The sequence below is a fragment of the Bremerella sp. JC817 genome (assembly GCF_040718835.1).
Lineage (GTDB): Bacteria > Planctomycetota > Planctomycetia > Pirellulales > Pirellulaceae > Bremerella.
In genome coordinates this window covers 114800-164290 of sequence record NZ_JBFEFG010000241.1, presented here as the reverse complement: position 1 = coordinate 164290, position 49491 = coordinate 114800, and the positions used below count along the sequence as shown (strand labels likewise).

The window sequence follows — 49491 nt, the reverse complement described above, 5'->3', positions numbered from 1 at the left end:
ACACCTGTTCCCTTTCCGAACACAGCAGTTAAGCACAACCAGCCGATGATAGTGCCCACCAGTGCGAAAGTAGGTATCGCCGGATTCATTTACACTTCAAAGCCCCGTTCATACGAACGGGGCTTTTTTGTTGCGCTGATGCGAAGTTCGTAACTCCTCACGGCTTTACTTCTCAATGAGAGTGACTTAGAACTAGCCCTGGAGCTGGTTTGCTGAATAGTTGGTGAGGGGGGTGGCAATGCGAAGGTTTAATTCGCCTGGTCGACGTACCGGAGCTGCGGGGCGCACGGTTGTCTTCATTTTGGCCGGGGTCGGTGGTGTTCTGCTTTTGAGCGGCCTTCTTTGCGGTGGCGGTTTGTTTTTGGTGCTGAATTGGGCGGAGGGGAGTTTTCAAGAGACCTTCAACGCGAATTATCGTGACCATCCAATGGTGCAGGAGCATATTGGCGAAGTCGACACGATGACGATTGACTTTGCTGATATGGCCGCAGTTAAAGAAGATCGTGGTGATCCTGACTACTTGAGTTTCTACGTGGTCGGTACGAAAGGCGAAGGCCAGGTGGTTGTGTTGGTGAAAGAGGGTTTGATTGATACCTGCGAGTTGATAGTTCCAGCGGGAACCTTTCAACTGAAATAGATCAATCCCACCGCGGTCAGTAGGGCTTTCTTGCCACGGCGTTCCGGAGTAAAACAGAGGCACCTATCGTTTGGCCCCTCGTTTTCAGGCATCTGTCTTGGTTGACTCCCGCATCCATCTTCGAATCAAACATCGTGATCGCCGCGGCGCGACTTCTCCGCTCGTTCTGGCAATCGCCGCAGTCGCTGGCTTGATCCTGGTGAGCTGCCTGGTTTGTAGTGGGCTGGTCTATTTCGGCGTAAACTCCCAGGTCACGACCGAGATCAAAAACAAGTTTGGCGAACGGCCAGCTGTGAAAGAGAACATCGGCGAGATCTATCGCGCCTGGATCAACGCCGAGGCGAGCCAAGAGGTAGCCGACCAGTTCGGTCACCCCAATTACGTGGTTTATGATGTCTATGGCTCAGAAGGGGAAGGGCAGCTCGTCATCATGCAGGGAGAAGATGGTTCTCTGGTGGGTGATGAAGGCTTTTTGCGAATCAAAGACGAGGATCTTCCGTTATAGCGGCTGAAGTTCATCGATTGACAGGTATCTTTCATTGAGTGTCAGCCCTTCCGCCTATCGTTTTGAATCGGAGCTGGCCCAGCTTTCTCCCCGCCAACGTCGCGATCGGGGAGTTTTCTATACGCCGTGGGAAGTTGCGCAGGCCGTCGTTCGGCAGGTCGATCAGACGTTAAAGCATCAGTTCGCTTTACCTCTCGGGCTGGCGGATTCAAGTTCGTTTGAGCAAGTGGCCAGAAGGGGAAATATAGTTGCGCCTATCGAATGCAATCCCAGCCAGGCATTCGTCCGAGTTCTCGAGCCATCTTGCGGTACCGGCATTTTTCTAGTCGCTGCCTTACAACAGATGGCGGAGAACATCTTGGCCCAGGCAAGTCGAGAAGGGTTAACGCAATGTCAGGCCAATCTGCGATGGGAAAGTTTCATAGCGGAGGAGCTCCCCCAGAGAATTGCCGCTATTGAACTGATGCCAGAAGCGATCGATCAGGCCCATCTGACAATTTCGCAGTTCTTCCAGGCAACGGGAATCACGAAATACGACCCAACCTGGGTAACGATTCACTGCGGTAACACGCTCGAGCCAGAGGTTCACCAAGAATTAGGTTCGCCAGCGACGGTCATTCTCGGAAATCCCCCCTACGCGGCGGCATCCGCAAACAACGGGTTGTGGATCAAAGAACTTCTTCGGGGGAAAGTTGGCAAGCAAGAGACCTATTGCAGCTACTTTGAGGTGGAAGGCGTCCCGCTGCAGGAAAAGAAGTTGTGGCTGCACGACGACTACGTCAAGTTTCTGAGGGTTTCGCAGTGGCATCTGGAACGGGCCGGGCTGGGGGTTCTCGGCCTGGTCGTGAATCACGGTTTTCTCGACAACGTCACGTTTCGAGGGCTGCGGTATCAATTGCTGCGGCAGTTTAATCGGTTGGAACTGCTCGATTTGAACGGAAACTCGAAGAAGCGAGGAACGGCGGCCTTTCTTTCCCGGGATGAAAGTGTTTTTGATATCGGTCAGGGAGTCGCGATTTCGATTGGTTCGCGGTCTAAGGTCAGCAGCGAAGAGTGCGAAGTTCAGTTCGGGCAGCTTTGGGGAAACCGCGAAGACAAGTTACACGCCTTGTCCCACCAAGGATGGAACGAGCTTGTCGATCAAACTTTGTGTCCGCAGTCGCCCCATTTCTTTCTTGTTCCGCGTCCGACGGATGTTTCAGCAGAGTATTCCCAGGGGATTCCAATCACGGAATTGTTCCGGGAGTCGACCTCAACGGTGGTAACGGCCCGGGATTCTTTAGTCATTGATACGTCCGGGGAGCGTCTTTTGGCTCGGCTTGAAGACTTTCGCGACGCAGCTCTGACCGACGAAGAGATCCGAACGAAGTATTTTCCTCGTCCTCGGAGTGGAAAATATCCGCCAGGGGATACTCGTGGCTGGAAACTTGCCATTGCCCGTACTTCTTTGCGCGAAGATCCGGAATGGAGAAGTCGTCTGACACGCTGTGCGTATCGCCCGTTCGATCACCGCTGGATCTATTGGTCGGCAGAAATGATCGATTGGCCTCGTGGTGAGATCATGCAGGAAATGCAGAAACCGGGGGCAGTAGCGTTGATCGTGCGACGGCAAATGCCCGCGGATCGGCCTGCCAACTACTTTTGGATTGCCGATGCTTTGACGGTCGACGGTATCGTTCGAAGTGACAATCGAGGCAACGAAACGCTTTTGCCCCTATCTTTTCGGGGAAACGAGAACATCAATCGGGACCTGTTGCCCGAATATCTGCGGGGTTCGGTAGGTGGCGAAGCGATCGTCGCGATGATTTACGCGTTGTTTCATAGCAGCGAGTATCGCACCCACTTTATATCGATGCTGCAGATCGAGTTCCCCAGGTTGTTTTTCCCCGTCGAGAAAATGAACTTCGAATGCTTGGCAACGCATGGCCAGAAGTTGATTGCGCTGCATTTGGGAAAAGCGACTTGGGAATATGAGACGGCCATGGCGGAACTGGGACCGGTTGCCGCGGGCTATCCCAAGTATCACGACGGCCAGGTTTGGATCGATCGCCGAACACCCTTGGCGGAAGTGCATGCCGCTGACTGGGCCTATCATGTCGGAAGCCATCAGGTGCTGAAAAAGTGGTTGAAGGACCGTCGGCATCAGATGCTGAGCGCCGAAGATATTTGCCACTACATAGGAATGATCCAGGCCATTCGCGAGACGCGTGAGACGATCGCGCGGATCGATCAAGAAATAGAAAAGCTCGGTGGGTTGCACCGAGCTTTCGGAATTGAACGCAACTCGTAGTTCGCGATTATTCTTCTTCGCGAAGCTTCGCCAGGATCGAATAGTCTTCCAGGGTCGTTGTGTCCTGAACCACTTCTCGGCCAGCGGCGATGTCTTTCAGCAGACGACGCATGATTTTGCCGCTGCGAGTCTTCGGCAGCGAAGCGGTAAAGCGAATGTCGTCCGGAACGGCCAAGGCACCGATTTCTTTACGGACGTGAAGCTTCAAGATTTCGCGGGCTTCGTCTTGATCGTCGGTATTCTTCAGGGTCACGAAGGCCGCAATGGCTTCCCCCTTCAGTTCGTGTGGACGACCGACAACGGCGGCTTCGGCAACCAGCGGGTGGGAAACCAAAGCACTTTCGACTTCGATGGTGCTGAGGCGATGGCCTGCGACGTTGATGACGTCGTCGATACGGCCCATGATCCAGTAATAACCATCTTCGTCGCGGCGAGCATTGTCACCGGCCAGGTACTTGCCGGGAACCTTCGACCAATAGACTTCTTTGAAGCGTTCTTCGTCGCCCCAGATACCTCGCAGCATGCCTGGCCAAGGTTCGGCGATGGTGAGCATGCCGCCCTGGTTGGTACCGCATTCATCCAGTGAGTCGTCATAGATCTTCGGTACGATGCCAAATAGCGGACGAGTGCAACTGCCTGGCTTGGTTGCCGTGGCACCTGGCAGTGGCGACATCATCAGGCCACCCGTTTCGGTTTGCCACCAGGTATCGACGATCGGACAACGTTCTGCACCGATCTTCTTGTGGTACCACATCCAGGCTTCCGGGTTGATCCCTTCACCCACCGTGCCGAGCAAACGAAGGCTCGAGATGTCGTGTTTGTCGACCCATTCGTCACCCCATTTGATGAAGGCACGAATCGCGGTCGGAGCGGTGTACAGGATGGTGACCTTGTACTTCTCGATGATCTCCCAGAAGCGACCTTCGTCCGGGAAGTTCGGAGCACCTTCGTACATCACACAGGTCGCCCCGGCCGTGAATGGTCCGTAAACGACATAGCTGTGACCGGTGATCCAGCCGCAGTCGGCGGTGCACCAATAAATGTCGTCTTCGCGATGATCGAAGACCCATTCAAAGGTCTTCTTGGCGTACAGGTTGTACCCGGCCGTCGTGTGCAGAATGCCCTTCGGTTTGCCGGTCGAACCGCTGGTGTACAGGATGAACAGTGGCGTTTCGCTGTCGAGCTGGGCTGCTTCGCAGTCGCCGGAGACGGCGTCCATTTGCTCGTGCCACCAGACATCGCGATCGGTCTTCATTTCGATGTCGTTGCCGACACGCTTCAGGACGACGCAATGTTCGATCGAAGTCGACTTCTCAAGGGCCTCGTCAACGATTGCCTTCAGTGGCAATTCTTTTCCACGACGCCAACCGGCGTCGGCGGTGACGATCACCTTGGCCTGGGCGTCGTTGTTACGCTCGGCGATCGATTCCGCCGAGAAGCCAGCGAAGATCACCGAGTGGATCGCACCGATGCGGGCACATGCCAACATGGCGATCGCCAGTTCCGGAACCATCGGCATGTAAAGCGAAACGCGGTCCCCTTCCCCAACGCCCAAACCTTTGAGCACGTTGGCGAACTTGCAAACTTCGGCGTGCAGTTCTTTGTAAGTCAGCGTGCGCTGATCGCCTGGTTCACCTTCCCAGATGATGGCCGTCTTGTCGGCGGTCGGTGTGCCGAGGTGGCGATCGAGGCAGTTGTAGCTGACGTTGGTCTTTCCACCGACAAACCACTTGGCGTCGGGGCAGTTCCACTGGAGCACTTCGGTGTAAGGTTCAAACCAATGGAGTTCTTCCTTGGCAAACTTATCCCAGAAAGCTGGCAGGTCCGCTTTGGCTTCGTTCCAGATCTTTTCGTAGTCTTCGATCGACTTGATCTGGGCCTTCGATGCGAACTCTTCACTGGGCGGAAAGAGCCGCGATTCGTGCATCACGTTATCAATCTGCCCGGTTTTTCCATCCGACATGAAAGTTACATCCTAAAAGTGCGTTAATGATGGAGGTTCTACCGCGGAAAGTTCGAGGCGATTTTAGGGAGGGTCCAAGTGGGTGTCAAAGAACAGCCAACTGGACCAGATACCCTAGGAATTGTCTTCGACTTCGACAGTAACTTTGGGAGGATCGACGAAGTCGTCACGCAGTTGTTGAACCTGAGCGACGTCCATCTCACCTGGCTGAAGCCACAAACGATATTGCAACTGAAGGGGCTCTTCCTCCGAGACATCGGTCGCGAAATAGGAACCGAAGCGTCCATAGTCACGTTCGCTGAAGCGAGCCGGTTTGGGGTTTTCAGGGGAATCGAGATAGCAGCAGGTATATCGCTGATCGAAGGCCACGAAGCTCAACGCGTTGAACTCGAGGTCGATGTGTTCTTGGTTGCCGGGCCAGTTACGGAACTTGCCTGGCTCGCCTTTGCCATCGGGACGAACGTAATACGTCTGCTTGGCGGTCTTGTCCGGCACATGCTGCGTGGCACGGAACTGAAAACCGGCATGTTGCGGGTCGCCATCCAACTTTAGATTGTCGGACTTGGCGATCAGCACGGAAGTGAAGTCGATGACCTGGTCCCCTTCCACGTGATAGACCGTCATCTGGCGAAGTTCCGTGGCGAAGGTTTTGCCATCGACGCCGTTCCAGTTGATCTTCAAAACTTGGCGAGCGACCACGGGCCCAACCTCTTCACGGGCGAACTTCTCGTGGGTCTGGCTTTCCTTACGGTTGCAGTGCCAGACGTCGGCGGTTTTCTTCTCGCCGTCTTGTTCGTAGCTGATGCGATTGAAGCCGTAGAAAATCCCGCGGTGATGTTGGAACAATCCGCCGGGACCTTTGGTCAGCAGGTGTTCGCCTTGGGGATCGTACAGATGGTGATAGACCTTCATCGTTTCGTGACGACGATCTTCGTTCGAGCTGTCGACCGCTTCGTACATGTAACGCATCACCGGGCGATCGCCGTAAAGCAGGTCTTTGTATTTGCCTGCTTCGTCCTGAAAGCGGAAGCTGGTCAGGTCATCGAACTTCTTCGAGATCTCGACCTTCAAATCACGCTCGGGGCCGATCAACGATGCGGGCAGTACGAAGTGGAGTTCACGAGCTAGTGGATCGGGGTTCTCGTTGCCGAGACCAGGTTTGGTCAACTGAGCGACGATCGGATCAATTCCTTTGCTGGTCAGTTCGACGACATGCACGTCGGCGAAGCTTTGCGGAACGGAGACATCGACCTGCAAGGGAAGCGGCCGCTTGGCATCGCCCTGGGCAGCGACTTTCACATGAAAGGAATCGGCCGCGAATACGGGCGAAGCGCAGAGTGCGGCGAACAGCAATGAGCGGATGATGTGACCGGGGGCAAACATCAAGCGGAGTCCTTTCGGCATGGCAAATAGGAAATTCTCAATCTTCTATGATAAACGCGTAACCAATCGCAAACCACTAGTGAGTACTTGTGGGCTACGAACTGGACACAAAGTGTCCGCCACCACGCTTTGGAAGGGGTTTGGCTGATCGAGACGGGGCAACGCCAGACAAATCGATGGGGTCAAGGGATGGCGGAGACGTTGCCGTTGGCAGGGAATGGCAACGAGGGCGATCGGACTCAGCGAGTCTTTACAGGCAGGAACCAGCCTGATCGCTCTAGCAGAATATTGTTGGCCAGACACCAACCGCGCGGCAACCCTACCTGAGGCCCCTGAAGCCGCGCAAAACGGCAATTAATGGATGGTATTCTGGCAATTGATGCGGATTGCTCCTTTTAGAAGGGGAGCACCCGACCCAGCCCCAGACGGAATATCGTGGCGACGGCGATCATGGCCTTCCGCATATTGATCTTCGAGCTGCCATATTGCCGCTCGACGAAAACGAACGGAACTTCGACGAAACGAGCCCCGTTGGTGCGCAAGTGAAAAAGGATCTCCTCGAAGAAAGAGTAGCCGTAGCTGAGGAACGAGTCGAAGTCGATCTGTCGCAAAAGGGCGACCGGATAAGCCCGAAAGCTGCCGCTGCAGTCCTTCATCGGCAGGCCCAGCAGCAGTCGCGTGTAAAGGTTGATGCCTCGACTCATGAAGTGTCGCTTAAGCGGCCATCCGGTGATGCCACCTCCTGAGACGTAGCGCGAGCCAATGACAACGGTATGTTCCGCTTCGCTCCCAGACCAGGCTTCCAGCAGTTCCGGGATCTTTTCCGGAGGATGGCTCAGGTCGGCATCCAGGTTGACCATCACGTCGTAATCGTTTTCGACGGCATACTGCATGGCCGCGATGATCGCCGAGCCGAGACCCGGTTTGCCCTTCCGATGGAGGCAGCGAATTCGCGGATTAATCTGCCCCTGATCTTCGCACCAGTCACCGGTGCCATCGGGGGAACCATCATCAATAACGAGCAAATCGACATCGGGCAAAGTGTCCACCAATCGCTCGACGAAGATCGGCAGGTTCTCGATCTCGTTATAGGTCGCGACCGCAATCAAGATTCTCGCGGACTTCGGGGAACGATCAGTCCCCTTAGCGGAAAGCTTATGCGGAGTGGTCGAGAGTTTGTCAGCGATTTCGCTCATTCGTTTCTGAAAAAAAGTGGTGGGCTCTGCCAGGTAGCAGGTCCCGAGGAATTCCAGGCGGGGAGTGCGTATACTGTTATTCTAACCACGCCACCCGCAAAACCGAGATGAGGATTCATGAATTCCGCCGTGGTCACGGCAGAAGAGAGGTCGACCGTCCCGCAAATTGCATACGGCCGCGAATTTTGGCTGGCCTATTTTGCCAATACCGCGCTCATCGTCTGCAACAGCTCTCTGTTCCGTTATTTCGACTTTGTCAGTTTTCTGGGTGGTGACGAATATAACCTCGGACTGATCACCGGGTTCGGCATGGCCGGAGCCGTTCTGATGCGGTTCGTTCAGGGCGCGATGATCGATCGCTTCGGTACCCGCGTCGTCTGGCTGGGATCTTTAGGGCTGCTCATCTGTGCCCTGCTGGGACACTTCGCCGTCGGTCGCATCGATGGTCCGGAGATCTATGGGCTTCGGCTCTGTTACATGGTCGGCCTGGCCGGGGCCTTTGGCTCTTCGATCACGGCCATTTCTTTGAAGGCTCCGAAGGGGCGCGCGACGGAACTGATCGGTGTGCTTGGTTCGTCCGGGTTCATTGGTTTGGGAATTGGACCGCTCGTCGGGGATATCATCTTCGCTGGTTCCGGTACGATCGAGTCGAAGATTCAAATGATGTTTGTCGTGGCGCTTTTCGCGAGTTGTGTTTCGATCGCCCTCACGTTTCTCGCCACCCGAGGCGATCGCCCGCAGGTCTCGCGGAACCACCCTTCCCTTTGGAAGCTGATTCGTGAGTACCATCCCGGCTGGATGTTGGTGATGTCGTTCGCGATGGGAGTCGGCGTGTTGTTTCCGCAGATCTTTCTGCGAAGCTACGCGAAAGAAGTCGGGATCACGAACCTCAGTTCTTTCTTCCTGGTCTATGCGATTACCGCCTTTTCTTTCCGCTTGATGACACGCAAGCTGCCAGAACGGATCGGCGTCAAGAATGCGGCCACCATCGGGATACTGGTCCTGGCGACGAGCTTGGCGTTATATCTTTTCGTCCGCAATCCCTGGCTGCTGCCGATCCCTGCATTTATTGGCGGAATCGCGCATGCGTTGATCTTTCCGGCGATCATCGGCGGCGGGAGCGTGGCGTTTCCGAAGAAGTATCGAGGCACTGGCACGAACTTGATGCTCGTGATGCTCGACTCTGGCGGGCTGGTGGGGCAACCGGTGATTGGGGCATTGATCGCTGGAAGTCGCAAGATGGACTTGCCTGCGTATCCGATTACATTCGTGGCGATCGGCTTGTTGTTGGCGACAATTGCCCTGCTGAATCAACGCTTCGCGAAGCCTGTGGTCGCTCGGGAAGAAGATTCGCCCGATCTGGAAGACCGGGCGATGTGCGTGAACGAATCGCTATAAGCGAGGCAGGCTCGATTGCCTTAGGCTCGCTGTGTGGCCAATTCGCGGTAATAGGCGATCGACTTCCGCAGGCCTTCGTCGAAGTCAACTTCGATCTCGTAGTTCAGCAATTGCGTGGCCAGTGTGTTATCGGCCATGCTGTCCCGGACGTCGCCTGCGCGAGGCGGATCGTGATTGGCTTGAATATCGGTTCCCAGATATTCGTTCAGCAGGCGAAGCAGGGTCAGCAGTGAAGTACTTTTGCCATTGGCAACATTGATCGTCCGACCGGCGACATTCGGGGCAGCCATCGCATTCAGGTTGGCGTTGACGATGTTCTTCACGTAGGTGAAGTCTCGCGACTGTTGCCCGTCACCGTAAACAACCGGCTGCTTGCCTTGCAGCAGCAAGGTCAGGAAGATCGGGATCACGGCCGAGTAAGGGCTGTCAGGATCTTGGCGTGGACCGAAAACGTTGAAGTAACGCAAGCCTACGGTTTCGAGGCCATAGGTATGGAAAAAGGCCTGGCAGTAGTATTCCCCCGCCAGCTTGGCAACCGCGTAAGGCGAAAGCGGAGCAGGCAAGTCGCTCTCTCGCTTCGCCAGGAAAGGCTGATCGCCGTAGGCACTGCTCGACGCGGCATAGACAACACGTTTCACGCCTGCCTTGCGAGCCTCGTTCAATACGTTCAGTGTGCCGGTCACGCAGTGCAAGTTGGTATCAAGAGGACGTTCGACACTCAGCGGAACGGAAGCCAGGGCTGCTTCGTGGAAGACATACTCGACCCCGTTCAATGCTTCGGCCAGTTGGTCGGCGTTGGTGATGCACCCCTCAACGAAGGTGGCCTTGGCATGGTCCGGCAGGTTGTCGCGGCTACCGGTGCTGAGATTGTCGTAGATGACCACTTCGTCACCTCGAGCCAGCAGGCCATCGACAATGTGCGAACCAATAAAACCGGCACCACCGGTGACAAGATACTTGGCCATGGATTTCAAATCGGGAAAGGAGGGTGCGTCGTGCGAGATCTCAACAAGTGACAAACGGCACGTAAGTATAGCACCTATTTCATCACTTTCGTGGCAATCAGCCCGCTCAGTTCGATTCCGGCATATCGGTACGTATCGACCGCGGCGTCGACATCTTCTGCCGACAGATAGCCCAGCGTGGCCTGAAGATACGATCGCGTGGCGACCTGGGCCATCAACGACGAAGCCGCCACGTCGGGGCCTTCACCTGCGATCAGCACGACTGGGTAGCTCTTTAAGATCTCGCGAATCTGATCCCGCAGTGATGACAGGTCCTGCTCGCTGGTGGTCAGCATGAACGACGACTTGCCCGCTGGGATGAAGGCGATTCCAGAGTCGCTATCAACGTAGGTGCCATCCTGACGATATGTCTCGCGGCGGACCGCTTCAAACAGGCCTGGGCTGTGGCGAAGACCGAGCTGCTCGGAAAGCGTTTTGGAACGCATCGCTCCGTCGATTACCAGCACGTCGCACGATTGTTGACTGAGCCAGGCCGCCAACTGCAAGACCGCCGTCCCAGAGGACTGGCCAGGCACGCAGGTTCCGACAAAGATCACTTGTGGATCGCTTAAGAGCAGGAAGTCGAGCGGACCAAAGATCTTCTCGCTCAGATCCGCAAATTCCTGTTCGAGGTGGGGCTGGTCCAGATCGGCGATTGCCTTCCGAATCGGCTCAACGTGCGGAATCTGCTTCTGCGGGGCCGCTTTGTGGGCAGGGGCTCGAAATATCGGCGTGCTTCCTGCGGGTCCGGGTGTCGGTAAAGATGATGGTGCCGAAGCCTTTGGTGGAACTGCCGGAGCAGGTGGTGGCGTTGCTTTGGCGGCTGCCGCAGCGGCGGCAAGCTGTGCCTTGGCCTGTCGCTGGACGCGATCTTCGACTTCGCGAAGCTTCTGGGCGAACGCTTCTTCTTGAACTTGTAACTGCTTACGAAGTTCCGATTCGATCGACTTCAAATCGGTCTCGATCGTCTTGGCGGAACGATCATGTTCTTCCAGCGTATCGCGAAGGCGGACGATTTCGGCTTCGTGCCGTTGATCATGCGACTGCAGCGTTTCCCGAACCTGAAGCACTTCGCGGGCGATCGTATCACGCTGCTTCAAGACAATCGAAAGCTGCTCGGTCAGCTTGGCGATCAACTGCTGCTGTTCGGCCGATTGGGGCGATTCTTTGGGTGGCTCTGCGGGAGCTTCCACAGGAGCAGGTTCAGGCTTGGCTTTTGCTTTGACCTTCGTCTGTATCTTCGCGGGCTTCTCGACCGGTTCTTCCAGCACGATGGTCTGGCTGGCCGGCGGCCGCGGCTCGGCTGCGTTGGCCCGGGCGGCTTCCGGCTGAGATTCCTTCGACACCGGTGGCGGGGTCTCAGGAGGTGCCGAGGCCGACTTCTGCGGGGAAGTCGGCGCGGGCTCCTGAGATTGCAGACCTTGCAGTGCTTTCAGGAATCGTGCCATGGTGGAAGCTTACGCGTGTTCGCGACGCAACTGCGAGAACAGTTGGCGATAGGTACGACGGCGTGGAGCAGGCATCTTCGGATGAACTGGCTCTTCTTGACCGGCTGGCGATTCGATCACGATGATGTCGCGATCGTCCAGGTTGGTGAAGCTGGTCGAATCGGTCGAGAAGTCACGCGAAACCACCAACGAGTCGGCATCGGCGTATTCTGGTTGCACCACGTCGACTTCGGAAGGATTCTCTTCCGTGCCGATCAGGAACGCGGCAATCTCCGAGTTCTTTGGGCTCAGCACGCGGCGGATACCTTTGACCTCGGCATCCCCCAGCGAGGCGAAGCGGTCAATGATCACCTCTTCCTGGGCGAACCGTTCCTCGAATGGGTTGGCAGCGTTCTGGAACGTGAGCTCAACTTCGGGTTCTTCCGCAGCGATCGGCTCGAACTCTTGTTCTTCAGAAGCTTGTTCGCGATCTTGGAAGCGGACGACCGCTGGGAACTCGGCAACCGTTTCGGTCGGTTCTTCCAGCGAACCAAATTCGATCAGCGAATCAGTCGAATGGGCGGCGTCGTGACGAATCTGACGCTTTGGTGCTGGCAGACGCTGCAGATCGGCCCAGGCCTCTTCGACCCCTTCGCCATCCAGCGTTCGCATATCACCCAACGATGCCAGCAGCAACGAGTGATCGCAGATCTGATTGATCAGACGCGGCACACCCGAGGTCAGGCGAGCGATCGCTTCGATGGCCGAGTCATCGAAGATCGTTCGCTTGGCACCTACCTGCTTGATCTGCTGACGAACATAGAGAGAGACTTCCGCAGTGCTCAAGGGCTGAAGGTAGGCCCGAGCTCCGATGCGTTGGCTGAACGAAACCAGGTACGGGCTGGCCAGTCGTTCTTCCAGGCTCATGTTGCCCATCAACACGACCGAGACCCGCGATCGTTCGTTGTGAGCAAAGTTCGTCAGCAGACGTAATTCTTCCAGCAGACGAATCGGCAGCAGATCGGCTTCGTCGGCCAGAATGACAATCCCCATCAAGCGGCGGCTGTCGACACGTTCGACATACTCGGCGAACTGGATGCGCAGTTCACCTTCTTCCATACCACGATGAGGCAGCCCCAACTCGTAGGCCAATGCTTGCAGCAATGCACGACGCGAACCGCAATGTCCGCTGTTCAAATGCACTACTTCAAACTGACCATCCAGTTCGTCTTGCAGGCGGAGGGCGATGGTCGACTTACCCAGACCTGGGGCGGCGACCAGCGTGGCGATACCTTCGTCTCGGCGAACGCATCGCAAGATGGTGTCGATCGCTTCGGCATGCGAATCCGATTCCACGTATCCGGCGAGCGACGGAACGCTTGGAAAAGGGCGATGCGAGAAACCAAAGAATTCTTCGTACATGGTCATCCGTGTCCCGGGGAAGGCTATCAGTTCCGCGTCCATGCGGGTGATCGAACTTTCAATTTAAGCAAAGGGTCATTCATTGCATCGGCATTTCTTACGGCTCTTCTCCAAACGGAGGGCCGTCCATCCGATGCTATGTCACTCTTCCTGGCAGAACGCGCAATACTTCGCGAACTGCTGCCAGGGGATCGTCTTTGAGGAGCTGGCTATACTCCGGCTGCGTTTGGGTTGCTAGCACCACCAGGGCAACCACACCCAGAATGGTGAGTTCCGCCAGGCGAGTGATCCAGAACGAAACCCGCCGTAGCGGCCAAGGTTTGGCGGGGGGAGGCCCAATCGCGGCATCGACCGTGACCGTTGCCAAAACCGGAATCGGCGAAACCGCGGCCAGCTTGCCCGAGGTCGAAACAACATTAGGTTGAGCGGCGCTTGATGCGAACTGAAACGAGATCAGCCCGGCGAAGATCGCCCAACCACCCAGGACCAGCAATGCGGTCGATTTCCAAGATCCCCCGATCGAGGCGACGCGAAACTGGTCGCCGGGCACATGCATGACAATTCCATTGAGGAAGCCAAGAGCCTTGTCGGCGTCCTTCTTCATGCCGTTGATCGAATTGAGCCGGGCCGCTGCCTGCTGACGCTGCTGCCTCAGATCGGCGATGCGACGGTCGTTGTTGTTGGGGGTTGGCTCGAGCTGCGGCTTGGGAAGTGGCTTCGGTTCGCTTCCAGCATATTGAGGAACAACCGACAGCGATTGTCGAACCTCTTCCACCTTCCGACGCTGATTGATCACCACCGGGTGACTGTCGGTTCGGGTCTCGAGCATGTTCCGCAGTTCGTCTTCGGCCTGGGAGACCGCTGCCATCGCGGCCGACCATTCCGGATTGACCTGGCGAGTTGGCGGTGTGATGGTTGCCACAGGAGCCGGAGCCGCAGGAATGCCTTCGTGCAAGCCACGCAGTTCGGCGTCGATCGCGACGACGCGCGTCTTGGCCTCTTCGAGTTGACCAGAGTAGGTCCCTTCGATGTTCGAGACCTTTTCTCGTTTCCAGTCGTTGAACTCGCGTTGGAAATCTTCGAGCACGTTGGCGATCAGTTGCGAACAACTTTCGCGGTTGCCTGCGTAGAAGTGGATGCCGATGGTGATCTCGCCGCCGACACGCTGATGGTTGATCTCCATTCGGCGGCGGAGGATTTCAATCGCGGTGGCTTCTTCCTCGACACCCAGTTCCCGCCGAAGCTGCGGGTCTTGTGCCAAGTAGTCGCCTAGCTGCTGATCGGTGGTTGTGGATTGAAGGATTTCCTGAACGAGCGGTTCCAGGTGGGCATGCGCTTCCGACTCTCGCGAGTCCGAGACAATGGTTGCCTGACCGTCGCCGATGAAACCGGATTGCCCGGTGCGACACCATGGCAGACCGACCACCAGGACGGCAACGACCACGACGATCGCTCGATACCAAATCCAAAGACCTCCGTGTCGGGACTTTGGTGGGGTGTATCTTGGTTGAGTCATAGACACCAGATGGGTCACCCAAAGCAAAGGATGCTGTAAACTGAACTGAGAGCTGAACGGGGTGTCCTCCTGACATCGCCGCTATTCACTTTGCATCGGTTTCACGCAGCAGAATATTCCGTCTGCAGTGGCGGTTAACGAATATACGGACCAAGTCGATCATGCCTGTGCCTGAGATGTTCCGCATCAAGATCTGCGGACTGAACGATTTCGAGAACGCGATCGCGGTCGCTCATAGCGGCGCCGATGCGATCGGGCTCAATTTCTTTCCGAAGAGCAAACGGCGAATCGACCTGACGACCGCCGAGCGGATCGCTAACTTCGTCCGCGGCGAAGTACAGATCGTCGGATTGTTCGTGAACGCTTCGCTCGAAGAGATCGCCGAGACCCATCAGAAGTTGGGCCTCGACTGGATCCAATTGCACGGGGACGAAACGGCCGAGTTGGCGCTCTCTATATATAAGGAAACAAACGTCCCGATCATGGCGGCCAGTCGCGGAAGACTTCATCGCTGGAAGACACTTCCCGATGGCTTTCAACCGCATGCCCAATTGATGGACGCCGCCGTCGACGGGGCATATGGCGGGACCGGACATCTTTCCGACTGGGAATTGGCCGCAACCTGGCGGTCGGACGAGCTGATTCAGCGCTTCGTGCTAGCGGGAGGATTGACCCCCGAGAACGTGACGGGAGCGATCTCCGTGGTGAGGCCTTCCGCGGTCGATGTGGCGGGGGGCGTCGAGATTGCAGGCCAACCAGGGCTGAAAGATATGGTCAAAGTCGAGCAATTTGTCTCCGCCGCACATCGGGCGTTTGGCGCGATCACGTAATAGGCGACTTCGATAGGTACCGCATGCGAAGGGATTTCGGGCAAAAAGTTGCCTGAATTTGAAGCTGATACCAACGGTTTCCCGTTAAGCTGGCCCCTTCATCCCGGGTTGCTAAAGAGTGCCAGCACTTTATCATAGCAGTTTAGTTACGGCGCAAATTTGTGCGTATTTGAGCCTTGCGAGACCGCCGGGAATCACGGACCGCAGAAGGCTCACTCCCCCCGTCCCTTTCAATACAAGGTACAGTTCACAGTGTCGCAAGTCGAAAAGCTTCCGTACAAGGTTAAGGACATCTCCCTCGCGAAGCGCGGCCGTCAGGAAATCAACCTGGCCGAAGTCGAAATGCCCGGCTTGATGGCGCTGCGTGAAAAGTATCGCGACGAAAAGCCACTGGCTGGCGCTCGGATCGCAGGCTGTCTGCACATGACGATCCAGACTGCCGTGCTGATTGAAACGCTGGTCGAGCTGGGTGCTGAAGTCACCTGGAGCAGCTGCAATATCTTCTCGACCCAGGATCACGCTGCTGCAGCCATGGCCGAAGCAGGTATCCCAGTCTACGCCTGGAAGGGCATGACCGAAGAAGAATTCGATTGGTGCATCGAGCAGACCATCTTCTTCCCCGATGGCAAGCCGCTGAACCTGATCCTGGACGACGGTGGTGACCTGACCGCCATGGTCCACAACAAGTTCCCCGAGCTTCTGGACGGTATCAAGGGTCTGTCGGAAGAAACCACCACGGGCGTTCACCGTCTATACCAGATGCACCAGAAGGGTGACCTGAAGACCCCAGCCATCAACGTCAACGACTCGGTCACCAAGAGCAAGTTCGACAACTTGTACGGCTGCCGCGAATCGCTGGCCGACGGTATCAAGCGTGCGACCGACGTGATGGTTGCCGGCAAGATCGTCGTTGTCGCTGGTTACGGTGACGTCGGTAAGGGTTGTGCCCAGTCGATGCGTGGCTTCGGTGCTCGCGTGATCATCACCGAAATCGATCCAATCAACGCCCTGCAGGCCGCGATGGAAGGTTACGAAGTCACCACGATGGAAGAATGCTGCGATCGTGCCGACATCTTCGTCACCACGACCGGCAACCGTGACATCATCACCGGCGAACACATGAGCCGGATGAAGAACGACGCCATCGTCTGCAACATCGGTCACTTCGATCTTGAAATCGACATGGCCTGGATTAACGGTCAGAAGGACGTCACCCGCGAGTGCATCAAGCCAAGCTCGCAGGAAGGTGGCCCAGTCGATCGTTACACGTTCGCCGATGGTCACAGCATCCTGATCCTGGCCGAAGGCCGCCTGGTGAACCTGGGCTGTGCAACTGGTCACCCATCGTTCGTCATGTCGGCTTCGTTCACCAACCAGGTGATCGCTCAGCTCGAACTGTGGAAGAACGCTGAAAAGTACCCACTGGGTGTTCACGTTCTGCCGAAGTCGCTGGACGAAGAAGTTGCTCGCTTGCACCTCGATAAGCTCGGCGTGAAGATGACCAAGATGTCGCAGGCTCAAGCCGACTACATCGGTGTGCCCGTCAACGGTCCTTACAAGCCAGATCACTACCGCTACTAAGCGGACCCGAGCCCAAGCGGCTCTTGTGACCAGCTAAGAAAAAGGCCTCGTCCCGGTGACGAGGCCTTTTTTTGTGCTTGTCGGATTGCCCTGCATTGGTGGGGCAACCAAATCGACTACTGGAATGCGCCTGGATGCTTCAGAACGAATAGGATCAAGATCGTCTCCAGGTTTTCACCCGACTGCGCGAAGGCAGCGTCGAACTTCTCGAAAGGATCACGCCCAGGAAGATCGTGCCGGGCGATCTCTTTGTAGGCGGTTGCCAGGTCTTCGTCCTGGTTGGCCTCGATGGTGCCGGTTTGAATCGAGGCTGCCTCGAAGATGCCGGCGATCTTGTTCGCTCCCATTTCTTTCAGGGCGTTCAAAGCAACCTTTTGTTCGGCAACGGGAGTTGTCAGGAAGTATTCCTCGTGGCCGCTGTCGGTTACGTCCGTCATATAGCTCCAGACAGCCCAATACTTCTGATGCGAGTCCGAGAGTTGGTCGAATTCGAACTCGAAGACACGATCCATAACGTAATAGGTTGGAGCTTCAATTCCCTTCATCTCCAGCAAGATCTCGCCGATGTGTTCTGGGTATTCGATGACTGGATTGGTGAGCTCTTCGATCAGGAATTGTTCCGTGTTCTTATCTGGGTTGTTGGCATAAGCTTGAACCGCCGCCAGGTAGACCCAGTACATTCGTTCTTCGTCAATCGAGGCTTTGGCCTGTTCGATCAGTGGCAACAAGATCTCGTGGGGGATCTTGATTTCGTGATCGTTAAGTGCGTCTAAAGCATCGGCTGTGGTCAGATTGTCTGGCTGAAGACTGTCTTTGGTCACCAGAGTGGCAACAGCACGATCGGCGTCGATTTGTAGCATTAGCTCTTCGGCCGAAACTCCAAAGTCGTAGATGTCCAGGTCCTTTCCGCGGACCGCATCCACAGCTGGGAAGATCTCGCGGAGGAACTTCTTGGACGCTACTTGTTCGGTGATGGAATCCTGAATTCCATTGAGACCGTTCACGACCACAGCCACATCCTGGTCGGCAAGTAGCTTTTGCAATGGTTCGACACAATCGCTTTTGCCGATCGCTCCCAACCCATAGGCGACTTCTTGACGCAGCATTGGATCGGGCAGATCAACCAGCTTGGTTAGCGGCGCGATCGCCTCTTGCGGACCGAGCGGGGCAAGGAGGTAGACGATTCGATCCAATGGGGAATGGCCATATCCGGTGGTGACCTCCTCAAAAGACTGCGACCGGATACGGGGATCGTCCAGCGCCTTCACCAGGAACGGAACAGCTCGCCCACCCACCACCGACAGCCGCATGACATTCCAATTGTCGTCTTCTTCTTGAAAGAGCTGAGCGACCATTGACTCGATCTCGGCATCCTCCAGGTCGTCCGGAGCCCGGAAGTTGTGTTCCTCCAAATCTTCACGATCCAGCTTGGCAAGCGACGGATAAGCCAACCAACGCTGAAAGCGAGCCTTGGCCATAAAGTTCCGGTGGACCACGATCCCGACCGTCGTGAGCAAAGTGACCACGATCAGGACAGCGATCATCAGGCCTGTCTTGAAAGACCAATTCATCAGCAAGGCAATCTACAAATCGGTTCCGAGGGCAGGGCAGGGAAAACAGGCGTCTGTTTGATTATCTCACATCCACCCACGGGGGTCTATCGACGGGCAGTTGGGGCCTTGGTGATGCCCCCTTGGACTTTTCCAATTGCAACAGGTAGGTTGTTTCACGTGAAACATGACGCTTGCGAAAGAAATGAAATCCATGCCTGACATCCGCGCTTTGCACGGTCTTCGATACGATCTGGGCCACATTGGTTCCCTGGCCGAGGTTATCTCCCCGGCTGAAGTCGCCTCCGATCCGACCCTGGTCGACTCGTTGTTCGAGCGTCATCCGGCCAACGTCATCCGGATCTTGGCCAACCGGGAAGAGCCTGGCGACGACCAACTCAACAACCGATTCACGCGAGCCCGCCGCTTCCTGACCGACTGGCAGCGGCAAGGTGTTTTGCAACGCGAGCCCGACCCAGCGATCTATGTCTATCACCAGGATTTCGACTGGAACGGCCAGCGGGTGACCCGCCGAGGGTTCCTGGCCGGGCTGACTCTGGAGGAGATCGACCAACAGCAATACGAAGCCCTGCTGCTCTTGCTCAACCAACCAGCCCAGGAAGCCTTGGAGATGCTCCGGGCAACGCAGACCAATGTTCGTCCTGGCATCGCCTTGTATGCGGACTCAAGCATTTCGGTGCAGCAGGTTCTGGAGAACCAGATTGCAACCGCGACGCCTCTGATCGCCAAGGATGAAGCTGGGGTCGTACATCGACTGTGGCCAGTCACCGATCATCAGGTGATTGGCCAGATCCGAGAGAAGATGGCCCATCGTCAGATGTTCCGCAACGCCATGGACGACTTCCTGCCGGCAACCCTCAACCGGTACGAACTTGCTCAGCGTGGCGAACTGACCCCGATGCACCCAGCGAACTTCATGTTGACCGCCTTCTTCGAGCTGACCGAGCCAGGCTTCGAGCCGAAGCTCCGGTTTCCTCTCGCGCATGCCGCGCCGCGTCTGACCAGCAGCGAACTGGTCGAGAAGCTTGGCGTTCACTTCGACTGCCAGGTGATGGACAAAGGTCTGGAGGCAGCCGCCGAACTATGGGAAGAGATGCAGACCAGCAGTGAGTTGGGGCACTTTGGTATCTACTGCGGAGCGGACCAGACCTGGGTCTCGGTCATGCTCACCGCCGATGGTCAGGTCCGCATGGAGGAAGCGACCCCAGAGCGAGACGAAGCCTGGCGTGACCTCGACGAGAACCTCTGGGAGTGGCTGGTCCTAACCGAGCTCTTGGAAACGGCCGATGCCAAGCAGACCTATGCCCGGTCAGTCGAGAACCTGGTCGGAGTCCTGCAAGAGGACCAAGGGGGCGAGATCTCTTTGGCGGCGATGATCCGCCCGGTCTGCATGACCCAATACCAATCGTTCCTGGAACGTCAGGTCAGCTTCTTCCATAAGATTGAAACCGACCCGGCTCCGGTATGCGGACTGGTGATCAATCGTCTTGCCTGATCGCTACCGTTTCACGTGGAACAATTCCCTCGGGCCCGTATCTCTGACAGGTCCGAGGGGCAACTCTGGATGCCTCGCCGGACCGATCTGCAGGTCCGGCTTTCTACCTTTGGCAATCGTTGCTCGAGGTGGCTCCCTTTTGGAATGACCTCGCCAGAGTGTCAAAATGGGTGTTTCACGTGAAACAGTGAGGAATGCGGAAACTGTTTCACGTGAAACACGTCCCCAGAAACGCAAAGTGCCGTTTCCTCGTTTTTGGGTTGGTGTCTAAAATCCGCTCCTCGAAAACGGATTTTCGATCACCATCATGCTGAGGAACCATGGCTCGCATCCTGTGCATTGCCAACCAAAAGGGAGGCGTCGGTAAGACGACCACGGCCATCAATCTGGCCGCTGGGTTGGCAATGGCCGACATGCGCACGCTGCTGGTCGATCTCGATCCTCAGTGCAACGCGACGACCGGCATCGGCCATCAGCCGACCGAACGTCATCCGTTGGTCTCGGATCAGCCGCTGGGCGATTCGATTATCCAGACCAAGATCGAGAACCTTTCGCTGGTTCCTGGTAGCCGCAGCTTTGAAGATGTCGAGCGTTTGGCCGGGGGCGAGAAGTCGACTTCCGCGGTCCTGACCAATCACCTCGAGTCTGGCATGAACCAGTTCGACTACGTGCTGATCGATTGCCCTCCTTCGGTGGGCGCGATCACGCAGACCGCGTTGGCCGCTTCCACCGAAGTCGTGATGCCGATCCAGGCCGAGTACTTCGCCATGGAAGGTTTGACGCAGATGATCAAGGTCATCCGCGACGTCATGCGGCGGCCACCTGGCAAGCTCGAGTTCGGCGGCATCGTCCTGACGATGTACGACCCAACCTTGGAGCTGACGCACGAAGTCGAGCAGGAAGTTCGCGACTTCTTCGGCGATATTGTTTTCGATACGGTGGTCCCCCGGGATCACTGGGTTTCCGAAGCACCCAGCTTCGGGCAGTCAGTAATCACCCACGCACCTCGCAGTCGCGGGGCTCGCGCTCATATGGAATTGTGCATGGAGGTTTTGGATCGTGACTAGACAAAAGCGATTGGGACGTGGATTGGCAGCCTTGTTGGGAGACCCGACCGATGAAGCCGCATCGGACGTCGTGATGCCAGAAGAAGCAACCGATACGCTTCCTTTCCGTCCTCGCCTGGCGGAATCGGACATCACCGAGGAAGCTTCGCAGAAGTCGGATGCTCTGCGGATCGCCCTGAGTGAAATCGATCGGAACCCGTTCCAGCCTCGTCACAACTTCGACGACGCCGAGATCGCTTCGCTGGCCGAGAGCCTCAAAGAGCATGATATCCTGCAACCGATCGTCGTCCGCCAGATGGGCGATCGTTATCAGTTGATCAGCGGTGAACGCCGTTTGCGTGCGGCCGGCATCGCCGGTTGGGACACCATCCCGGCGTTGATCCGTGAAGCGGACGATCGCCTGGTGGCCGAACTGGCCATTGTCGAGAACCTGCAGCGGCAAGACCTCAACCCACTGGAGAAGGCAATCAGCTTCCAGCGGTACCTCGAACAGCACAACGCGACCCAAAGCGAGTTGGCCGATCGAATCAAGGTCGACCGCAGCACGATCGCCAACCTGGTGCGTCTGTTGGATCTGCCCGATGCCGTGAAGTCGGCCGTTCACAGCGGCGAGATTTCCCAGGGACATGCCCGAGCTTTGTTGCCACTGGGTGATGAACAAATCCAGTGCGAGTTCGCCACGCGGATCGCTCGCGAAGGCTGGAGTGTCCGAGCGACCGAACAGGCCGTCCAGGATTTCCTGAATGGCGAAGAGGGAGCCGCTCCGGCTCCGGCAGCCAAGAAGGGTGCTCGAACCAAGTCGCAGCAGGTGGTCTCGCTGGAAGAAGACTTGCGGATGGCACTCGGCACCAAGGTCGACATCAAACAAGGGACCAAGGGTGGCAAGATTGTGATCCACTTCAAGAACGCCGACGAATTCGATCGCTTGAACGAATACCTGTTGGCGGAAATGGAAGAGCAACGCCGCGCCGCGTAGCTTGCGATTTCGATCGACGATTCCAGATCCAAGGCGGAAGCAAATTAGCTTCCGCCTTTTTTTGTGCGCTAGTCGCAAGGATTGCGGATCGACTTCAGCAGATGGTCGACGCTCTGCGAGAGCTTGCTCGAGAAGTGTCGCAGTTCGGTCGCGGCACTAACCAGGGTCTCGGTCGAGTGGCGCGTTTCGCTGGCGGCTTCGGTCGTCTGATTGATATTCTCGAAGACGCAAGTGGTTTCTTCTGCCGCGTCGACCGCATGCTCGCGGATTTCGGTGGTGGCGGTCGCCTGTTGATCGACCAGGTTCGAGATCGTCTCGCTCACATGATGGATCTCGGCAATCAGGTTGCCACAGGAAGTAATCGCTTCGGCCGCTTTCCCAGACGAGTCTTGCACGCTGCCGATCTCTGCCTTGGCTCGCTCCGTTGCGTCGCGAGTCTTCTCCGCCAGTTTGCGAACTTCGGCCGCCACGACGGCGAAGCCAAGACCCGCCTCACCTGCCCGAGCGGCTTCGATTGCGGCGTTTAGCGAGAGCAGGTTCGTTTGCTTGGCGATCTGAGCGATCGTATCGACCACGGTTCCAATCCGGGAGGAAGACTGCTCCAGTCCAACCACGATCGAGGTCGCTTGTTCCGATTCGTTGACCGCACGTTCGACGACATTGTTTGCTTCGCCCACGTGCTGTTTGACCTGTCCGATGCTGGTGGCAAGTTGCTCCGAAGAGTCGGCGACCTGCGAGACGCTTTCCTTGGTTCGGTTGGCTGCTTGTGAGGCATCCGCGGCTTGTTGGGCTGTTTGGTTGGCAACCGACGCAAGTTGTTCGCTGGCGTCGAAGATGTCGGTGGCGGCGGATTCGACTGAGTTGGCGATCTCTTTGACCGTCGTTTCAAACTCGTCAGCGATAGCCAGTCGGCGGACCTCCGCGTTGGCGAGTTCATCCGAAGAACGTCGCATTTCAGAGATCGATTCGTTGATCAGCAGCGAGGCATGTTTGAAGGTGCCGACCATCCCACGGAGGATGACACGGCGGAAGAATTTTCCCTGGGCGGCATAGCTCAGCGAAGCTTTGGCCTCGCGAACGAAGGCATCGGTATAGTCGAGCAGCGAGTTGATGCTGACCAGCATCCGCTGCATATCGCCATCGGCATCAATATGAAGGAGCCTCGCTTCCAGGTCACCATGGGCGGCGTGTTCGCAGACGATGGTTGCCTTTTCCATCCAATGTTCGTACTGGGCAATCTTGGCTTCCAGTTCAGCGACACGAGCTTCGAGTTGCTCGCGGCTTACTTCGGTCGAGGGCTGTTCGGCAGTTTGTAACATCGGTGTCAGGCTCCTAAACGCACTTGACCAAGGAGAAGGCGAACTGGTCGTAGGTCATACCGGAGTCTGCCAACAGGTTACCAAGAGTGTGTTCTGCTTCTTCCATGCCGGTGCGCCAGTCGGAGGCAGAGTCTTCGATGTTCTTCAGCTGGGCGTAGATCGGGACGATGGTCTCGATCGCCTCTTTATCTGGCACGCGGCGACTAGAATGGTAGCCAACGATTTCACCCTTCAAGTTGAAGGTCGGCGTGACGTGAGCCAGGACCCAGTAGTGATCGCCGTTTTTGCAGAGGTTGACGACGTAGGCAAAGATCTCGTGGCCGCTGGAGATCGTGTTCCATAACAGATGGAACACGCATCGCGGCATATCGGGGTGCCGGATGATATTGTGCGGAGCGCCGAGCATCTCTTCTTCCGAGTAGCCAGAGACCTTTAAAAAGGTGTGGTTGGCGTAGGTGATGATGCCCTTCGGATCGGTCTTGCTGACGATGATTTCGTCGAGTCCGAAGGTACGTTCTCGCCCGGTCGGTGTGATGGTCTTTCTGGTCATGCCCCTTGCCCCACAAGCTCAGCAGATGTCAGTCTGCGATACGATGCTGCAAACGGCAGCTGCCCCATGGAGTGCCGGGAACAAGGTGCCTTCGCTGCGGAAAATATGGGAAAGAACTAAGGGGCGTGCTAGCGATCGACAGCGTGTGGGTTTCCGCAGAAGGGGTAGCCGGCAGGGCGATATCAGAATAACCGCGCGAAGTGGAAAGTCATCACGAAAGCTCAATCTCGACAGAACTCCGGCGACTAAGAGCTAGTTGGAAACTCGCCAATCGCCTGCATGTTGTCGTCGTCAATCGACCAGACTTCGGTTGAAATCGGGTACGACGCGTTGGAGAATTCGCGAACTACGACCGGTCCAACACGTCCCGTCAAGGCTTGGAATTCAGCTCCCCACACGTACACAAAATCTCGATCGGGCGCGACGGCCAACACAGGCCAGCCCATCGTTGGTTCGACGATGTCGCGCAGAGTCGGAGCCAGCAACAGGGCTGCTTTGCAAGGGAAGTCGGTGACAAAGTAACCAAGCTTTGCTTCATCGACGGTTTGCGATTCGAAGGTGGCAGCGGCCAAAGCTCGATCAAGATTCGCGAAAGCGATTGCCCCAGCTTCGTCAGGCGAAAGTTCAATCTTTGCCAGCATCTCGGGCGTGACCCAGCGAATCGTGCGACCACCGGGAGAGATATGCACCAATACGCGGTCGGTGGTGCCACTCAGTGGAACACGAATGTCTGCCGGCGGATCGTAGTCGTTCGGTTCGAGCGACCAGTAGAGGTTTTCAGCGACGAGGGCGTCGTCGGGATGGTGGGCCGTTTCGACAATCGCATCAACGAAGCGGCTGACCCGCTTCAGGTCTCCATTGGCTTCGACATCGCGTGCCACGTTGTCCAAGTTGACCATCATCTCGAAGTCTTCGATTTGAACGCGGTACCGATCGGTCTCGGCATCAAACTCGAATGTGAGGCCGCGCGCAGTCAACTCTTTTTCAAATTCCGCTCGGACTTCCAGCATGACAGCTTCCTCCTAATTCGATCCACCTGATTCGGAGGGCAGTGTAGTTGGCGGCACGGTGGCAATCAAGCAATCGGCGATCGCCGCACCAGTACGATTGCCAGAATCAAGCCGACCAATGCGCCGAGATAACCGGCGTTGTGGATCATGCCGACGCGAACGAATGCCGTACCATCTTCAATGCGAAGGCTACGTAGCATTGGTTGCCAGGTCGAAAGATCGGTACCAGGTCCAAGGCTCAATCCATACCCATAGGCCGCGGCTCCGAACAAGAAGGTCACCAGGAATAAGCAGCCCATCGCGCGAAAGACATTTCGCCAGGCCATCTCGCGCGGGCAGCCTGGGAAGTAGTATCGCGCGAGGAACCATCCGGCAAACATGCCAACCCACCAGGTCGCCAGAAATCCGATCGTTGCCACGAACACCCGATCGCCAAATCTTAGGTCAGCATAGGCAAACTGATCGAACTTGAATCGGGTGAAGTACTCCGGCGATATCGAGTAGGTGATCTGATCGTGGAGGATGCCGTACAACCCAGCGATTACCGCTCCGATCGCAGCCGCATGAAGCATTGGCAGGAAATCGGCTCGATCAAATTTCGGGACCAGGTAGCGAAGCAAACTCGACTCCATTGGCACGGAAGAGACTATAGTCGCCGCTTACCAATTTCATCGGAGATCGCTTAGGCGTGGGCTCCGCGCGGAAGGTCAGCGGACGAACCTGTCTTGGAAAGCTTTGCCAGACGGCGAGCCACATGGATCACGATGGCCACGTGCACGCCAATCGCGACCGCCAAGGCTGACAGATGAAACGTCCAGCTAGCACCGGCACCTGACTGCAAGATACACCAGCCGCCCAGCGGAAGAAACAATAACGCCGCAGTGATGACGCCGGGATTGTATTCGCGACGTTTGATCGTCATGCCAATGTGAGGTAGGGCGTTCACCACGGCCAGGTAACCAGCCGCGAGTCCCCAGGCCGGCCCAACGAACCAGGCGAGGTACAACGCTACCAGGTCGACTGCCCACACTCCCAGCGAGTTAATCCAGAAGGTGGCTGCCGGTGTCAACGCTTCGCGTCCACCAACGATCGTGCGATTGATATAAAGCCGGAACCGGTCGCCGGTGTGCTCTTCGAATTGATGAATCATGTAGAGCGGCAACTGCAGGAAGATCAGCGTCAATGCCAGACCAGCGGACGCGGCGATTATGGGCGTCAGCGCCAACAGGAACAGCGAAGTGAAAAGTGCCGCAGCCGGCCAATGCCAATCACGAACTAGCCAGGTCCACATGGGACGAACTCTTAAGTTGGAGGCGTCGAGTGAAGTTTCCGCGTAAATACATTCCAGCCAGACAACCAGTCCGCTGGCAATTTCGCAAGCTTAGGTCGAGATTCATGACACCGATTTCGTCTCGCAACGAAGATGAACGCTGGGGCCACACAATTGATACGACCATTACGAGCGGAAGTTCGCTCTATTCTTCCGCTGAGTCTTCCAGGCCTTCAAGCGGAGAGTGAACGGATGCTATCTCTTGGGCAAGTTCCGCCTCGTAGAAAACGAGTTGTTCTGGCTGATTTAGCTTTTTGGCGGCAGAAACGGCGGCCTCGAAGATCACCTGGCTGTTCGTTTCCAGTTGGCTCTGCCGATAACAGGCCCAGCGAAATGCTTCCATTGCGGTGGGATCCGGAGCGACCGCGGCGATCTTGAAAGCGGTTTCGACCAACGAACGTCCAAGGCCGACCTCGTGCCAACCCTCGATCTGATCGAGCATCGCGTCACAGGACGTAATCGTCCCCCAGGCCTCTTGGACGTCGCCAAGTTGAAAGAGAACATCGGCAATCGAATGGCTCTCAGAAACGCGATCCCAGTTGGTATCGGCAGCGGCCAGCATTTGCCGGTAAGTGCTGAGCGCCCCAGGCAGGTCGCCTAGTTGCTTCTGGGTAAAGACCAACCAGTAGAAGTCGATCTCTTCGGTTTCGAGCCGGTAACGCTCGAGAAGGACTTTGGCCTCGGCTAGTTGCTGTAAGTCGATTGCCAATTCGATCCAGCCCCTGATCGAAACCGCCTCTGGATCGCGTGGAAAGTAGTCGGCAAGGGCGGCCTGCCATGCTTCCATTTCCGAGGCGTTCCAGCGAAAAGTGCCTTCCTCGTCGAAGAGGACTTCTTTCAGCCACTGCCCAGCATGATGCTCGCGCGAAGCGAGTCGGGCGGTGGCGGCCTCAGGGCCGTGGATTGCCAGGAACTGCGAATCATACCCGCACGCTGTATCGAAGTTCGCTGACTTGGCGTCCGCATAAAGCCAGAAGTCATCCAGACGATGCCACCGCATCAAAAGGTAGCTCGCCAGGCGAACCTTATCGCCATAGCCTTGGTACGGATCGTTCTCCAGCAGTTGGATTTCTTGCTGTAGCAAGTAACGCACGAGCGATTCGTCTTCATCGGTCGCCGCAAACTGAAGTGCCGTCAGGATCAAATACCGAGCAGAGTCGTTGGCGTCGCAGAACTCGCCGGCTTCGGTTTTCGATTCCCGGTACTGAAAGCGGTGCCACTCTTTTTGGTCAGAACGGATCCGCGGCAGGTCGTGGATGGCGGCTTGGATAATGGCGAGCATGGCAACCCAAGGCAGATAAGAGAAAGTAGGCCAGAAGTGCGACAACGCACACGGTAACATGACCCAACGACAGGGCCAACGTTCGCCCAGGGAAGCCTCTGCGAGGCAAGAAGCCAACAAAAAATCCCTCCGACAGTCGTTGTTCGACCATCGGCGGGATTTGATGCTGATTAAAAGTCGGGGTGATAGGATTCGAACCTACGACCCTCTGCTCCCAAAGCAGATGCGCTAGCCAGACTGCGCTACACCCCGTGGACTTGAAATAATAGCGTCCCTTCCCAGACCTGACAATGTGGGCCAATGCCATATCTGGGGTCGAGTTGCTAATTTCTTAGAGGAATCTTGCTGGAAATGGTTCGCGGTGCTGGCATTCTCTGGGGTAGAAAGTGCAGATAAGGGCGAAATGGCCACTTATTGCCGATTTCAGCCCCATAAAAATTTTCTCAGCTGCTTGTCGAAGCTTGTCTCTTTCAATCGACCAGATAGCAGGGGAACCTCTGTACCGAGCCCCCGTTAGATTGGCGTTCTGTTTTTCCGGGGCCGTAGTACGATGCCTATCACGATTCAGATTCCTTCAATGCTGCGATCGGAATGCCAGGGGGCTTCCCAGGTGCAGGTCGAAGCGGCCACTGTTCAGCAAGCCCTCGATCAGCTTCAGCAAGAACGCCCCAATCTCTTTCGCAGCGTCTGCGACGAGACCGGGGCGGTCCGCAAGCATATCCATCTGTTTGTGAATGACGACCTGCTGCATCGGACCGAAGGGCTCGCCACGCCGCTGACGCCAGACGATGTTCTGTTCATCATGACCGCCGTTTCAGGAGGCTAACCCATGGCCGATCGTGTTGTTTTGTGCATAGGAACGAAGAAGGGACTGTTTGTCGCCGAGGCCAGCAAGTCGCGGGGCCGTTTTGAACTTCGCGGCCCGTTCGGATCCGGCGTGGCGGTCTATTCGGCGTTGATCGATACCCGCAAATCGCCTCGTCTTTTCGCGTCTAGCTGCAACGCCTGGTTCGGGATGAAGCTGTTGACCTCGACCGACCTGGGGAAGAAGTTCAAAGAAACCAAGTCGGCCCCAGCCTTCCCGGGGAAAGATGGCCGCTCGCTCGCCAACATCTGGGCGCTTGAAGCGGGACCTGGCAGCAAAGACCTGTATGCCGGTGTCGAGCCTGCGGCGTTGTTTCACAGCGAAGACGGCGGCAACTCGTGGGAGATGATCTCAGGCATCAGCAACCATAAACATTCCAAAGATTGGCATCCTGGGGCTGGCGGGCTTTGTCTGCATACGATCGTCCGGGATGGCGACCGGATCCATCTGGGGATTTCGACAGGGGGACATTATCTAAGTGAGGATGGCGGCAAGACATTCGATGCCGCGAATGACGGCGTCGGCGCTGGCTTCGTCCCGAATCCTTATCCTGAGTTTGGTCAGTGCGTTCATAAGATTGCCCGGCATCCGGCCGCACCCGGTAGGCTTTATATGCAAAACCATGGCGGTTGGCCCGATCGGCCTGGCATCGGTGTGCTGCGGAGCGACGATTACGGGCATACCTGGGAATCGATCGCGGAAGGTTTGCCTTCCGACTTTGGGTTTCCGATCGTCGTGCATCCGCACGATCCTGAAACGATCTACGTGGTACCGCTTGAACCGTCGACGCGAACCTGTCCGGAAGGTAAGCCCGCTGTTTGGCGAAGCACCAACGGCGGCCGCAAGTGGAAGAAGCTGACCAAAGGGCTACCGAAGAAAGATGGTTTCTTCACGGTCTTGCGAGACGCCATGACAATCGACTCGTGCGATTCACCAGCGGTCTATTTCGGAACGACGACCGGTCAGTTGTGGATGGGCAACGAAGGTGGTGATGGCTGGACCTGCCTTTTTGAATCGCTGCCTCCCATTAACTGTGTCAAAGCGGCCGTGATTTAGGGAGGAAAAGTTTTTCGCTGATTGTCGAATGAGGAGATGCGAGAACGACTACTTGGTAAACAGGCGATTCGTTCTAATCTCGGGAGAGAGAAACCATGCAAGGTATTACGACATTTCTTTGGTTCAACGATCAAGCGGAAGAAGCGGCTCGGTTCTACGTGTCGGTCTTCGACGATGCCAAGATCCTTTCTGAAACCCGCTATGGCGAGGTCGGTCCAGGCCCCGAGGGCTCGATCATGACCATCGAGTTCGAGATTCAAGGCCAACGCTTTGTCGCCTTGAATGGCGGACCGATCTTCACCTTCACCGAAGCGATCTCGTTAGTCGTCAACTGCGAATCGGCGGAAGAGATCGATTATTACTGGGACAAGCTTACTGAAGGTGGCGAGCCTTCCCGCTGCGGATGGTTGAAAGACAAGTTCGGAGTTTCGTGGCAGGTCGTCCCGACAAGGCTCAAAACCTTGCTTGGCGATCCTGACCCTGCGAAGTCACAAATGGTGATGGCCGCGATGATGCAGATGGAAAAGCTCGATCTGCATGCCCTGCAAACTGCCTATAACGACGCCTAGTGCCATGGCGTTCTGATGGTTCGATTTCCTGATTTCAAAACTACTTCCTTGGAAGGACAACAATATGTCTGCACCTGTTCCTGCTGGTCGCCCTGGTTTTATTCCTCACCTGGTGTGCGATCCTTGCCCGGAAGCGATCGAGTTCTATAAGAAGGCCTTCGGTGCGACCGAAATGTTCCGTCTGCACGCGGCCGATGGCGAAAAGATCATGCATTGTGAACTGGTCATTGGTGACGCTCACTTCTTCATCGCGGACGATTTCCCAGAGTACTGCGATGGCAAGCTGCAGTCACCGAAGGCACTTGGTGGTTCGCCGGTAACGATTCATCGCTACGTCGAAGATGTCGACGCCGCCATGCAGCAGGCCGAAGAAGCCGGGGCGACGGTTCGCATGCCTGCCACTGATATGTTCTGGGGAGATCGGTACGGCGTCGTGGTCGATCCGTTCGGCCATAACTGGTCGTTGGCCACGCCGCAGCGGCAAGTATCGCCTGAGGAAATCAAAGCGGCTGTCCAGCAGATGGCCGAGGAAAATTAGCTTTCGGCTTGCCAATGCCGCAAGATTTCTGCCGATCAAACGAATGACCCTGGGTAAACTAACCAGGGTCATTTCTTGTTGATGGAGGCAAATCGGTGGAGGCGATCGAGTGGACCTGGAATCGCATCGCAGGCTGTATTTTCGCGGCGGCTGTGGTGCTGGATTGCCTGGTGACGACCGGCGAACTGAATCGCACGGCAGCGATTGCTTTCGGGTTTCTTGTTTTGCTCGGGATGCTCTTCTGGCCGGAAGAAGCAGACCGAATGCACCGACAATCATCCGATGGTTTTTCGCATTCCGGCGGCGAGCCGACACCAGGGATCATCTTGCAGATCGTGGTTTGGCTGGTGATGCTCACGCTGGGGATCATTCCCATGCTTCTGCGTTGGCCCTCCTGAAGAAGTTGCTTTCTTCGCGCATCTGCGGCCGGTATATTCGAGAGAACTTTTCCACCCCCTCTCGAATTCCCTCCGGAAGGCCTCTGCCATGCCAATCGCTGTTCGTCTGCTCGTGTTTACGTTATGTCTGATTGGATGGGTGCTGCCCGTCGCTGCGGCAACGACCGAGCAGCCACCGAACGCCAGTAGAGTGTTGGCACAAATGAAGAAGGCAGCGACGTTCTACCGTTCTCAGGTCGCTGTCCGCGGCGGCTATGTTTACTTCTACAGTTCCGACTTAAAGCAGCGATTTGGCGAAGGGGTGGCATCGCCGGAGCAAATCTGGGTGCAGCCGCCAGGGACGCCGACCGTGGGGATGGCGTTCCTGGATGCGTATGAGGCCACCAGCGATTCGTTTTACTTGGATGCCGCGACCGAAGCGGCCACGGCATTGATCTACGGGCAGCTGCAGTCTGGCGGATGGACGAACTGCATCGACTTCAATCCGCAAGGAGAACGGGTCGCGTTCTATCGCAATGGTCACGGCAAAGGAAAGAACAACTCGTCGCTCGACGACGATCAGACGCAATCGGCCCTGCGGTTTCTCATGCGGTTGGACAAGACATACAACTTTGAAAACAAAGCGATCCACACCGCCGCGATGACCGGACTCGATGCCTTGTTGGCGGCTCAGTTTCCCAACGGTGCGTTTCCTCAGGTATGGACCGGACCTGTAGATTCTTCGTTGCCCGTTGTCCCGGCGTCGTATCCTGACTACGACTGGAAGACCGAAGGTCGCGTCAAGAATTACTGGGACATGTATACGCTCAACGATGGCCTGGCAGGTAGTGTCACCGAGGTGCTACTCGATGCGAACGAGATCTATAAAGATCCCCGCTACTTGGAGGCTGCGAAGAAGTTGGGCGACTTTCTGATTCTCGCTCAGATGCCCGATCCACAGCCAGGCTGGGCCCAACAGTATAGCTACGACATGAAACCGATCTGGGCTCGCAAGTTCGAGCCACCAGCGATCGCCGGCCGAGAGTCGGTCGACGCGATGGATGCGTTGTTGAGCATCTTTCAGGTTACCCGTGATCGAAAATACTTGGATCCGTGCGGGAAGGGAATCGCTTACCTGGAGTCTTCAAAGCTGCCCAATGGGCAACTGGCCCGTTACTACGAGCTGAAGACCAATCACCCCCTCTATATGAACCGCGAGGGGAAGAACTACGTGCTGACTTACGACGATACGAACCTGCCAGATCACTACGGCTGGAAGACCGACTCGAAGGTGGCATACCTGAAAGACCGCACCAATCGCGTACTCAAACTGCCACGCCAATATGGGAGTCGACGGAGCGTGTCGGTCAGCGACGTGAATCGAATCCTCAAGTCGCTCGACAGCGAAGGTCGCTGGATCACGACCTTCAAGGATGAACGCCTGGTTGGGGATCAGCGGTTCAAGCCGGGCGATCAATTCATCTCGAGCGAGACTTTCGCCGACAACCTGGTCGACCTGAGCACTTATCTTAAGAGCATCAATTAAGCGAGCGTCGCATCAGGAAGTTGCTCAGCGTCTGGCCATTGATCGTCACTTGCTGTGGCTCTTCAACCGAGAAGCCGTGAGCCTCGAAGAAGGAACGCGCGGTCAAGCTGACATGCGAGTGCAGCGATGTCAGCTTCATTGCTTCGGCACGCCGCTCGATCTCGGCGAAGAGCATTCGGCCGACGCCGCGGCGCTGCCATTGATGATGGACGAAGAACATGTCGATCAGGCCGTCCGGCTGAACATCGCAGAAGCCAGCGATCTCGTGTTCTTCGATGGCGACAAACGGATGGATGCTCGCCATTCGAGCTTCCCAGCGGGACATTTCAATTTCGGCTGGTGCCCACGCGTCGAGTTGCTCAGGCGAATATTCGCGGGCATTGACAGAGTGAATCGTCTCGTAAAACAGTTGCCAGAGTTGAGGATACTCTTCAGGCAAAGCGTCGCGAACATCCATGCTCTCGATAGTTGGGGCTAGTGGTCGACGGTTACGCCGCGATAGGTCACCTTGCCGCGTGTCGCACAGAAACGTTCGGCAAGTTGTGGGATGTCGTTGGTGTGCCCTAAAACGATCACGATATCACCGGTGGCCAACACGGTTTCGGCAGGCGGATTGAGGAGCGTCGAGCCATCTTTTCGCCGCAGACCGACGATCAGAAAACCATGGTTACTGCGGAGTTCGATGCTGCTGATCGTTTTGTCGACCAGCGCCGAGCCCGCCGCCACGACTAACTCGTCGAACCGCAGGCCAATGCGGCCCAATTCGTCGTTCATGTCGCCTTGCGTGGTGACTTGTTCTAGCATGTTTTCCGCCGAAGGGCGAATGATCATCTGGGCGAGCTTCTTCGCTCCAATCGCGGTGGGCAGAACGACCTTGTTCGCCCCGCAGCCGATCAACTTCTTCTCGGTTTTGGGGTTCTCGCCGCGGGCAATGATCATGATGTCGGGGTTCATGCCCCGGGCCGTCACGGCGACAAACACGTTCGTGGCGTCTTCGGACAGAACGGTCGCCAAGACCGAGGCACGTTTGATTCCGGCCAGTTCCAAAACATGTTCGTCGGTCGCGTCGCCACTGATCCACAGATAGCCCAGTTCCTGGGCGGCGTTCAAACGGCGCTCGTCGGTGTCGATCACGACAAACGGCTTGCCAGCGGAGTTTAGTTCGCGGGCCAGGATCGATCCCATGCGGCCGACGCCACAGATAATGGTGTGTTTCTCGAGGCGATCGATTTCCAGCGACATGCGTCTCGCTCCTAGTGCCTTCTGAAGTTCACCGTCGACCAGCATCTGCATGAAGCCGCCGATGGTGTAAATGACTGCTCCGTAGCCTGCGATGATCACCATGATGGTCAGGGCTCGCAGGGCAGGGGACTCGACCGGTTGGACTTCTCCATAACCGACGCCGAAGATGGTGATGATCACCATGTAGATGGCGTCGTCCATTCGCCAACCATGCGACATGTAGCCAGCGACCGCCACGACACAAATCGCAACAAAGAGAGCTCCACCAGTGGCCATCTTACGAATGGGGCCTGTCAGCGGTGCTTTGCGTTTGGGTGGCGGATGATCGGGATCGAGGTGTTGCGTGACCACGTTGGCTTAATGCTTAGACGTACGGACTCCTCCTGGTTGTCACTCATCCGCCAAGCGAGTCACCACCAGAAAGGCATTCCCGAACCAGCAGGTCATCGGACTTGCTGGATGGAAACCCTTACTCTGTCGAGTCTAACAGGGGGAACCTGGTTTCGCCATCGAGAATTCCATCGGGCGATTCGTTTCAGACGATTGTCTTGACAAGTGTTGTTGCAACGCGAACAATCAAAGCTGTTTGTTCCCTGCTACCGCTTTCCGGGAATTGCCCTCAATGGGGTTTCTTCGTTTCGGCTCTTGGCCTCGCATGTGGCCGTTCTGGTTGTGGCTGACGATTTTCTATTCGGCCTGGCTGACGCTGGTCTTGGTGGGGGGATATGTTTCGACGGTTCTCCACCACTGGCCGATCGCGCTAACGATGTCGGTGGGATCGTACGTGGCAGGCTCGACCCCCATGGGAGGCGGCACGGTCGCCTTTCCCGTCTTGGTGTTACTGTTCGATTTCCCTGGGGCACTGGGGCGCAACTTCGGCCTGGCGATCCAGTCGATCGGGATGACCTCGGCGACAATCTACATCCTCTCTTCGGGGCGAAGCGTCGACTGGGGACTGCTTCGGCCTGCGTTGGTGGGGGCACTGATCGGCACGCCGCTGGGTGCGGCATGGGTGGCCCCTTGGGTGCCGGACCTCTGGGTGAAGCTGATCTTCGGCGTCATCTGGGCGAGCTTTGGCATCTTGCACCTGGTGAAGCTGCGCGAATTGGTCTCGGCCCATCAGCCGTCGCGGCAATGGCATCGACTTGATTTGTGGATCGGCTTGGCCATCGGTGTCACCGGCGGTATCGCTTCATCCATTACCGGCGTCGGGATCGACATGATGATCTACGCCACGCTGGTTTTGCTGTATCGAGCCGACCTGAAAGTCGCGATCCCAACCTCGGTGATTCTGATGGCGTTCACGTCGGTGGTCGGTATTGCCTCGAATGGTTTGCTGGCGACATTCCGGCCCGAGGTCTACCACATCGCGCCTGAAGTCTTTGCGAACTGGTTGGCCGCCGCACCGATTGTGGCCTTAGGGGCGCCGTTCGGGGCGTTAATCGTGAACCTGATCAGTCGAACCCCGACGCTGGTTGTGGTGTCGATCTTATGTATTGGTCAATTCGTCTGGACGCTGGTGCACGAACATGTCACTGGCTGGCCGTTGGTCGGGGCGCTCGTGGGCGTGGTGCTTTTCAACCTGCTGTTCCATGGGCTGTACACCTTGGGAAAAGGAAATGCCCTGGTCCCTGGCCATCCGCTGGAACTGGCAACCGACGAACTTGATTCTTGACGGGCCCGCCTTCGAACGGCCGGAATCGTACGGCACAATGAAGGTTGTGTTCGTCCGCCGTGTCACCCGCAGAGAAGGAGTTGTCTGATGAAGCAGCCTGAGACGGTATTCGAGGGAGTCCGATTCAATATCGAACGCGTCTGGCAAGGAGAACGCCCGCGCGATGTCATGCGTCACCCCGGCGCCGCGGTGATCTTGCCGCTGGTCGATGACGACCATGTCTGCCTGATTAAGAACTACCGGATCGCGGTCGATCAAACGCTGTACGAACTTCCGGCCGGAACGCTCGAGCCGAACGAGCCGCCTGAGATTACCGCTGGTCGCGAACTGGAAGAAGAAACCGGCTACCGAGCTGAGAAGGTCGAACTGCTGACCGTCTATTTCCCATCCCCTGGTGTGATGGACGAGAAAATGTATACCTACCTGGCGACCGGGCTAACGATGCATGCCCCGGCTCGCGAAGAGGGGGAAGAGATCGAGAACCATATTGTTTCGCTCGATGAAGCGAAGGCGATGGTTCGCGATGGTCGCATCGCCGATGGCAAGACGATCGCCGGGCTGCTTTATTACTTCGAGTTTTGTCGCGACCAGTAGTCGTTGCCGCGAGGAATGGCGGAACCTACTTCGGTTCCGCCGGCTTAAAACCTGCCTGGAGCATCTCTTGATAGGTTTCGGTGATCGGAATCACTTCGACACCCAGTTTGCCGAGAAGGCGGGCCGTCAGCTTGGCTCGCCCGCCTGACTTGCAGTGGCAATAGATCTTCTGTTCTGGCTTCGCTTCCGCTTTGAGCTTGGCCAGAATCTTTTCGTTGTGATCACCTGATGCGATCTCGGAACCGGGCACCAGGATCGCCTTTTCGAGGTGAGCCTCTTTCCATTCGTCTTCTTCGCGAACGTCGATCAGAATTGCTTTCCCCTGCTCGATTTCCTGTTGGATCTCTTTCAGGTCGGCGGCCAGGGCACTCGAGGAACACGCGAAAATCGTCAGCAGGCCCAGCAGTAGATGGCGAAAAGCATATTTCATCGGGACGAATCCTATTGGAAGTCGGCGAGGGAATGGTGATTCGATAGCGTTTCATTATACCCGGATGCGTTCCGGTTTTCTCGCAGGCGATACGCAGGCAAGAAACAACTTCGGCCGAGGCATGACTGCTTCGGCCGAAGTTTTGAACATTGCGATCGCAGGACTGGCACCTTATGGAGGCAGCACCGGGATCGGCGGTTGCCAGTTGGGATCGTTGCCGCGGACTTCTTTAAATCCGGCATTCACCAGCGAGCGGTACGAGTCCTTTAACGCAATCACCTCGACGTTCACGCGTTTGAACATGTCCGAGGCGAGCGTCGAGACGCGGCCGTCGGTCGACAACGCGTACAGCTTCACATCGGGATCGGACGGAAACCGGGCGGCGGCGCGGCGAGCCATGGAATCGGTGGAAATCGTTGAAAAGGGAACCGATTCGGAATCGACCAGGTGAGCCCGTTTCCATTCGACTTCTTCGCGAACGTCCAGCAAGATCGCTTTGCCTTCCTCGACGTTCTTCTTCAGCTCTTTCAGGTCGATGGCCTGGGCTACACTGACCAGGGTACCGATGCCCAGCATGCAAAGGGCGATCGGCAAGGTTCGACGTAACATATCGAGGGTCCTTACGGCGATATTCGACAGTTCACCGGCCGGTTTAAAACTCGGCCCAGCCGGGGGTGCGTGGGAACGGGATCACGTCCCGGATATTCCCCATGCCCGTAATAAACTGTAGGACGCGTTCCAGACCAAGGCCAAAACCTGAGTGCGGAACCGTGCCATATCGTCGTAAGTCTAGATACCACCAGTACTCTTCGGCGTTGAGACCCTGCTCTTTCATGCGGCTTTCGAGCACATCCAAGCGTTCTTCACGCTGACTTCCGCCAATAATCTCGCCCACCTTCGGGACCAGAACGTCCATCGCGCGGACCGTTTTCCCGTCGTCGTTGCAACGCATATAGAACGGTTTAATCGTCCGTGGATAGTCGTGCAGGATGACCGGTCGCTTGAAATGTTGCTCGGTCAGGTAGCGTTCATGTTCCGATTGGAGGTCCATACCCCAGCTCACCGGATAATCGAACGTGTGGCCTGACTTCTGCAAGATCTCGATCGCTTCGGTATAGCTGCAGCGGAGGAAATCGCTTTCAACGATCCCCTTCAGCGTATCGAGGATGCCTGGTTCGATCCGTTCGTTGAAGAACTCCATGTCCTCGGCACAGTCATTCATCACGTCGGTGAAGATACGCTTGAGGAAGGCCTCGGCGACCTCCATGTTTTCTTCCAGATCGGCGAACGCGATCTCTGGTTCAACCATCCAGAACTCGGCCAGGTGACGGCTTGTGTTCGAGTTCTCGGCACGGAAGGTCGGGCCGAAGGTGTACACCTTGCCGAGTGATGTCGCGAAAATTTCCCCTTCCAGCTGACCGCTCACCGTCAGGTAAGCAGGCCGCGAGAAGAAGTCTTTGCTGAAGTCGACCTTACCATTCACCTTCGGCGGCTTCTCGACATCGAGCGTCGTTACGCGGAACATCTCGCCTGCCCCTTCGCAGTCGGAGGCCGTGATGATCGGCGTGTGGACGTACAGAAATCCTCGTTCCTGAAAGAACTGATGGATCGAGTACGAAACCCGGTTGCGAACGCGGAACACGCTGCCGAAGGTATTCGAGCGGGTTCGCAGATGGGCCCACTCGCGCAGCTTCTCGAAGGTATGACGCTTTTTTTGCAGCGGATAGGTTTCGGCGTCGGCGGTACCGTAGAGGTAAACTTCGCTCGCTTTCACCTCGGTCGACTGACCTTTGCCTTGCGATTGCAAGACTTCGCCGACCACTCGAATCGAAGAACCTGGCGTGAGGTGTTTCACTTCGGTTTCGTAGTTGGCCAACTGGTTGTCGGCCACGACTTGAATATTGGCGAGGCAGCTACCGTCGTTCAGCTCGATGAAGCTGAAACCACCTTTCGAGTCTCGTCGGGTGCGTACCCACCCTTCGAGACATACCTGTTGGCCAATCGTATCCGCGCTGCGGGCCTGTAAGACCGATCGCTTTTCCATCGCTGGGGTCCCTGTTTTGGTTAAGCCTCGCCAGGCGACCAGCTTCTTTCCAAAAGAGGGAGCCTAGGCGAGTGTTGTCGCGTAAGGCGGAATTCGAAGGTTAAGCGTCGACAGGATCGTCGTCGACGCCCGACCGGAAGAAGAATCCGCCTATAAACAGGATCAGATAACCAATGACCACGGTCAAGACGACAGCCTTCTGTGCGAACGGAGTTCCGGCAGAAGTCACCTTATCGGTGATCGAAACCACCGCAGCGGCGATCGCACCGACCACCGCAATGACCATAAGCACGTTCCAGACCAGCCAGCTCGTGCCGGTCGGCTTGTTTTCGCCGAGAATCTTCTTGCTGTTCATCATCATGAAGAAGGTCACGTAGGCGATCGGCAGGAACATAACTGCGAAGCTCGAAACCAGGATCGCCAACCAGGTCTTGGCCGGGCCGTCCCAGACGATGAACCACGAAGCACCCGACAAACCGGCAACCAAACAGCCGATCACGTGAGCGACGCCATTGGGCTTGGTGTTCAGCATTTCAGTAAACGCGTAGCCGTTGATCATCATCAAAATGATGATCGTCGAGAAGCCCATGCCGAAGATCCCGATACCGAAGACCCAACGAGCGAGGTTGTCGCCCAGCAGCGGGGCCAGCGATTCCGAAAGCAGGAACTCACTCCGTTTGACCAGCGAGGCAGCCAGGCGTTTTTCGTTTTCAGGCAGATCGGCCATGCCTTGAAGCAGCGGTTCGTACTGAGCCTTCAGCAGCATCGACGCCAGTTCAGCCTTGTTGACTTCGCCAGCTTCGTTGGTGGCTTCCTTCAGGTATTCTTCGGGAACCTGGAGCGCGTCCTCGTTCATCAGCACGCGAGTCGCCAGCAGCTTTTCGGCACCACCATAGACCGGGCTGGTCTTCATCGTGGCTGGCGAGTTCGAGAGGAAGGCTTCGTCCACCTTGCCGTGGAAGGCAGCCGCCGAGGCAATCACCACGCAGCTAGTCACCAGGATGTAAGGAATCGCCATACCGGTCGACAAGTCGAAACGAGCCAGACCGCGGAACGTCTTGTCCCAGCCACGAGCCAGCATCGAATAAGGCAAAAGGAAGGTCATGTTGATGCCAACTGCCGTGGCAGCAGCGCCGATCATGGCCGCCCTTTGGTCGGATACGATCCGAGTCGTCCAGAACGAACGGTAAGGTTCTTCGACGGTGCTGGCGATTTCGTCCAGATCGCCGGTCGGCGTTGTTGCTGCCGAGAAATCAGGAATGAAGCCAGCGAAGACTTCCGACCACGAGAACGCTTCGCCTGAGAAGCCAAGTTTCAGCACCACACCGAAGAAGCAAATCACGATGACGCCGATCATACCTTTGAGCAACAAGTCAAAGATCTTCGTCGCTAAACCAGGACGCGAGTTCATGTAGACGAGAACGCCGCCCGCGATCAGCAGCAGCAGGGAAACGATCGCCTTGTCGGTGAGTGTATCGCCGACAAGGCCTGGGGCCAGGTTCTTATTCAATGCGGCGTAGCATAACCCAAACTGCGGCATCAGGAAGATCATGTTTGCGGCGACCGTCGCGATGATCCAGCCCCAACCCAGCACTGGGTTGATGTGGGCATTGATCTGGCGAAATGGACGTTTGCTGGTCGAGAGGGTCACGTAGCTGATGGCCGAGAGCATCACCACACCACAGACGATCGCGACCAATTGCAGCCACAACAAGCTGTAGCCACCCAAGATCCCCATGAACAAAGCACCCGACAACGAACCGCCGCCAAGCGTAATCGCGCTTTGCAGCCAGCCCGGGCCTGACAAGCGAACCCACGCACCTAGCGTAGCGGCGGGCCCCTGGGATTGCGCTTCCTGCAGAATCTCTCGGTCTGTTTCGACTTTGCTCACGGTATCAGACATAGCGAGTCCTTCGCCCAGATTTGGCGTAGATTAGGGATGGCGGGGTGATGGGGCAATAAAGCAAAAGGGGAACGATCTTCGTTCCCCTTGTCATGGTTTTTTACTAGACACAGGGAGCCGATAGGGTTCTCAGTGCCTCTAATGATGGTTGCCTTTTAAGCTTAATGCAAGCCCTGCGAAGCAAGCCAGCGTTCGGCGTCGAGAGCCGACATACAGCCAGTACCGGCGGCGGTAATTGCCTGACGATAGTAGTCGTCGGCCACGTCACCCGCTGCAAAGACACCGTCGACACTGGTATTGGTGCGGAACGGCACGGTCCACTTGAGGTAGCCAGCGTTGTTCATTTCCAGCTTGCCCTTCAGGAAATCGGTGTTGGGTGTGTGGCCGATCGCCAGGAAGAAGCCGGATGCTTCCAGGTCTTTGCTGGAGTCGTCGACGGTGCTGGCCAGCTTGGCGCCGGTCACACCGTTCTGATCGTCGCCAAGGACTTCGGTCACGACATGGTTCCAGACCACTTCGACCTTTTCGTTGGCCATGACCCGGTCGACCATCGCCTGCGAAGCACGGAACTGATCGCGACGGTGAACAAGGTAGACCACCGAGCTGTACTTGCTCATGTAGTCTGCTTCTTCAATCGCCGAGTCACCACCACCAACCACAATACATGGCTTGTTGCGGAAGCGTGGCAAAGCACCATCGCAAACCGCACATGCGCTAACACCGCGATTCTTGAACTTGGCTTCTGATTCCAGGCCCAGGTAGTTTGCGCGAGCGCCGGTCGCGATGATCACCGAGCGGGCCTGGAGCCATTCTTCCCCTTCGCGGGGCTTTAATTTGAAAGGCCGCACCGAGAAATCTACTTCGACGATATCGTCGGTCACCACGCGCGTCCCGAAGTTTTTCGCTTGCTGACGCATCAGCTCCATCAGTTCCGGGCCGCTCACACCATGCTTCTGATGTGGAGCCATGTACTGGCGGAGGCTCTCATCGATGGCATTATCGAGATAACCGCTCAGGTCGCCCGCTGGAAACCCTGGGAAGTTCTCGACTTCCGTCGTCATGGCCAACTGTCCCAGGGGACCTCGGCCCAGGTCGTAATGCTCTTGCAGAGCCGCACCTTCGTACAGCAGAGGGTTCAGATTGGCCCGGGCCGCATAGATTGCAGCAGTCCATCCTGCAGGGCCACTACCGACGATAACAACGTTTTCAATCTTGTCCGACACGATCGATCAATTCCTTGTGAAGGCGCCAAGCCGCAAAAAAATTTTATCTCAGTTCGATTGTGAGCTATTCACGTCGTTTGAAGTATTCATCATTATAGAGAGCGGCAGGGGAGCCCACTATCCCCGCACGTCCCACCCTCTGTTCTCTCTCCTTGGATGCACGGTGCCTCACACCGTCGCACGTATTTTACGCTTATGTCCACGCTGATTGTCGCCGTTCTGTCATTTGTCGGCTTTATTGTTGCCTATAACACCTATGGGCGCTGGCTATCGAAGAAGATCTTCGATCTGGACGACAATCGCGAGGTCCCCAGCAAGCAATTGCAGGACGATATCGATTTCTGTCCGACCGACCGCCAGATCGTCTTTGGACACCACTTCACCAGCATCGCGGGAACTGGCCCGATTGTCGGTCCTGCCATTGCGGTGTTTTGGGGGTGGCTGCCAGCTTTGCTGTGGGTTGTGTTTGGCTCGATCTTTGTCGGAGCGGTACACGACTTGGGTTCGTTAATCGTTTCGCTTCGCAACCGTGGCCAGACCGTCGGCGAGATCGCCGGTCGCGTGATCAACAAGCGAGCGAAGTACTTGTTCCTGCTGGTGCTGGCCTCGGCCTTGATGGTGGTGCTCGCAATCTTCGGCCTGGTGGTGGCCAGTATCTTTGCCTTCTATCCGCAAACAGTGTTACCAGTGTGGATCAGCATGCCGATCGCGATCGCCCTGGGGATTTATACCCGTAAGAAAGATGCCCACCTGCTGTTTCCGTCGCTGGTGGCTTTGGTGATTGTCTATGTCTCGATCTACGTCGGCGTCTATTACCTTCCGGTCGATCTGACCGCGATCTTGCAGAACGTGCTGGGGCCAGACCTGGCGGCGAATCCTTATCTCAGCTCGCTGGTGATCTGGACGGTCATTCTGCTGATTTACTGTTTTGTCGCTTCGGTGTTGCCAGTCTGGCTGTTGCTGCAGCCACGCGACTATGTGAATAGCCATCAGTTGCTTGTGGCGCTGGCGTTGCTGTTTGTCGGTTTGATGGTCGCGAGTATCACTGGTCAGGCCGATCTCTGGAATTCGACCCCTGCGGTCGCGCAGGAACTGCCGGCCGGGGCTCCGCCGATCTTCCCGTTTCTATTCATTACCATCGCGTGCGGTGCTTGTAGTGGCTTTCATTGCCTGGTGAGCAGCGGGACTTCGAGCAAGCAGGTCGAGAAAGAATCGGACGCCCAGTACATCGGTTACGGAGCCATGCTGTTGGAAGGCGGGCTGGCGGTGATCGTCATTTTGGCTTGCTGTGCCGGGGTGGGGATGGGCATTTATCAAGGGGAGCGAACCGCCAATGGGGGCTTCACTTACACGGCCGTGACTGACGCGACAGGCGCTCCCATGGTGGGGCAAGCGGCCTGGGAAATGCGTTACAGCATGGCCAAAGGTTGGAACGGTTTCGGCCTGCGAGAGCTGGTGGCAGCGTTCGTCGAAGGGGGAGCAAACTTCCTCTCGGCGATCGGTATTCCCCTGGAAATCGGGATCAGCATTATTGCCGTGTTGGTAGCGAACTTCGCGGCAACGACTTTGGATACAGCAACCCGGCTGCAACGCTACGTGCTGCAAGAATTGTTTGATTCGACTCCGATTACCCGTCCCCTCGCCGGAAAGTATGCCGCGACCGGTGTGGCGGTGGTTTCTGCCCTGGCAATCGCCGTGTTTGCCGGACCGGTGCCAGGGAAGGGGGGGACCCTGTTGTGGCCGCTGTTTGGTGCGATGAATCAACTGCTGGCAGGTCTGGCGATGATGGTAACTGCGTTCTATCTCTGGCGGCGCAGCAAGCCGATCTGGTTCATTGCGATCCCGATGGTGGCAATGTTGATCCTGCCTGCGTTAGCGATGTACTACAACTTGTTCTCCGAGAACGGCTACCTGGCAGAGCGTAAGGTGCTGTTGTCGATCTTGGGAATCAGCGTGCTGGTCCTGCAAGTCTGGATGCTGTTCGAGGCCATCCTGATGTGGCCGCGGGTGAAAGGCGTTTTGGAAGAAGCTCTTCCACCCCTACCCGAAAAGACCGCGGCCAGCTCCAAGCCGAAGTACGCTAAGGCGTAGACGTAGGCATCAAGCAAGAACAAAAAAAGAGCCTGGTTCGCTGTCGAACCAGGCTCTTTTGGTTTGTGTTTTGGCGACCCGAAATTAGGTTTCGGAGTTGCCACCAGCGACGACCACGGTCGCAACCGATTCACCACTGACGTCGCCCGGCAGGTCGGTTTCAATGGTGATCTTCTGAACGATCGTGCCACCCTTTTCTCCCGCGGTGAAGGTCAGCGGGATGAAGTGCAGCTTCTTGGCTTCTTCCGGGACGGCGGCGAACTGGAAGGCTTCATTGTCACAGGTCACGCCGGTGATCTTGAAAGGCTTCTTCGCTCGCACAATCAGCTTGGCTTCTTTCTTCTCGCCGGGCTTCAGTTCACCCAGCGACAAGGCACTTGGGCTGACGTTCAGAGGCGAATCAACTTTGCCTTCGACAGGCAGCGAAACCGATGGGCTGCGGCCGTCGTTGGTGATCAAAGCCAACTGGGTGGAGATGAAGCCAACCGGAGCATTTTCTTTCAGGCGAACGGTCAGGTCATACCCAACACGACCACCACCACGATTGGTCTCGGTCATTTCCACGCCGAGGAAGTCATCGTTGCTACGCACGTCGGTGATCATCCAGTCGCTGCGACCCGCTTGGGTGACGTGCACCTTGGCAACGGCACCTTCGCCCTGCTCGACGTTGCCAAACTGAACCGAACCTGGTTCAAAAGCAACGTCGCCACGGATGTTGGTCGAAACGTTGAGCTGGACTTCTGCGTAGAATGGTTTGTCGATGGTGACGGTCACCGTGGCACTCTTGTGCCCCAGGAAGCTGTCAGTATTCAGCTTGGCGACGATCGCGCCCTTTTCCCAGGTATTCAGCGTGTCGGTCTTGATCGAAGGGCTGGTGCAGCCACAGCTCGATCGAACGCTGGCGATGTGAACCGTTTCCTCATAGATGTTCTGGAGCTCAAATTCATAGAAGACTTTCGCGCCCTTCGCTACTGTCCCAAAGTCGTGGGTCCGAACTTTGAACATTTTGTTCGCCCAGTCCTGGCCCATTCCAAACGAGGCCAGCAGTGGTAAGAGACAGACAGCAAGCCATAACTTACGAAACACAGTATGATCCTCCGATATTTGGTGGGTTGGTCGGAAAGGGTAGGATGCAGTGCGAGTCGTACTTACTCGCCCCGCATTGGGACCATTCCACCAAAGATAGCACGTTCATGGGTGCACGTTCGAAAATATCGCTTCCGGGCGACTCCGGAATAATCGCTATAATCGTTATACTTTGTCGGCCAAATCTGGGGCTGACCCCAGGAATTTTTTCAAGATGCCACCAGCTTGCCTCTGTGGGGTGGTGGTGGCACAAGAAAACCAATCCGAAACGGGGTACAATTCGGGATCAACCCTTTCGGATAGACTTGGCCGTATTGTACGAAAAACCACAGCCTTTCTCTCCTGAAAACGTTCCAATTTATTGGAATCCTGCCCTCGCAATTGGAAGGTCTTATCAATGAATTGCATGCAAATCTCAACCTTGCCGTTCCTGCGCAAGCTAGCTCTCGTTGTTGCTGTCTTACTGCTGGTTGGTTGTGGTAGCTCCTCATCGCATCCGTTCGCAATGGCGGAAGAACAACAGCCGCAAACGACCGAAAAACCTGCTAGCGGTGACGCAGCCGAACAGCCTGCAGCGAAGGCTGCCGAGCATCCTTTTCGCGTAAAGATTCCAGCGCCCGAGTTCCCCAAAGATATGGAGTGGATGAACACCAAGGGGCCGCTGGAACTGAAAGATCTGCGTGGCAAGTTTGTGCTGCTCGACTTCTGGACTTATTGCTGCATCAACTGCATTCACATCCTGCCGGAACTGAAGAAGCTTGAGCAGGAATTCCCCAATCAGTTGGTGGTGATCGGAGTCCACTCAGCGAAGTTTGATACGGAAAAAGAGGCCCAAAACATCGGTGAGGCCATTCTGCGGTACGAGATCGAACACCCGGTCGTGAACGACGATCAGATGAAGATCTGGAACAGCTTCTCGGTGAATAGCTGGCCAACGATGTACTTGATCGATCCGGAAGGAAACGTCGTCTATCTGCGTCGCGGTGAATTCAAAGCCGACGATATTCGCCAGGTGCTGAACGACGCGATGGCTTACTATCGCGAAAACGGCTCGCTGGACGAAAAGCCGATTCAGTTCGACCTGCTGGCTTACAGCCAAGACCCAACGCCGCTGCGATTCCCCGGGAAGATTCTGGCCGACGAGAAGTCGAATCGTCTCTTCATTTCGGACAGCAATCACAACCGCATTGTCATCACCTCGCTTGATGGCGAACTGCAGGAAGTGATCGGCAACGGCGAGATCGGCTCGGCCGATGGAAGCTATGAAGAGGCCCAGTTCGATCATCCGCAAGGTGTAGCGCTCGTACAGGACACTTTGTATGTCGCCGATACCGAAAACCATCTGCTGCGAAAGATTGATCTGAAGGAGAAAAAGGTCACCACGATCGCCGGAATTGGCGAGCAGGCCCGCAACAACTGGCCAGGTGTCTCGGAAAACGCGACTGTCAGCAGTCTGCCAGATCGTTTTATCGGAACCCCCAAAACGACGGCGATCAACAGCCCTTGGGCGTTGTGGCCTCGTGGCGACAGCCTCTACATCGCCATGGCAGGTCCGCACCAGATCTGGAAGATGAAGCTGGATGAATCAGAAATCGGTCCTTACGCAGGCAACGGCCGCGAAGACATCGTTGATGGACCCCTGTTGCCCCCAGTTCCGTATCAACAAGGTTTCGCCTCCTTCGCTCAGCCATCGGGGCTGACTTCCGACGGCAATTCGCTGTTCGTCGCCGATAGCGAAGGCAGCTCGATTCGTGCGGTTCCTTTCGATCCCGAAGGAAGTGTCCGGACGGTGATCGGGACTTCGCACCTGCAGTATGGCCGCTTGTTCACCTTTGGTGACGTCGATGGTCCGCCGAAGACAGCCAAGCTGCAGCATGCCTTGGGCGTTTGTTACGTCGATGGCATCATCTACACCGCCGACACCTACAACAACAAGATCAAGGCGGTCGATGCTGCAACCGGCGATGTGACGACCCTGGTCGGAATCGGCGAGCCAGGGATCGCCGACGATCCTGCCCAGTTCGACGAACCGGCCGGGATTTCGCATGCGAATGGCAAGCTCTACATCGCCGACACCAACAACCACATGATCCGCGTTTTCGACCTGGAAACGAAGAAGCTTTCGACGCTGCAGATCCAAGGTTTAAAGACAATGCCAGTCAAGAAGCGACCGGCTGCCGCCGAGAACGCCACGCAGAAATAGCTTCTGTCAGGCCTGCTCGCTCCTCCTTCCCCGCTCCTCTCCCACCTCGATGATTGCCCCATGACGAAAACAAAAACCTCGATGGCTGCGGTACTTCTGGCCGTGGCGTTGACGACGTTCGCCTCGGCCGAAGATGCCCGCAAGCCAGTGCCGCTGATCTTCGATACCGACATCGGCAACGATGTCGACGACGTTCTGGCGCTCGGCATGATCCACACGCTGCAAAGCAGTGGTGAGTGCGTATTGCTGGCGGTCACCATTACCAAAGACAATCCGTTGGCGGCTCCGTTTACCGACGCCGTCAACACGTTCTATGGTCGGGGAGAAATTCCGATTGGGGTCTGTCGCAGTGGCGTAACCCCGGAAGCAGGCAAGTTTCTGGGGCTCGCTCAGCAGATAGATGGCGATCAGCTGCGGTTTCCGCACGATTTGAAATCAGGGGCCGACGCTCCTGATGCGGTCGTCTTGTTGCGAAAGACCTTGGCCGCGGCGGAAGACCATAGCGTCGTGATCGCTCAGGTCGGTTTCTCGACGAACCTTGCCAGTCTGCTCGCTTCGCAGCCGGACGACATTAGTTCGCTGGGTGGTGTTGACCTCGTCAAGAAGAAGGTCAAGCTGCTTTCAATCATGGGCGGCGCCTTCACGCAGATCCCTGGTAAGAAGGGACGTTACGGCGAGTACAACATCATCAAAGACCTGGCCGCCGCTCAAAAGCTGACGCAGCAGTGGCCGACGCCGATTCTGTGGAGTGGTTACGAAATCGGCATCGCGCTGACCTACCCGCACGAAAGCATCGAAGAAGATTACGGCTACGTGCCGCATCATCCTTTGTCGGAGGCTTACTACTTATATAGTCCTCCGCCACACGATCGCCCGACCTGGGATCTGACCTCGGTTTTGGTGGGGGTGCGTGATCCGGAGCAATACTTTGCCCTTTCAGCCCCTGGCCAGGTCAGCATCAACGACGAAGGTCACACGATCTTCGCCGAAAATCCCCAGGGACGCGACCGCTACCTGATCCTGGCAGAAAAGGATCAGCGCAAGGTTCGCGAAACGCTGGTGAAGCTCTCGAAGCACGCTCCCGGTAAACCTTGACGGTGAAGTGGGTTAGGTGACCTGGCTCCCGCGTTAGTCACGGCCTGACAGGTGACGATCTCCGCATGAACAATAGCGTTCCACACGTTGGCGGGGGTGTCTTGCCGGAAAAACACCCCCTCGGCTACCCATTACCAATTGCCAACCTGCTGTGGGGTTCGCTAGAATACGCGTTTCGACCCATCTCTCGGGAGTGGTCCGTAGGTATGTTTTGCCCTTCCAGGGCGAAGCAATCTGCCGCAGGTTACCGCCCGAACCAACTGTATTTCGACCCCTAGGCATAGCTTCCCATGTTGGACTCGTTACAAGACGGCTTACGATCGGCGTTTAAAACGCTGCGCGGACAAGGCCGATTGACCGAATCGAACATGCGTGAGGGCCTGAAGCTGGTCGAAAACGCTCTGCTCGAAGCGGACGTAAGTTATTCGGTCGTCAAGGATTTCATGAAAGATGTCTCCGACAAAGCTGTCGGTCAGGACGTCTTGAAAGCCTTGAAGCCGGAGCAGCAGCTCGTTGGTATCGTCAATCAGGCCCTGATCGATCTGCTGGGCCCGGTCGACCCGACTCTGAAGCTCGAAAAAGATGTCACCGTATTGATGATGTGCGGTCTGCAGGGAGCTGGTAAGACGACCACCTGCGGTAAGCTCGCCCGATTGATTGGCACCGAAGGCAAAAAGGCCTTGCTGTGTGCCGCCGACCTTCAGCGTCCGGCAGCCGTGCAGCAGTTGCACGTGGTCGGCGAAAGTGTTGGGGCGAAAGTCTATAGCGAAGAAGGGGCAACCGACCCGATCGCTGTCTGCCAGAACGCGGTGAAGTTTGCCCGCGAAAACGGCCTCGATGTCGTGATTCTCGACACGGCCGGTCGATTGGCGATCGACGAAGAGCTGATGCAACAGCTCAAAACGATCGACAAGAGGGTGCAGCCTGACCAGGTCTTCCTGGTGGTCGACGGTATGACCGGTCAAGACGCAGTGAACAGTGCCAAGGCATTCAACGAAGCCTTGGAGCTTGACGGCGTCATGATGACCAAGCTGGATGGCGATGCCCGTGGTGGTGCGTTGCTGTCGGTCAAGCATGTCACCGGCGTGCCGATCAAGTTCATCGGCGTAAGCGAACACATGGACGGCCTCGAGCCGTTCCACCCCGACCGTATGGCCAGTCGAATTCTGGGCATGGGCGACATGGTCTCGATGTTCGAGATC

At 56.6% G+C, this 49491-nt stretch carries 43 protein-coding genes and 1 tRNA gene (1 of these 44 running past the window's edge); 21 read left to right on the top strand and 23 right to left on the bottom strand.

Annotation, left to right across the window (positions count from 1 at the left end; translation table 11 throughout):
* Positions 1–328: 328 nt before the first annotated feature.
* From AB1L30_RS03000 to AB1L30_RS02990, 3 genes are all read left to right on the top strand, one after another.
* Positions 329–637 carry a hypothetical protein gene (locus AB1L30_RS03000; protein WP_367011875.1) on the top strand — a complete coding sequence of 103 codons (309 nt, stop codon included), beginning with the start codon at positions 329–331 and terminating at the stop codon, positions 635–637.
* Between the two features lie 97 nt (positions 638–734).
* Positions 735–1142: a hypothetical protein gene (locus AB1L30_RS02995; RefSeq protein ID WP_367011874.1), complete on the top strand. Its 408-nt coding sequence runs from the start codon at positions 735–737 to the stop codon at positions 1140–1142.
* Positions 1143–1605: 463 nt separating this feature from the next.
* Entirely contained in the window at positions 1606–3432 is a 1827-nt protein-coding gene (locus AB1L30_RS02990) for a type ISP restriction/modification enzyme (RefSeq protein WP_367011873.1), read from the top strand.
* Positions 3433–3439: 7 nt separating this feature from the next.
* On the opposite strand, the gene acs is transcribed toward AB1L30_RS02990, so the two are convergent.
* From acs to AB1L30_RS02975, 3 genes are all read right to left on the bottom strand, one after another.
* A complete protein-coding gene (acs, locus tag AB1L30_RS02985; RefSeq protein WP_367011872.1) occupies positions 3440–5395 on the bottom strand; it encodes an acetate--CoA ligase in 1956 nt (651 codons plus the stop codon).
* A gap of 114 nt (positions 5396–5509) precedes the next feature.
* The gene (locus tag AB1L30_RS02980; protein WP_367011871.1) at positions 5510–6778 is read right to left on the bottom strand and encodes a DUF6807 family protein; all 1269 of its coding nucleotides are present in this window, start codon (positions 6776–6778) and stop codon (positions 5510–5512) included.
* A 395-nt stretch (positions 6779–7173) separates the two neighbouring features.
* A complete protein-coding gene (locus AB1L30_RS02975) occupies positions 7174–7974 on the bottom strand; it encodes a polyprenol monophosphomannose synthase (protein ID WP_367011870.1) in 801 nt (266 codons plus the stop codon).
* 117 nt (positions 7975–8091) lie between these two features.
* On the opposite strand from AB1L30_RS02975, the gene AB1L30_RS02970 reads away from it, so the two are divergent.
* On the top strand, positions 8092–9372 hold the full coding sequence (locus AB1L30_RS02970) for an MFS transporter (protein WP_367011869.1): 1281 nt from the start codon (positions 8092–8094) through the stop codon (positions 9370–9372).
* Between the two features lie 20 nt (positions 9373–9392).
* Here the strand turns inward: AB1L30_RS02970 and AB1L30_RS02965 are convergent, their stop codons facing one another.
* The 4 genes from AB1L30_RS02965 to AB1L30_RS02950 all read right to left on the bottom strand — a co-directional run bounded on the left by AB1L30_RS02965 (position 9393) and on the right by AB1L30_RS02950 (position 14669).
* Positions 9393–10337, bottom strand: a complete 945-nt coding sequence (locus tag AB1L30_RS02965; protein ID WP_367011868.1) for an SDR family oxidoreductase — start codon at positions 10335–10337, stop codon at positions 9393–9395.
* 74 nt (positions 10338–10411) lie between these two features.
* The gene (locus AB1L30_RS02960) at positions 10412–11824 is read right to left on the bottom strand and encodes a hypothetical protein (RefSeq protein ID WP_367011867.1); all 1413 of its coding nucleotides are present in this window, start codon (positions 11822–11824) and stop codon (positions 10412–10414) included.
* A 9-nt stretch (positions 11825–11833) separates the two neighbouring features.
* Positions 11834–13267: an AAA family ATPase gene (locus tag AB1L30_RS02955; protein WP_367011866.1), complete on the bottom strand. Its 1434-nt coding sequence runs from the start codon at positions 13265–13267 to the stop codon at positions 11834–11836.
* Positions 13268–13361: 94 nt separating this feature from the next.
* Positions 13362–14669, bottom strand: a complete 1308-nt coding sequence (locus AB1L30_RS02950) for a hypothetical protein (RefSeq protein WP_367011864.1) — start codon at positions 14667–14669, stop codon at positions 13362–13364.
* A 233-nt stretch (positions 14670–14902) separates the two neighbouring features.
* Between AB1L30_RS02950 and AB1L30_RS02945 the strand changes: the two genes are divergently transcribed.
* Together AB1L30_RS02945 and ahcY are read left to right on the top strand one after the other, a co-directional pair.
* Positions 14903–15571 carry a phosphoribosylanthranilate isomerase gene (locus AB1L30_RS02945; RefSeq protein WP_367011863.1) on the top strand — a complete coding sequence of 223 codons (669 nt, stop codon included), beginning with the start codon at positions 14903–14905 and terminating at the stop codon, positions 15569–15571.
* Positions 15572–15823: 252 nt separating this feature from the next.
* Complete coding sequence (gene ahcY / locus AB1L30_RS02940) at positions 15824–17152, top strand: adenosylhomocysteinase (protein WP_367011862.1); 1329 nt, start codon at positions 15824–15826, stop codon at positions 17150–17152.
* 116 nt (positions 17153–17268) lie between these two features.
* Here the strand turns inward: ahcY and AB1L30_RS02935 are convergent, their stop codons facing one another.
* A complete protein-coding gene (locus AB1L30_RS02935; RefSeq protein ID WP_367011861.1) occupies positions 17269–18723 on the bottom strand; it encodes a DUF4375 domain-containing protein in 1455 nt (484 codons plus the stop codon).
* Between the two features lie 193 nt (positions 18724–18916).
* Here AB1L30_RS02935 and AB1L30_RS02930 point away from each other — a divergent pair, with 193 nt between their 5' ends.
* The 3 genes from AB1L30_RS02930 to AB1L30_RS02920 all read left to right on the top strand — a co-directional run bounded on the left by AB1L30_RS02930 (position 18917) and on the right by AB1L30_RS02920 (position 22261).
* Complete coding sequence (locus AB1L30_RS02930) at positions 18917–20218, top strand: DUF1015 family protein (protein ID WP_367011860.1); 1302 nt, start codon at positions 18917–18919, stop codon at positions 20216–20218.
* Between the two features lie 320 nt (positions 20219–20538).
* Positions 20539–21285 (top strand): ParA family protein, encoded by a 747-nt coding sequence (locus AB1L30_RS02925; protein WP_345084410.1) that lies wholly within the window; start codon positions 20539–20541, stop codon positions 21283–21285.
* Positions 21278–22261: a ParB/RepB/Spo0J family partition protein gene (locus AB1L30_RS02920; protein WP_367011859.1), complete on the top strand. Its 984-nt coding sequence runs from the start codon at positions 21278–21280 to the stop codon at positions 22259–22261. Before AB1L30_RS02925 ends, AB1L30_RS02920 begins: the two co-directional genes overlap by 8 nt.
* A 68-nt stretch (positions 22262–22329) precedes the next feature.
* Here the strand turns inward: AB1L30_RS02920 and AB1L30_RS02915 are convergent, their stop codons facing one another.
* The 7 genes from AB1L30_RS02915 to AB1L30_RS02885 form a co-directional block, all read right to left on the bottom strand.
* The gene (locus tag AB1L30_RS02915; RefSeq protein ID WP_367011858.1) at positions 22330–23580 is read right to left on the bottom strand and encodes a methyl-accepting chemotaxis protein; all 1251 of its coding nucleotides are present in this window, start codon (positions 23578–23580) and stop codon (positions 22330–22332) included.
* A 13-nt stretch (positions 23581–23593) separates the two neighbouring features.
* The gene (locus AB1L30_RS02910; RefSeq protein WP_367011857.1) at positions 23594–24130 is read right to left on the bottom strand and encodes a PAS domain-containing protein; all 537 of its coding nucleotides are present in this window, start codon (positions 24128–24130) and stop codon (positions 23594–23596) included.
* Between the two features lie 245 nt (positions 24131–24375).
* Positions 24376–25140 (bottom strand): hypothetical protein, encoded by a 765-nt coding sequence (locus AB1L30_RS02905; RefSeq protein WP_367011856.1) that lies wholly within the window; start codon positions 25138–25140, stop codon positions 24376–24378.
* Between the two features lie 65 nt (positions 25141–25205).
* Positions 25206–25760 (bottom strand): hypothetical protein, encoded by a 555-nt coding sequence (locus AB1L30_RS02900; protein ID WP_367011854.1) that lies wholly within the window; start codon positions 25758–25760, stop codon positions 25206–25208.
* A gap of 62 nt (positions 25761–25822) precedes the next feature.
* Positions 25823–26431 carry an HXXEE domain-containing protein gene (locus AB1L30_RS02895; RefSeq protein ID WP_367011853.1) on the bottom strand — a complete coding sequence of 203 codons (609 nt, stop codon included), beginning with the start codon at positions 26429–26431 and terminating at the stop codon, positions 25823–25825.
* Positions 26432–26615: 184 nt separating this feature from the next.
* Positions 26616–27752: a hypothetical protein gene (locus AB1L30_RS02890; RefSeq protein ID WP_367011852.1), complete on the bottom strand. Its 1137-nt coding sequence runs from the start codon at positions 27750–27752 to the stop codon at positions 26616–26618.
* 177 nt (positions 27753–27929) lie between these two features.
* A tRNA-Pro gene (locus AB1L30_RS02885) sits at positions 27930–28004 on the bottom strand.
* A 298-nt stretch (positions 28005–28302) separates the two neighbouring features.
* Here AB1L30_RS02885 and AB1L30_RS02880 point away from each other — a divergent pair.
* The 6 genes from AB1L30_RS02880 to AB1L30_RS02855 all read left to right on the top strand — a co-directional run bounded on the left by AB1L30_RS02880 (position 28303) and on the right by AB1L30_RS02855 (position 32703).
* Positions 28303–28578 carry a MoaD/ThiS family protein gene (locus AB1L30_RS02880; protein WP_367011851.1) on the top strand — a complete coding sequence of 92 codons (276 nt, stop codon included), beginning with the start codon at positions 28303–28305 and terminating at the stop codon, positions 28576–28578.
* Positions 28579–28581: 3 nt separating this feature from the next.
* Positions 28582–29673, top strand: a complete 1092-nt coding sequence (locus tag AB1L30_RS02875; RefSeq protein WP_367011850.1) for an exo-alpha-sialidase — start codon at positions 28582–28584, stop codon at positions 29671–29673.
* Between the two features lie 95 nt (positions 29674–29768).
* Entirely contained in the window at positions 29769–30242 is a 474-nt protein-coding gene (locus AB1L30_RS02870) for a VOC family protein (protein WP_367011849.1), read from the top strand.
* Positions 30243–30306: 64 nt separating this feature from the next.
* Complete coding sequence (locus AB1L30_RS02865; RefSeq protein ID WP_367011848.1) at positions 30307–30780, top strand: VOC family protein; 474 nt, start codon at positions 30307–30309, stop codon at positions 30778–30780.
* Between the two features lie 95 nt (positions 30781–30875).
* Entirely contained in the window at positions 30876–31178 is a 303-nt protein-coding gene (locus AB1L30_RS02860; RefSeq protein WP_367011846.1) for a hypothetical protein, read from the top strand.
* A gap of 88 nt (positions 31179–31266) precedes the next feature.
* Entirely contained in the window at positions 31267–32703 is a 1437-nt protein-coding gene (locus AB1L30_RS02855; protein WP_367011845.1) for a pectate lyase, read from the top strand.
* On the opposite strand, the gene AB1L30_RS02850 is transcribed toward AB1L30_RS02855, so the two are convergent.
* Positions 32696–33160, bottom strand: a complete 465-nt coding sequence (locus AB1L30_RS02850; RefSeq protein WP_367011844.1) for a GNAT family N-acetyltransferase — start codon at positions 33158–33160, stop codon at positions 32696–32698. The genes AB1L30_RS02855 and AB1L30_RS02850 overlap by 8 nt on opposite strands.
* Before the next feature lie 17 nt (positions 33161–33177).
* Positions 33178–34296 carry a potassium channel protein gene (locus AB1L30_RS02845; RefSeq protein WP_367011843.1) on the bottom strand — a complete coding sequence of 373 codons (1119 nt, stop codon included), beginning with the start codon at positions 34294–34296 and terminating at the stop codon, positions 33178–33180.
* 271 nt (positions 34297–34567) lie between these two features.
* Here AB1L30_RS02845 and AB1L30_RS02840 point away from each other — a divergent pair, with 271 nt between their 5' ends.
* Together AB1L30_RS02840 and AB1L30_RS02835 are read left to right on the top strand one after the other, a co-directional pair.
* Positions 34568–35620 carry a sulfite exporter TauE/SafE family protein gene (locus AB1L30_RS02840; protein WP_367011842.1) on the top strand — a complete coding sequence of 351 codons (1053 nt, stop codon included), beginning with the start codon at positions 34568–34570 and terminating at the stop codon, positions 35618–35620.
* A gap of 87 nt (positions 35621–35707) precedes the next feature.
* Positions 35708–36214 (top strand): NUDIX hydrolase, encoded by a 507-nt coding sequence (locus tag AB1L30_RS02835; RefSeq protein WP_367011840.1) that lies wholly within the window; start codon positions 35708–35710, stop codon positions 36212–36214.
* Between the two features lie 25 nt (positions 36215–36239).
* On the opposite strand, the gene AB1L30_RS02830 is transcribed toward AB1L30_RS02835, so the two are convergent.
* The 5 genes from AB1L30_RS02830 to AB1L30_RS02810 all read right to left on the bottom strand — a co-directional run bounded on the left by AB1L30_RS02830 (position 36240) and on the right by AB1L30_RS02810 (position 41814).
* A complete protein-coding gene (locus AB1L30_RS02830) occupies positions 36240–36644 on the bottom strand; it encodes a rhodanese-like domain-containing protein (protein ID WP_367011838.1) in 405 nt (134 codons plus the stop codon).
* 171 nt (positions 36645–36815) lie between these two features.
* Positions 36816–37253, bottom strand: coding sequence for a rhodanese-like domain-containing protein (locus AB1L30_RS02825; RefSeq protein WP_367011837.1), 438 nt, complete (start codon positions 37251–37253; stop codon positions 36816–36818).
* 43 nt (positions 37254–37296) lie between these two features.
* Positions 37297–38688, bottom strand: a complete 1392-nt coding sequence (asnS, locus tag AB1L30_RS02820; RefSeq protein WP_367011836.1) for an asparagine--tRNA ligase — start codon at positions 38686–38688, stop codon at positions 37297–37299.
* Between the two features lie 100 nt (positions 38689–38788).
* On the bottom strand, positions 38789–40591 hold the full coding sequence (locus AB1L30_RS02815; protein WP_367011835.1) for a divalent metal cation transporter: 1803 nt from the start codon (positions 40589–40591) through the stop codon (positions 38789–38791).
* A gap of 161 nt (positions 40592–40752) precedes the next feature.
* Positions 40753–41814: a thioredoxin-disulfide reductase gene (locus tag AB1L30_RS02810; protein ID WP_367011834.1), complete on the bottom strand. Its 1062-nt coding sequence runs from the start codon at positions 41812–41814 to the stop codon at positions 40753–40755.
* Positions 41815–42009: 195 nt separating this feature from the next.
* Here AB1L30_RS02810 and AB1L30_RS02805 point away from each other — a divergent pair, with 195 nt between their 5' ends.
* Entirely contained in the window at positions 42010–43905 is a 1896-nt protein-coding gene (locus tag AB1L30_RS02805; RefSeq protein WP_367011833.1) for a carbon starvation protein A, read from the top strand.
* Between the two features lie 84 nt (positions 43906–43989).
* Here the strand turns inward: AB1L30_RS02805 and AB1L30_RS02800 are convergent, their stop codons facing one another.
* Positions 43990–44991 (bottom strand): DUF1573 domain-containing protein, encoded by a 1002-nt coding sequence (locus AB1L30_RS02800; RefSeq protein WP_345084337.1) that lies wholly within the window; start codon positions 44989–44991, stop codon positions 43990–43992.
* 406 nt (positions 44992–45397) lie between these two features.
* Here AB1L30_RS02800 and AB1L30_RS02795 point away from each other — a divergent pair, with 406 nt between their 5' ends.
* The 3 genes from AB1L30_RS02795 to ffh all read left to right on the top strand — a co-directional run.
* Positions 45398–47194 carry a thioredoxin-like domain-containing protein gene (locus AB1L30_RS02795; protein ID WP_367011832.1) on the top strand — a complete coding sequence of 599 codons (1797 nt, stop codon included), beginning with the start codon at positions 45398–45400 and terminating at the stop codon, positions 47192–47194.
* Positions 47195–47275: 81 nt separating this feature from the next.
* On the top strand, positions 47276–48289 hold the full coding sequence (locus AB1L30_RS02790; protein WP_367011831.1) for a nucleoside hydrolase: 1014 nt from the start codon (positions 47276–47278) through the stop codon (positions 48287–48289).
* 290 nt (positions 48290–48579) lie between these two features.
* A protein-coding gene (gene ffh, locus AB1L30_RS02785; RefSeq protein ID WP_367011830.1) for a signal recognition particle protein crosses the window boundary here: on the top strand, positions 48580–49491 show its 5' portion. The gene runs 546 nt beyond the window's last position; 912 of the gene's 1458 nt are visible here — the first part of the coding sequence; the start codon lies at positions 48580–48582; its stop codon lies beyond the right edge, outside the window.

What these genes read in the sequence shown, in the direction of transcription:
- AB1L30_RS02895 (WP_367011853.1), bottom strand. Translation starts at nt 26,431, where the DNA reads ATGTGGACCTGGCTAGTTCGTGATTGGCATTGGCCGGCTGCGGCACTT.
- AB1L30_RS02970 (WP_367011869.1), top strand. Translation starts at nt 8,092, where the DNA reads ATGAATTCCGCCGTGGTCACGGCAGAAGAGAGGTCGACCGTCCCGCAA.
- AB1L30_RS02910 (WP_367011857.1), bottom strand. Translation starts at nt 24,130, where the DNA reads ATGACCAGAAAGACCATCACACCGACCGGGCGAGAACGTACCTTCGGA.
- AB1L30_RS02935 (WP_367011861.1), bottom strand. Translation starts at nt 18,723, where the DNA reads ATGAATTGGTCTTTCAAGACAGGCCTGATGATCGCTGTCCTGATCGTG.
- AB1L30_RS02930 (WP_367011860.1), top strand. Translation starts at nt 18,917, where the DNA reads ATGCCTGACATCCGCGCTTTGCACGGTCTTCGATACGATCTGGGCCAC.
- AB1L30_RS02875 (WP_367011850.1), top strand. Translation starts at nt 28,582, where the DNA reads ATGGCCGATCGTGTTGTTTTGTGCATAGGAACGAAGAAGGGACTGTTT.
- AB1L30_RS02915 (WP_367011858.1), bottom strand. Translation starts at nt 23,580, where the DNA reads ATGTTACAAACTGCCGAACAGCCCTCGACCGAAGTAAGCCGCGAGCAA.
- AB1L30_RS02815 (WP_367011835.1), bottom strand. Translation starts at nt 40,591, where the DNA reads ATGTCTGATACCGTGAGCAAAGTCGAAACAGACCGAGAGATTCTGCAG.
- AB1L30_RS02850 (WP_367011844.1), bottom strand. Translation starts at nt 33,160, where the DNA reads ATGGATGTTCGCGACGCTTTGCCTGAAGAGTATCCTCAACTCTGGCAA.
- AB1L30_RS02975 (WP_367011870.1), bottom strand. Translation starts at nt 7,974, where the DNA reads ATGAGCGAAATCGCTGACAAACTCTCGACCACTCCGCATAAGCTTTCC.
- acs (WP_367011872.1), bottom strand. Translation starts at nt 5,395, where the DNA reads ATGTCGGATGGAAAAACCGGGCAGATTGATAACGTGATGCACGAATCG.
- AB1L30_RS02945 (WP_367011863.1), top strand. Translation starts at nt 14,903, where the DNA reads ATGCCTGTGCCTGAGATGTTCCGCATCAAGATCTGCGGACTGAACGAT.
- AB1L30_RS02855 (WP_367011845.1), top strand. Translation starts at nt 31,267, where the DNA reads ATGCCAATCGCTGTTCGTCTGCTCGTGTTTACGTTATGTCTGATTGGA.
- AB1L30_RS02960 (WP_367011867.1), bottom strand. Translation starts at nt 11,824, where the DNA reads ATGGCACGATTCCTGAAAGCACTGCAAGGTCTGCAATCTCAGGAGCCC.
- AB1L30_RS02925 (WP_345084410.1), top strand. Translation starts at nt 20,539, where the DNA reads ATGGCTCGCATCCTGTGCATTGCCAACCAAAAGGGAGGCGTCGGTAAG.
- AB1L30_RS02890 (WP_367011852.1), bottom strand. Translation starts at nt 27,752, where the DNA reads ATGCTCGCCATTATCCAAGCCGCCATCCACGACCTGCCGCGGATCCGT.
- AB1L30_RS02980 (WP_367011871.1), bottom strand. Translation starts at nt 6,778, where the DNA reads ATGTTTGCCCCCGGTCACATCATCCGCTCATTGCTGTTCGCCGCACTC.
- AB1L30_RS02880 (WP_367011851.1), top strand. Translation starts at nt 28,303, where the DNA reads ATGCCTATCACGATTCAGATTCCTTCAATGCTGCGATCGGAATGCCAG.
- AB1L30_RS02865 (WP_367011848.1), top strand. Translation starts at nt 30,307, where the DNA reads ATGTCTGCACCTGTTCCTGCTGGTCGCCCTGGTTTTATTCCTCACCTG.
- AB1L30_RS02790 (WP_367011831.1), top strand. Translation starts at nt 47,276, where the DNA reads ATGGCTGCGGTACTTCTGGCCGTGGCGTTGACGACGTTCGCCTCGGCC.
- AB1L30_RS02905 (WP_367011856.1), bottom strand. Translation starts at nt 25,140, where the DNA reads ATGCTGGAAGTCCGAGCGGAATTTGAAAAAGAGTTGACTGCGCGCGGC.
- AB1L30_RS02965 (WP_367011868.1), bottom strand. Translation starts at nt 10,337, where the DNA reads ATGGCCAAGTATCTTGTCACCGGTGGTGCCGGTTTTATTGGTTCGCAC.
- AB1L30_RS02830 (WP_367011838.1), bottom strand. Translation starts at nt 36,644, where the DNA reads ATGAAATATGCTTTTCGCCATCTACTGCTGGGCCTGCTGACGATTTTC.
- AB1L30_RS02805 (WP_367011833.1), top strand. Translation starts at nt 42,010, where the DNA reads ATGTCCACGCTGATTGTCGCCGTTCTGTCATTTGTCGGCTTTATTGTT.
- AB1L30_RS02825 (WP_367011837.1), bottom strand. Translation starts at nt 37,253, where the DNA reads ATGTTACGTCGAACCTTGCCGATCGCCCTTTGCATGCTGGGCATCGGT.
- AB1L30_RS02990 (WP_367011873.1), top strand. Translation starts at nt 1,606, where the DNA reads ATGCCAGAAGCGATCGATCAGGCCCATCTGACAATTTCGCAGTTCTTC.
- AB1L30_RS02870 (WP_367011849.1), top strand. Translation starts at nt 29,769, where the DNA reads ATGCAAGGTATTACGACATTTCTTTGGTTCAACGATCAAGCGGAAGAA.
- AB1L30_RS02955 (WP_367011866.1), bottom strand. Translation starts at nt 13,267, where the DNA reads ATGGACGCGGAACTGATAGCCTTCCCCGGGACACGGATGACCATGTAC.
- AB1L30_RS02795 (WP_367011832.1), top strand. Translation starts at nt 45,398, where the DNA reads ATGCAAATCTCAACCTTGCCGTTCCTGCGCAAGCTAGCTCTCGTTGTT.
- AB1L30_RS02835 (WP_367011840.1), top strand. Translation starts at nt 35,708, where the DNA reads ATGAAGCAGCCTGAGACGGTATTCGAGGGAGTCCGATTCAATATCGAA.
- AB1L30_RS02840 (WP_367011842.1), top strand. Translation starts at nt 34,568, where the DNA reads ATGGGGTTTCTTCGTTTCGGCTCTTGGCCTCGCATGTGGCCGTTCTGG.
- asnS (WP_367011836.1), bottom strand. Translation starts at nt 38,688, where the DNA reads ATGGAAAAGCGATCGGTCTTACAGGCCCGCAGCGCGGATACGATTGGC.